General features: G+C 33.6%; 30 protein-coding genes, 1 pseudogene and 1 other annotated feature. Of the genes and pseudogenes, 11 read left to right on the forward strand and 20 right to left on the reverse strand.

Features of this window, described 5'->3' with window-relative positions; genetic code table 11:
- Window positions 1-22 precede the first annotated feature (22 nt).
- The 6 genes and pseudogenes from ACTXGU_RS20250 to glnA all read right to left on the reverse strand — a co-directional run bounded on the left by ACTXGU_RS20250 (window position 23) and on the right by glnA (window position 6,491).
- Entirely contained in the window at window positions 23-526 is a 504-nt protein-coding gene (locus tag ACTXGU_RS20250) for a PepSY domain-containing protein (protein ID WP_443483337.1), read from the reverse strand.
- 136 nt (window positions 527-662) lie between these two features.
- Window positions 663-1,349 (reverse strand): PepSY domain-containing protein, encoded by a 687-nt coding sequence (locus ACTXGU_RS20255; RefSeq protein WP_443483338.1) that lies wholly within the window; start codon window positions 1,347-1,349, stop codon window positions 663-665.
- Window positions 1,350-2,729, reverse strand: a complete 1,380-nt coding sequence (locus tag ACTXGU_RS20260) for an ATP-binding protein (protein ID WP_443483339.1) — start codon at window positions 2,727-2,729, stop codon at window positions 1,350-1,352.
- A pseudogene (locus ACTXGU_RS20265) lies at window positions 2,726-3,423 on the reverse strand (response regulator transcription factor). Before ACTXGU_RS20265 ends, ACTXGU_RS20260 begins: the two are co-directional and overlap by 4 nt.
- Before the next feature lie 244 nt (window positions 3,424-3,667).
- Window positions 3,668-4,600, reverse strand: a complete 933-nt coding sequence (locus tag ACTXGU_RS20270) for a manganese-dependent inorganic pyrophosphatase (RefSeq protein WP_443483340.1) — start codon at window positions 4,598-4,600, stop codon at window positions 3,668-3,670.
- 556 nt (window positions 4,601-5,156) lie between these two features.
- The gene (gene glnA / locus ACTXGU_RS20275; RefSeq protein ID WP_443483341.1) at window positions 5,157-6,491 is read right to left on the reverse strand and encodes a type I glutamate--ammonia ligase; all 1,335 of its coding nucleotides are present in this window, start codon (window positions 6,489-6,491) and stop codon (window positions 5,157-5,159) included.
- Between the two features lie 564 nt (window positions 6,492-7,055).
- Here glnA and ACTXGU_RS20280 point away from each other — a divergent pair.
- The 3 genes from ACTXGU_RS20280 (at window position 7,056) to ACTXGU_RS20290 (ending at window position 9,745) form a co-directional block, all read left to right on the forward strand.
- Window positions 7,056-8,276 (forward strand): aminotransferase-like domain-containing protein, encoded by a 1,221-nt coding sequence (locus ACTXGU_RS20280; RefSeq protein ID WP_443483342.1) that lies wholly within the window; start codon window positions 7,056-7,058, stop codon window positions 8,274-8,276.
- Window positions 8,273-9,259: a D-2-hydroxyacid dehydrogenase gene (locus tag ACTXGU_RS20285; RefSeq protein WP_443483343.1), complete on the forward strand. Its 987-nt coding sequence runs from the start codon at window positions 8,273-8,275 to the stop codon at window positions 9,257-9,259. The genes ACTXGU_RS20280 and ACTXGU_RS20285 overlap by 4 nt, the downstream gene beginning before the upstream one ends.
- Before the next feature lie 153 nt (window positions 9,260-9,412).
- Window positions 9,413-9,745: a cupin domain-containing protein gene (locus tag ACTXGU_RS20290; protein WP_443483344.1), complete on the forward strand. Its 333-nt coding sequence runs from the start codon at window positions 9,413-9,415 to the stop codon at window positions 9,743-9,745.
- A gap of 108 nt (window positions 9,746-9,853) precedes the next feature.
- Here the strand turns inward: ACTXGU_RS20290 and ACTXGU_RS20295 are convergent, their stop codons facing one another.
- From ACTXGU_RS20295 to ACTXGU_RS20310, 4 genes are all read right to left on the reverse strand, one after another.
- Window positions 9,854-10,549 (reverse strand): SAM-dependent methyltransferase, encoded by a 696-nt coding sequence (locus tag ACTXGU_RS20295; protein ID WP_443483345.1) that lies wholly within the window; start codon window positions 10,547-10,549, stop codon window positions 9,854-9,856.
- A gap of 61 nt (window positions 10,550-10,610) precedes the next feature.
- Window positions 10,611-10,862: a binding site (T-box leader), on the reverse strand.
- A gap of 431 nt (window positions 10,863-11,293) precedes the next feature.
- A complete protein-coding gene (locus tag ACTXGU_RS20300) occupies window positions 11,294-11,683 on the reverse strand; it encodes a rhodanese-like domain-containing protein (RefSeq protein ID WP_443483346.1) in 390 nt (129 codons plus the stop codon).
- 203 nt (window positions 11,684-11,886) lie between these two features.
- Complete coding sequence (gene acnA, locus ACTXGU_RS20305) at window positions 11,887-14,592, reverse strand: aconitate hydratase AcnA (RefSeq protein ID WP_443483347.1); 2,706 nt, start codon at window positions 14,590-14,592, stop codon at window positions 11,887-11,889.
- Window positions 14,593-14,859: 267 nt separating this feature from the next.
- Entirely contained in the window at window positions 14,860-15,117 is a 258-nt protein-coding gene (locus ACTXGU_RS20310; protein ID WP_443483348.1) for a hypothetical protein, read from the reverse strand.
- A gap of 350 nt (window positions 15,118-15,467) precedes the next feature.
- Between ACTXGU_RS20310 and ACTXGU_RS20315 the strand changes: the two genes are divergently transcribed.
- Both ACTXGU_RS20315 and ACTXGU_RS20320 read left to right on the forward strand, forming a co-directional pair.
- Complete coding sequence (locus ACTXGU_RS20315; RefSeq protein ID WP_443483349.1) at window positions 15,468-15,611, forward strand: small acid-soluble spore protein P; 144 nt, start codon at window positions 15,468-15,470, stop codon at window positions 15,609-15,611.
- A 202-nt stretch (window positions 15,612-15,813) separates the two neighbouring features.
- Window positions 15,814-16,200, forward strand: coding sequence for an Hsp20/alpha crystallin family protein (locus ACTXGU_RS20320; RefSeq protein WP_443483350.1), 387 nt, complete (start codon window positions 15,814-15,816; stop codon window positions 16,198-16,200).
- Between the two features lie 6 nt (window positions 16,201-16,206).
- Here ACTXGU_RS20320 and ACTXGU_RS20325 read toward each other — a convergent pair whose 3' ends face one another.
- On the reverse strand, window positions 16,207-16,779 hold the full coding sequence (locus ACTXGU_RS20325; RefSeq protein WP_443483351.1) for a hypothetical protein: 573 nt from the start codon (window positions 16,777-16,779) through the stop codon (window positions 16,207-16,209).
- Between the two features lie 37 nt (window positions 16,780-16,816).
- Complete coding sequence (pdxR, locus tag ACTXGU_RS20330; RefSeq protein WP_443483352.1) at window positions 16,817-18,211, reverse strand: MocR-like pyridoxine biosynthesis transcription factor PdxR; 1,395 nt, start codon at window positions 18,209-18,211, stop codon at window positions 16,817-16,819.
- A gap of 108 nt (window positions 18,212-18,319) precedes the next feature.
- Here pdxR and ACTXGU_RS20335 point away from each other — a divergent pair, with 108 nt between their 5' ends.
- From ACTXGU_RS20335 to ACTXGU_RS20350, 4 genes are all read left to right on the forward strand, one after another.
- Window positions 18,320-18,871: a pyridoxamine 5'-phosphate oxidase family protein gene (locus tag ACTXGU_RS20335; protein ID WP_443483353.1), complete on the forward strand. Its 552-nt coding sequence runs from the start codon at window positions 18,320-18,322 to the stop codon at window positions 18,869-18,871.
- A 170-nt stretch (window positions 18,872-19,041) separates the two neighbouring features.
- The gene (locus ACTXGU_RS20340) at window positions 19,042-20,595 is read left to right on the forward strand and encodes an ABC-F family ATP-binding cassette domain-containing protein (RefSeq protein ID WP_443483354.1); all 1,554 of its coding nucleotides are present in this window, start codon (window positions 19,042-19,044) and stop codon (window positions 20,593-20,595) included.
- A gap of 135 nt (window positions 20,596-20,730) precedes the next feature.
- Window positions 20,731-21,687 carry a processed acidic surface protein gene (locus tag ACTXGU_RS20345; RefSeq protein ID WP_443483355.1) on the forward strand — a complete coding sequence of 319 codons (957 nt, stop codon included), beginning with the start codon at window positions 20,731-20,733 and terminating at the stop codon, window positions 21,685-21,687.
- A gap of 52 nt (window positions 21,688-21,739) precedes the next feature.
- Window positions 21,740-22,267: a sortase gene (locus ACTXGU_RS20350; RefSeq protein ID WP_443483356.1), complete on the forward strand. Its 528-nt coding sequence runs from the start codon at window positions 21,740-21,742 to the stop codon at window positions 22,265-22,267.
- Window positions 22,268-22,360: 93 nt separating this feature from the next.
- On the opposite strand, the gene ACTXGU_RS20355 is transcribed toward ACTXGU_RS20350, so the two are convergent.
- On the reverse strand, window positions 22,361-25,717 hold the full coding sequence (locus ACTXGU_RS20355; RefSeq protein ID WP_443483357.1) for a hypothetical protein: 3,357 nt from the start codon (window positions 25,715-25,717) through the stop codon (window positions 22,361-22,363).
- Window positions 25,718-25,894: 177 nt separating this feature from the next.
- On the opposite strand from ACTXGU_RS20355, the gene ACTXGU_RS20360 reads away from it, so the two are divergent.
- A complete protein-coding gene (locus ACTXGU_RS20360; protein WP_443483358.1) occupies window positions 25,895-27,271 on the forward strand; it encodes a dipeptidase in 1,377 nt (458 codons plus the stop codon).
- Window positions 27,272-27,539: 268 nt separating this feature from the next.
- Here the strand turns inward: ACTXGU_RS20360 and helD are convergent, their stop codons facing one another.
- Both helD and ACTXGU_RS20370 read right to left on the reverse strand, forming a co-directional pair.
- A complete protein-coding gene (helD, locus tag ACTXGU_RS20365) occupies window positions 27,540-29,843 on the reverse strand; it encodes an RNA polymerase recycling motor HelD (protein ID WP_443483359.1) in 2,304 nt (767 codons plus the stop codon).
- 244 nt (window positions 29,844-30,087) lie between these two features.
- Window positions 30,088-32,034: an LTA synthase family protein gene (locus tag ACTXGU_RS20370; protein WP_443483360.1), complete on the reverse strand. Its 1,947-nt coding sequence runs from the start codon at window positions 32,032-32,034 to the stop codon at window positions 30,088-30,090.
- A gap of 667 nt (window positions 32,035-32,701) precedes the next feature.
- Here ACTXGU_RS20370 and ACTXGU_RS20375 point away from each other — a divergent pair.
- Window positions 32,702-33,745: a M42 family metallopeptidase gene (locus ACTXGU_RS20375; protein WP_443483361.1), complete on the forward strand. Its 1,044-nt coding sequence runs from the start codon at window positions 32,702-32,704 to the stop codon at window positions 33,743-33,745.
- A gap of 91 nt (window positions 33,746-33,836) precedes the next feature.
- Here the strand turns inward: ACTXGU_RS20375 and ACTXGU_RS20380 are convergent, their stop codons facing one another.
- The 5 genes from ACTXGU_RS20380 to ACTXGU_RS20400 form a co-directional block, all read right to left on the reverse strand.
- Entirely contained in the window at window positions 33,837-34,784 is a 948-nt protein-coding gene (locus ACTXGU_RS20380) for a response regulator (protein ID WP_443483362.1), read from the reverse strand.
- 5 nt (window positions 34,785-34,789) lie between these two features.
- On the reverse strand, window positions 34,790-36,085 hold the full coding sequence (locus tag ACTXGU_RS20385) for an ATP-binding protein (protein ID WP_443483363.1): 1,296 nt from the start codon (window positions 36,083-36,085) through the stop codon (window positions 34,790-34,792).
- A gap of 330 nt (window positions 36,086-36,415) precedes the next feature.
- Entirely contained in the window at window positions 36,416-37,690 is a 1,275-nt protein-coding gene (locus ACTXGU_RS20390) for a cation:dicarboxylate symporter family transporter (RefSeq protein WP_443483364.1), read from the reverse strand.
- A 191-nt stretch (window positions 37,691-37,881) separates the two neighbouring features.
- Window positions 37,882-41,019, reverse strand: coding sequence for an AAA family ATPase (locus tag ACTXGU_RS20395; RefSeq protein WP_443483365.1), 3,138 nt, complete (start codon window positions 41,017-41,019; stop codon window positions 37,882-37,884).
- Window positions 41,016-42,158 carry an exonuclease SbcCD subunit D gene (locus ACTXGU_RS20400; RefSeq protein ID WP_443483366.1) on the reverse strand — a complete coding sequence of 381 codons (1,143 nt, stop codon included), beginning with the start codon at window positions 42,156-42,158 and terminating at the stop codon, window positions 41,016-41,018. Before ACTXGU_RS20400 ends, ACTXGU_RS20395 begins: the two co-directional genes overlap by 4 nt.
- Window positions 42,159-42,318: the final 160 nt, after the last annotated feature.

Consider the following 42,318-nt stretch of genomic DNA (forward strand, 5'->3'; position numbering starts at 1 on the left):
ACAACAGTTTTCTACTGTTGTTTTAATAACGGTCAATTTGAATTATTTTTCCATTTTCCGCTGATATTTTAATATCTACATCTTTTCCATTTACTTGCACTACTTCGATATCATAATAATATATTCCATTATTATCATCTAGTTCTATGTCTGTCACTGTTCCAGCTTTTTTTTCTAACGCTATTTTTTTTGCTTTCTCATCTGTTATTTTAATATTTTTTAGCATGCTGTTTTTTGACAACACTTCCCCAGTTTCCGCATTAACATATAAATCTTCGTCTTCTTTTTGATCTAATACATCATCCTGCAATTCCACTTCATAAACTGTTTCCCCATTTGCATTCGTTTGTAATTCTACATCTTTTACCTCTTTATTGGTTTCTTCAGCAGCTAGTTTTGTTGCTTCTTCTTTTGAAATTTTTTGTTGTGCTGCTACAGAATTTCCGTTTCCTTTCCCAATATAATAAGCTGATGTACTAATAATTATTACAGCAGCAATTCCAATCCAGATCCATTTATTTTTCATTTTTGCTTCCTCCTTTTTTCTATACGTATATAGTACCGTGGTAAAATGATAAGAAAGAAGAACAAAAATGAGAAATTGATGAGAAATAAGAAATACGTCTCCTAAAATATGAAGACCAAATGTAGTTTACAATATCCTAATCATCTTCCCAATTAATTGAAATCACATCTCCGCTATATGCGTTTATATAAAGTTTTACCTCTTCCTTTTTTTCCGTTTCTATTTCTACTTCATATACAAATTGATCATCCTCTTCCTCTAAATCAATACTTATTATCTTTCCTTCTATTTTTTTTAGCGCAATATCTTTAGCAGCTTCTTCCTTAATCCTGCCCGTTGCTTCGTTATTTACTGGTATTATCTCTTTCGATTGACGGTTAACTAATATTTTATACGGATCTTTTTCCGACTTTAAACTAATTTGAAAATAACGAATGCCATTTTCCGTTATTGCTTGTACTGCTATTATTTCTCCGTCGTATTTTTTTTGCACTTGTTTAACAGCGTCTCTTTCTGTCAATAGACTTTGATTATTCGTATATTTTTTTGATAAAACGACAATATTTGCAATTTTTCCGGTTTTAGCATCCACAGAAATATGATAGGACCCTTTATTATTTTCAATCTTTGCTTCATATACCTCTCTTCCTTGCTGCTTTTTTTTGGATAAACCCATCACATCTCCTTCATACTTACTCGATATGATTTCTTTTACCTCATCTTTAGATAAAAGATCATCCTTTTTTAAAAAAGTAAAAAAGATATAAAGGATAAATGCTGCTACTAGAAAGACTAGCAGCTTCAGCCAGCTTCGCGTTCTCACTTATGCGCCATCTCCTTTTGATTTTTCTTTGTAATCTTCTATTAAAGGAAATTGACATATAAACGTTGTACCTGCTCTAACAGCACTTTTTACAAAAATGATTCCTTTATGTGCTTCCACAATTTTTTTGGCTATCGATAATCCTAATCCTGTACCTTCACTTTCACGTGTTCTCGCTTTATCCACTCGATAAAACCGCTCAAAAATTAAAGCTTGTTCCTCTTTTGGAATGCCTGGTCCTTTATCAGAAATTTCTATCATCAAACATGTAGTGGTTGTATCAATCCTAATATGGATGCTATCAGAACTAAATTTAATCGCATTATCTAATAAGATAAATAATAATTGTTTTATTTTTTGTTGATCTCCATACAAGGAGACTTTATTTTTTTCACTGTAAACGGAGATTTTTCGATGATGTACTGTTTCCATATTTCGAGCTGTGTCTTGACAAATAGCTAGAAGATTAAGGTGATTCATTTCCAACTTCCAATGGCCATCTGCGTTTGCCAGCTCAAGCATTTGATTGGTCATCTCTTTCATGCGAATGGATTCAGAATGAATGGCCTCTATAGCTTCTATTAATACTTCCTCTCTTTTCATTCCCCACCTTTTTAACATATTCGCATAACTTTCTATCACTGTTAAAGGTGTTTTTAATTCATGCGATGCATCAGACACAAATTGCTGTTGCTGCTCAAACTGTCTCTTCAATAACGTAATCATCTTGTTAAAAGTTGCTCCAAGTTGATATAGTTCATCCTTTTTCTTTTCGGGAAGGTCTATTTCTTTCAAATCACCTTTTATTTGTATTTCTTCCATCGTATTAATCATCGATTGAATCGGGTTTAGAATGACATTTGATAATATTCTTCCTGCTAGAAAGGTCGGAATAATTACAATAAGGGTTGAAATAATTAAAATAATACGTAAAGCATGTAAAATAGTCATACTACTTTGGATATTTTCTGCTAGTTCTAATGTTACAACATCGCCATTATGCCAAATCACTGGAAGTGTTGTAACAGTAAATACACGATCATCTTGTTCTATTATTTGTTCTGTTTGTTTTCCGATAAAATGTGCATTTATGTCTACATACTTTTTATCTGTTGTTGAAGTAAAGACTACTGAATCATTACTATTTATCAAACGAATCATTCCGTCTGTAGGTATGTACGCACGCAGTAAACTTTCTGTATTGGAATCAGAAATTGAACGCAAGCTCTTGGCTATTTGTTCCATTTGCACCGTTGTTTTATTTACATTGTCTGTAAGAATTAGTTTTTGAAAAAGAAAATAAATAAACATGTTTACTACTAGTATAATAATAAAAAGAAATAAGGTGGAAAATAGTTGAATTTTCAAGCGCACTTTCATGATGCAACATCCTTTATGATATACCCAACACCCCTAATCGTATGAATGATGGATTCTCAAACTGATGATCAATTTTAATCCGAACATAACGAATATACACATCGACTACATGTGTATCACCTAAATAATCATATCCCCATACATTCGTTAAAATTTGCTCTCTTGTAAGCACAATATTTTTATTTTCTAGTAAGTATACTAATAATTCAAACTCACGTGGTGTTAAGTCTATTTCAATATTTTCTCGTATTACACGATATGATTTTACAAATACTTGTAAATCTGCAACCGTTAATACTTTTTCTTGTTCTTTTTTTATTTGTTGCTGACTTATTCGAAGAGCAGCACGAATTCTTGCCAAAAGCTCTTCGATTTGAAATGGCTTAGTTACATAGTCATTTGCCCCTAAATCTAGCCCAGCAACTTTATCCGGTATCGAATCTCTTGCCGTTAAGAGAATAACTGGCACGTTATTGTTGCCATTTCTTATTCTTCTTAATACTTCTAAGCCACTTAATCCTGGTAACATCACATCTAGTAATACGAGACTACAATCTTCCTTCATTACCCTCTCTAAACCCGTTGTACCAGTATTTTCTATACAAACATCATAACCCTCATATTCTAATTCCATCGTTATCACTCTTGCTATTTTCTGTTCATCTTCAATAATGAGTATTTTTTCTTTTTTCAAAAATGAACCTCCTGACTTTTCTTTTTTTTTAGATTAACAACTTTTTATATAGAGTGGTATCGAATCCACACTATTTACTGTGTAGACAAGGCACCTTTACAACAAATGCAATTATATATAAACTATTGAAGCATTTTAATAAGAAGACTACAAAAAATAGTACTAATTTGCAAATAAAAATGCCCTAAAAGATGACGCTTTTAGGACATTTTTATAATAATTTGTTTTGTAGATTAATTATAAATTAAAGATTATTAAAAGTATCAGTTAAAACTGGAACAATTTGCTTTTTGCGAGATACAACACCTTTTAATAGAGCAGTATTATTTTTTAAATCGACATTAAACGCTTTTTCCACAACTGCTGCTTTATCACCTAATGCTAAAGCGACAGAATCATTGTTTAAAATATCAGTTACAACTAATAAAAATAAATCAAGATTTTTCGCAGAAATTGTGTTGTTTAATGCTGCTTCTAATTCAGCTTGTTTTGCTAACACATCGTTTGTATCAACAGCATTTACTTGTGCAACTTCGACTTTATATGTACCCATTGGAAATTCTTTTGCATCAAGTGAAATTAATTGTTCAACTGTTTTATCACTTAAATCAGCACCTGCTTTTAACATTTCAAGACCATACTGTTCCGCATTTACACCAGCAATTTCAGCTAATTCACGTGCAGCCGCTACGTCTTGCTCTGTGCATGTTGGCGATTTAAATAATAAAGAATCCGAAATAATGGCAGAAAGCATAAGACCTGCGATTTCTTTGTTTATTTCTACGCCATTTTCTTTGAACAGCTTGTTTAAAATAGTTGCAGTACAACCAACTGGCTCGCAACGGTAGTATAACGGATCGCTTGTTTGAAAATTTGCAATACGGTGATGGTCGATAACTTCTAATATACTAACATCTTTAATATCTTCCACACTTTGTTGGAACTCATTATGGTCCACTAAAATGACACTGTTAGTTTCAGTTGAAGCTTTTTCAATAAACCTTGGTGCTTCTGTATTAAAATAATCTAGAGCAAACTTAGTTTCCCCGTTTACTTCGCCAAGGCGAACTGGTTCTGCAGCAATCCCTAAGCTATTTTTTAAGCTTGCATATGCAATTGCTGAACAAATAGTATCCGTATCTGGATTTTTATGACCGAATATTAACACTTTTTCCATGAAATAATTCTCCTTGTAACAATAATAATGATGGTTCATATAGATGTACATCTTAACTATCCTATGGAGCCACCTACAGTTATTTTAACATATCCCAATAAAAATAAAAGAACTGAACAAAAATTTCTACTATTCATATAGAAAAGCGTAGTTGCCTTGTTCAGCCCTGTAGAAAAATGGTCTCTTGACTCAAAAAGTGTTTTTTTATTTAGGCTTTTTTCGTATAGATTATTGTGATTTACCCCGCAGCCTGAATACGCTTCGCTTTCCGCGGACGAGTGCCGAGCCTCATCGTCGCTACGCTCCTGCACAAGTCTCGTCTTTCGCGCTTTTCTAAGCAGGAGTCTACGTGTATTCAGGCAGCTCAGTGCTTAAGCCATATTTATTATTTTATTCAAAAACAACAAACTTTTAGAAAACAGCCTTACTTTAAGAAAACGTGCGGTTATCTTTCATGAGAGCTAGACACTTATCTAAGTTAAAAACCTAATATTTCCTCATCTTTCCACAAAAAAAGAGAAAGGAGTTAACCTTTCTCTTCCCTCTATTTTACAAATTAGAATTTAAATTTGTAGTTATCAATTTCCCAAGCATGGATTGTTGTACGGTAGTTATCCCACTCTTCTTTTTTCGCAGCTAAATATTCTGTGAATACATGCTCTCCAAGAGTTTTAAGACCGATTTCACCAGCTTCTAACTCAGCAATAGCTGCATCTAATCCACCTGGCAAGCTGTCAATTCCAAGCTCTTTACGACGATCATCTGTCATATGGAAGATATCTTCGTTAATTGGAGCTGGAGCTTTTAAGCCTTTTTCTACTCCATCTAAACCTGCAGAAGCGATTACTGCAAATGTTAAGTATGGGTTAGCAGATGGATCTGGACAACGAAGCTCAACACGAGTAGCCATTCCACGTTTAGCAGGAATACGAATTAATGCTGAACGGTTTGATGCAGACCAAGCAAGGTAGCAAGGTGCTTCATAACCAGGTACTAGACGCTTATAAGAGTTTACTAAAGGATTTGTTATCGCAACAAAACTCTTAACATTTTCTAATACTCCAGCAATGAATGAATATGCTTCTGTTGAAAGCTGTAATTCATCAGACTCATCAAAGAATAGATTTTCTCCATCTTTAAAGAATGACATATTAACATGCATACCTGAACCATTAATACCGAAAACTGGTTTTGGCATAAATGTTGCAAATAATCCATACTGAGCTGCAATAGTTTTAACAACCCATTTATATGTAGTAGATAAATCTGCTGCAGTTAATGCATCAGCATATTTAAAGTTAATTTCATGTTGGCCTTCTGCTACTTCATGGTGAAGTGCTTCAATTGTAAAGCCCATAGCTTTTAACGTTTTGAAAATTTCAACACGAACTTTTTCGCCTAAATCTTTAGGAGATGGCTCAAAATATCCACCAAGATCGCCTAGTTCATCAGTTGGATATCCTTTTCCATCTGTTTCGAATAAGAAAAATTCTAATTCTGGACCAACTGAGATTGAATAACCTTTTTCAGCAGCACGTGCAACTGTTTTCTTAAGAACGTTACGAGTATCCCCTTCAAATAAAGTTCCATCAGGATTTGTAACAGAGCAAAGGAAACGTGCTTCAGAATAACCTTCTGTTTCAGTCCAAGGCATTACTACAAATGTATTTAGATCTGGTTGTAGGTAAGAATCTGATTTATTAATAGGTGAAAAACCTTTAATAGATGAACCATCAATCATGATTTTACCTTCTACAGCATCTTCTAATTGTGCAGCAGTAATAGTGATATTTTTTAAGATTCCTTCAATGTCAACAAATTGAAGATGTAATAATTGAACGCTTTTTTCTTTAATTGTACTTTGAATTTGTTCTAATGTAATCTGTGCCATGTCATTTTACCTCACAATTCATGTTCTATTATTTAACCTGAATCCATTATAAGTAATCTTTGATTTTTATACAATGTTTTTTTAAAAAGTTTTTCAGTATTTTTTAAAAATTTTACTAGATAACGCTTTCATCCTTTTGAACAAATTTAAACATAAATAAATTTGGTGAATTTGTGAAAAAAACAAGGCAATACTACGTATTTTTTATCATTCCTTTCTTTTTTATTTCCCTATTCGAAATAAATAGCATATATTAACACTAGCGGGATTTATGTAATGGTTTCCTAACTTACAGAATGAAGAACAAAATAGGATGTTTCTTTCCATAATGAAATTCTTAATAGAATAGAAGTGAAATTATAGATATTTAGTAAGGTAGTTTAGTTTTTTGCAATAGCCTTTCAATCTTTATATCTTTAATTATTTCACTATACCGAAAAAAATTAAAAATTTTTCCAAAATAACACTATTTTTTTTATAATTATAATGGATAAATTTTTAGAATAGTGTTAAATTTTCAAATAAGCAGTTAATTTCAACTAATTTTAGGATGGTGTTACCTTTATGAATGCATTAAAACCTTTTACTCTTAGCAAAAGATTTCCTGATATGCCTATCATAGGTTCTTCCTTTGCAGGCAGTTTAGAGGATGTTATTCCGTTGTCATTTGGATTTCCTGCACCAGAGTCATTTCCACTTGAGACTATGGTAACAGCAACGGAAGCAGCAATGAAAACACAAGGAACTGGTGCACTTTCCTATCTTGGAGGTACTGGTCCAAGCAATATTGTCAAATGGATAAAATCTCGTTCCAAACTCCGTGAAGTTTATGCAAACGAAGATCAAATTCTCGTTACAGCAGGAAGCATGCAAGCCATTGATCTTGTGACACGAACATTGACGGACCCTGGTGATGATTTATGGATAGAAGCCCCTTGTTTTTTTGGAGCAATCCGTTCTTTTCATCTAGCAGAAGTAAAACTTACTTCCTTTCCTATCGATGAAAATGGTTTACAAGTAGATCTAGTAGAGCAAGCATTAATAAAAGCAAGAGCAAATAATAAACCGATGCCAAAAATCCTTTATGTCATGCCGAACTATCATAATCCAGGTGGGGTTAATCTTTCGTTGGAAAGAAGAAAAAAACTTGCCGAATTAGCGTATGAATATAACTTTTTTATTTTGGAAGATGATGCTTATGTTGAACTTACATTTGATGGAAGTTATTTACCATCCATTCATTCCTTTGGACCGGAAAGAGTCATTTATTTGAGTACTTTTTCTAAAGTGATTGCACCAGGTATTCGCATGGGCTGGGCTATAGGAAATAAACAAGTAATTGATAAAATGCGCATCTTAAAAACGGACGGTTTTACAAGTGTTTACGTACAGGAAGTAGTATACAATGTGCTTCAGAAGCTCGATATAGAAGAGCATATTCAGTATTTAAGCGCCACATATAAATCGAGAAAAGATGCGATGGTAAGTGCAATAAAAGAATATTTCGGAGATGATGTATCTTTCGTAGTGCCAGATGGTGGTTTTTTCCTATGGTTAACCTTCCCCCTTGGTGTTAATACAAGTGCTTTTGTTGACGAGGCAATGCAGGCAGGCGTGTCCTTCTTAGATGGACGACATTTCTACTTAAAGGATGAAGGTTTTAATACGATGAGACTATGTTTTACTTATTGTAATGAAGAAAAAATTACAGAGGCAATCAAACGTCTTGCCAACACGTATTATGCTTATGTAAAAAGATTAACGCCTGAGGAAATTAATAAATGATTCATACAGACCAAAAGAAATTAGTTATTTATATTCGAAATAATATTCCAGAAAAATTTATAGATCAATTAAAACAGCTTGGGGCAACGGTAATGTTTGAGCCTTGGACATACGGAGAAGATGAACCTATAGTGCAGCATAATTTGTCCGAATGTACTATTATACTAACATTAGGTTTACATGATCATTTAAACATTATCGAGCAAGCACCTAATATACAGTGGATCCAATCCATTAGTGTTGGCTTAGATAGTGTTCTGAATGAAAGAACACTGAACAGTGATATTATTATTACGAATACAAAAGGCTGCACTTCTGTACCTATTGCAGAACATACTATTGCCATGATTTCTAGTTTTGCTAGAGGAATTCCAGCGATGATTCAAAATCAGCAAAATAAAATTTGGCAAAATACTTCCATTACTGATTTAGAAGGTGCAACAGTAGGGATTATCGGATATGGAGAAATCGGGAAAGAAATTGCCAAGCGTTGTAAAGCATTTGATATGACCGTTATTGGCTGCAGAAAAAGGCCTACCCGTACAATAGAAGAGGATCCAGCTGATCAAGTAGTCGGATTAGAAGAAATGGATATGGTCATAAAAGAATCCGATTTTCTTATATTAGCACTTCCTTCTACACCAGAAACATTTCATATTATTAATAAAGAAAAGCTCCAATTAATGAAGCCAACGAGCTTTTTAATAAATGTTGGGCGTGGGAACACGGTTGCAGAGCAAGATTTATTAGAGATTTTACAAACAAAAAAACTTGCAGGAGCAGCTTTGGATGTGTTTGATGTAGAACCTTTGCCAAAGGATCATCCTTTTTGGAAACTAGATAATGTCATTATTTCGCCACATAACGCCTATTTTTCACCAAAAAGCATGGAACGTTATATGAATATATTTTTAGAAAATGTTTACCGTTTTCAAAATGGGCAGGAACTCATTAATGTGGTAGATAAAAAATTAGGGTATTAAGAAAAGTACTTACAATGACAATAATAGACGAATTGGTATTGGGTGTAGGGAAAGGAATATACCTTTCCCTAACTTGCTAATTTAGTTTATTATTGTTATCTACTACATAAATGATAGAATGTTTATTTTTAACTTTGAAAGGAGATATATAAGTTGGAACAAAATTTACAAAAAATCAACTTATTAGACTTAGTCTCAGATGTTAATAAATATAATAATTTTGTAGTTACAGATATAAACGATCATGTTTTAAGAATCGCTGTTATCGATGGTGAATTTCATTGGCACGAGCATGAAACCGACGAATTATTTATGGTACTCGAAGGTGAACTGATAATTGACCTAGAAAATAATAAAAGCATTTCATTACTACCTGGAGAAACCTTCACTGTACCAGCACATACACAACATAGAACAAGATCAAATACTAGAACTGTAAATCTTTGTTTCGAAAAAAAAGATAACGATATTAATGGAATTTCTTAAAGCACCAATAATCATTGGTGTTTTTACTAATCAACAGAGACTATTAATCTTATCAATTCTACTTTTTTTACAAACTTGCTTAATGAGTTAATAGTATAATTAGCTCTCCTACCCTATTTTCTTTATTCTCAACATCGAATTAGCATTTTTTTGAAACTCGTATGAAACCTTAACCTCCTCAACCTTACAGCCATTGTCTTCGAGATAACTTATTATTTCATCTAAGTGTTGATATCGGTTTCCTTCTAAATCAACTAATGGAAAAATACGAACTTCTTCTTTTGAAACCCTCAATAATTCCTTCAATGTGCTGATATGGAAATCAACATCTAATCGGTCAGAATACGTAAATAAAAAATGAGCAGAAAGGATAATATCAAATTCCTTATCTTTAAACGGCAAAGATGGAAGAGTAGTTGGTATATATCTCTTGCTATTTTTCTTCCTATCGTTATAAGAATCTATTAAAGCATTGGTTCGATGCCTTCCTAATCCCTCTACGCTTTCAAAATAATCCCATAGAAAATTGTCTTTCGCTTTTTCCATCGTTTCCACTGTGTGTTCAATATCCTTCAGCCCTTTATTTTTTAATTCTTCATTTGAGTGATAATAGGCAATATCAGCTGCCGTCACATCTAACCCAAACTTGTTGCCAACTGCTGTAAATGAGCAAGCTCCTGCTGGACAATCGAGTATCTTCTTGCCATTTAGTTCTAATGATGAAAGGGAAAACATATGTAAATATTCTTCATAAGTTCTACCAATAAAAATGATTCGTTCCAAGTCTAATCCAGATTTACTCATAGGTTTCCATCTCCTTAAATATTTCAGTTTTTATGCATAAAAAAAGGGTTTCTCATCCTAGTAAAAGGACGAGAAACCCGTGGTGCCACCTTATTTCGTTTATTAAAAATAAACGCACTTACTGTACAGAAATAATCTATGCTATTTCGATACATTGTCTCTTTTATATCGGTAAGACTTTCCGCCATAACCTACTATTCGTTCAGTTTGGCTGCTCAGAAGCCCATTCAACAAGATTTCCACACTGATTTCCACCAACCATCAGCTCTCTGAAGTGTTCTTTATGTTTACTCCTCTTCATCATCGCATTTTTTATTCGAATGTCATTTACCAAAATTACCATTTTCTTGATTTTATCATTTTATAACAAACTCAGAAGATAGTCAAAACATTTGCAATCTTATTTTACTAACGCATCCTTAGTAAAACAAAATGAGAATTACCAATTAGCAATAAAGAAATCTTCTTTGATTGGAGCCAGGAAGCACGATATTATAGGTGCGAATAATACTGGAATTCATTCTATTGGAGTTACTTATGGATATGGTTGATTTAAGGAATTAAGTCATTCCAACCCTACTCAAAACACTATCGTCTCATATATTAAGCGTAAATATATGAATAATAACAAGACGAAAAGACCAAATCATCGAGCGATTTGGTCTGCTAATTGCATTTGTTTTTCTATAAAAATAGAATTACATACCTTATCTATTATATAGATATATAGAAGTCTCTTCTTATTTAAACTGTTTCAAAACCTGCGTCTTTCCATGCAGTTGTTCCACCTTCAATAAAAGCAACGTCTGTAAAGCCCATTTTTTTAAGTAAATAGGCACCTAACGCAGCTTGTCCTCCTAAACCACATGTTACTAAAATTGGGCGGTTGCGATCCGCTAACTCTGGATTGCGAAATTCTTCTGGAAGTTCTAAATCAGCACGAATTGGAAGCATGCCTAAAGAAATATTTACACTGCTTGGAATCAGCCCACATGCACCAGCATCAGCTGCGTCCTGTACATCAATAATATATGTAGTTGGTTGTTCTTCTATCTTTTTTTTCGCTTCAATCGATGAGATGCCTGGAACATTATTTTGTGCTTCTTCTACTAATTTACCAAAAGTTAAAGTCATTTTCATTCCTCCTTTTGTTTGTCATGTAAATCGTATCAAATTACGCTGTATTTATCTAATAATTTGCTTTATATATCGACAACATGGAACTTTTAAAAAAAGAGCTAATCAGTATGTACAACTCCTCTAGTTCATAAAATAAAAATATGAATAGTGGAATTTTACGTACATACTAATTTAGCTGCCCCATCGTTTACTTGGTTTTAGTTTTTTAATTTATCTCTTAATACCATCGGTAAAATACCGCCATGTCGATAATAATCGATTTCGACTTCAGAATCAAAACGAACTAATGCTTCAAATGTTGTTTTGTTACCTTCTTCATCCATTGCTGTTACTTTTACATAATCTTGCGGCTTGACTGTTTCATCTAAATTCACATGATATGTTTCTTTTCCTGTTAATCCTAAAGATTCGGCGTTTTCTCCGTCTTTAAACTGAAGCGGCAGCACACCCATTAAGACAAGATTGGAACGGTGAATCCGCTCAAAGCTTTCTGCAATGACTGTTTTTATACCTAAAAGGTTCGTACCTTTTGCTGCCCAGTCACGTGAAGAGCCCATCCCGTAATCTTTACCTGCAATAACCATTAATCCTGTTCCGTCTTGTTTATATTTCATACATGCATCATAAATAGACATGATTTCTCCTGTTGGCCAGTAAGTAGTATAACCGCCTTCTGTTCCAGGAGCAATTTTATTGCGAATACGAATGTTGGCAAATGTTCCTCTCATCATTACCTCATGGTTCCCCCTGCGAGATCCATAAGAGTTAAATTCACGAGGTTCAACACCGTTTTCTTTTAAATACTTGCCGGCAGGAGTATTGATGCCAATTGCACCTGCTGGAGAAATATGATCTGTTGTAACAGAATCGCCGAATTTCCCAACTATTTTTAATCCTTTTAATGGAAGCACTTTATTTGGCTCAGGTGTTAATCCTTCAAAGAATGGCGGGTTTTGAATATAAGTGGATGTTTCATCAAATGTGTACAATGGATCACTATTTGTTTGAATGTCATTCCAACGTTTATTATCATCAAATACTCGCTCATATTCTTTTTTAAATAGTTCAGGTGTCACGGTACGGTGAACCACTTCATTTACTTCTTCAGTAGATGGCCATATATCTTGGAAAAATACATCATTGCCATCTTTATCTTTTCCGATTGCTTCTTTCTGCAAATCAATATTTACCGTTCCTGCCAAAGCATATGCTACTACTAATGGCGGTGAAGCAAGATAGTTTGCTTTTACAAGCGGATGGATGCGTCCTTCAAAGTTGCGGTTACCAGATAAAACACTTGTAACAAGTAAATCAGAATCCGCTACAGCCTTTTCAATTTCTTCAAGTAACGGACCAGAGTTTCCAATACATGTTGTACAACCATAGCCAACAAGATTAAAGCCGATTTGTTCTAAATATGGCAATAGTCCAGAATCTCGCAAATATCCAGTTACTACTTTTGAACCTGGCGCTAATGATGTTTTCACAAATTTAGGGACTTCCATACCAAGTTCTACTGCTTTTTTCGCAACTAGTCCTGCACCTACTAATACGTATGGATTAGATGTATTGGTACAGCTTGTAATCGCAGCAATGGCAACTGATCCTGTTTTCATCGTTGTCTTGTCGCCATTCGTAAAATCAACGACCACTTTTTTGTCGAATTCTTCCTTTTTTAAACCAAAACCTTGATTTCCTTCTGGCGCAGTCACTGAATCAACAAATGATTGCTGCATTTTTGATAATGGAATCAAATCTTGAGGTCTTTTTGGCCCAGATAGGTTTGCTTCTATTGCAGAAAGGTTTATTTCTACCACATCTGAATAAACTGGTTCTAAAGCAGGATTAAAAAATAATCCATTTTCTTTGCAGTATGCTTCTACTACTTTAATTTGTTCTTCAGATCGTCCAGTTAAACGCATATAGGTGAGAGATTCTTCATCAACAGGGAAAAATCCGCAAGTTGCTCCATATTCAGGTGCCATATTTGCAATGGTCGCACGATCAGCAAGTGGCAGCTGCGTGACACCAGGACCGAAGAACTCTACAAATTTTCCAACTACCCCTTTGCTTCTTAACACTTGCGTTACTTTTAAAGCAAGGTCTGTAGCTGTTGAACCATTTGGCATATCACCGACAAGTTTGACCCCTACTACTTCCGGCACTGGGAAATAAGAAGGCTGACCTAACATGCCTGCTTCTGCTTCAATTCCACCAACACCCCATCCAAGCACACCGATACCATTTATCATGGTCGTATGTGAATCAGTTCCTACTAAAGTATCAGGGAATGCTTCAAACTCGCCAGCATCGGTTTCATTAACATGAACAACGCTTGCTAAATATTCTAAGTTTACTTGGTGCACAATACCGGTTGCTGGCGGTACAGCACGATAATTGTCAAATGCTTTTTTAGCCCAGCTTAAAAATTGGTAGCGTTCTGCATTGCGTTCAAATTCCAAATCCATATTTGCTTTTAATGCATCAGGTGTACCAAATTTATCTACTTGGACACTATGGTCAATAACTAAATCTACTGGTTTTTCAGGATTAATTTTATCTGGGTCTCCTCCAAGATCAGCCATCGCTTTACGCAAAGATGCTAAGTCAACGACAGCTGGAACGCCAGTGAAATCTTGTAAAATTACCCGTGAAGGTTTAAATGGAACATCGATTGCTTGCACTTTATCTGTTCCCCATTTTGCTAAGTTTTCAACGTGTTCTTCTTTAATTACAAATCCATCCATTTGTCTTAACACGGATTCTAATAGAACTTTAATAGAATACGGCAAGTTGGAAACTTTACCGATTCCAGCTTCTTCTAAAGCAGCTAATTGATAATAATGATAACGCTTCCCATCCAATTCAAATGATTTTCGAGCATTAAATATATCTTTTGCCATATGTATTACCCCCTCTATGTAATCATATACCAATAATAGAATAATAGTCGAACAATTCGTACTTTTCATCCGTTCTATTCCCTATTTACTGCTTTTAATTTTAATATAACTTTATTCATAAGTAAATTATAATAAAGTTATCATTTATAATAAGATAATCTTATGTTATTGCAACTGAAGGAAATATATAGATGACAAACAAAAGCCAGACAACTCTACCTAACAAAATTTAGTTAGATATTGTCTGACTTGTTAGTCGTTTACTTTTTAAATGTCGTTTACCTCATCTACTATTGTTTTTAAATCTTTTTGAAATGTTTCTAATTGTTCTCTTTGATGTTCAGAAGCAACTTCTAATGCATTTTCAATTTGTGCATATGTTTCGTTAATTTCTTGTTTTAAATGCTTTAATTGATGTCCATAGCTTGCAGAATCTTTGACAATATCTTCATATAATGTTTTTGTTTCAATTAAGCCTCTTTGAGCTGCTTGAAACGCTTGTTGTTTATTTTTTGGATATAACATGGAATTCCTCCTAAATATATTAAAGTGTTTCCTCACATATTAAAAAAAGGCTCTGTTAAACTTGCCTATTGATTGCAGCGAGAGGCGTTCGCTTTCCGCGGGCGGTTCGGGAGCTTTCTCGGCGCTGTGCGCCTGTGGGGTCTCCCTTTGACTCGCTTTTTGCCGCAGGAGTCTTCACGCCTTCCGCTCCAATCAACAACGTATCAAAATCAACAATTAGCTTTAACACAGCATTAAAAAAATCTACTTTCTATATAAAAAACTCTACCGTTAAAATGTGCAAGAGTTCAAAAAAATATTCGGTATAAACTGATGATATTTCTACATTCTAATAAAAGGAGGGATGTTATATGAATAAAAATGACAGTAAAGATATGCGCAAAAATGCTCCAAAAGGCCACCAAACTGGACAACCAGAACCGTTAAGCGGCAGTAAAAAAGTAAAAAATCGAAATCATACTCGTCAAAAGCATAACAGCAGCCATGATATGTAAAATCACTTTTCTTAGGAGAAGCCTTTTCTTCTCCTAAGGCTATCGGAAAACGATTGTATAAAAAGTGAAGCGTTTGTCAGTTTAAAATCTTTTTACACACTGAAAAATAAAGAACCCGTTATCTTTAGTACATGACATTCTCCTTTGATTCACATCTTCCTTTTTAACAGAATAAGATGTGTAATAATAAGGAGGATTTACTATGAATAACAAGAAAAAACCTTCGAAATGGAATGGTGAAATGGAAGAATGGTTAAAAGAATTTTTTTTAGATCCTTTCACCACATATTTAGATGAAACGGAATTCAGAATTGATATATACGAAACAGATACTAGTTATATTGTAGAGGCATTGTTACGTGATTACTCCAAAGAAAATATTACGATCACAGCAGAAAATAACTTTATCACCATCTTCGCTTTTTCTCCCTTAAATTCACAGACGATTAAAAAACAACGAACGATATTTTTTCCGTTTTCGGTTGATACAAAAAAAATAACAGCCGTTTTTACTTGTGACATTTTGGAGATTTTTGTTTGCAAACATTCTATTTGTACACGCCAAAATAAACTTATTCCTATTCATTAAAATTATTTAGATGCCATATTTTCCCCAATAATACTTTTTCAATTGATAATACTGAAAGCCTCTTGCAGCATGTATCGCCTTTTTTGCATGTAACTGTGCTTCTTCCATTTGTCCTAGCATTTCTGCTTGCTCGGCAAAAATAGATTCCTTCATCCACTTTCGTTTCATATTCATTAATGGTTGAGCTTTTACGAATGGTCCTTCTTTTTTCAGAAGAAATAATGTTTGATAATACAAACGGTATTGCGGTGATTTTAGTTTATTTATTTCGTCTTCCATTCCTTTCATATTATTAAAATAAAAAGAAAAAAGGACCGTAAAATAAGCATAGTTCTTTTTGTTTGTTTTTATTGTTACCAGTTTGCGGTAAGATTCGATCACTCCTTTATCATCATGGTTAGTTAAAGAATATAAAAAACGATAATATGGACTCTCCAGCCTTTTTTGCAAAAAGGTATGAATTGCGTGCTCATCTGTACTAATATAGGCATTAACTATCCCATGAATAAGAAATACGATAATTAATATAGAGTCTATTATTTCTTTTAATCCAAAATAAGCAGTAAAATATGTACCCATAAAAGACCCTCCTTCCTACCTAATCGTCAGATGCTGATTATCCCTTATCAGCAAACCAGGCATGAGCCAATAATCTAATGCCCTCTTCTATCTCTTCTTTCATTATTCCTCCAAAACCGAATATGATCGGGTATGTTTGCCTTCCTTTTTCTCTCCAATAATATTGTTCTGCAGAGTAAATGTTAATGTTGAATAACTTTGCTTTTTCGCAAAGTTTGTCTGGATCATTCCCTTTAATGAAAACCAATAAATGCAACCCTGAATTTTCTCCAATAATCTCTACCTTATTGCCCATATATTTTTTTATACTTCGCACTAATATTGTCCGTTTTTCTTCATATACTTTGCGCATTTTACGAAGATGCCGGTCAAACTCCCCTTTTTGCATAAACAAAGAAAGTGCTTTTTGAATGATAGGAGAAGCTGCCTGCGATTCAACATGTTCATTAGCATGTTTTAATAAACTTTGTGGCAACACCGTATAACTTACTCTAGCAGCAGGCAAAAATGACTTAGAAAAGGTGCCTAAATAAATGACTCGATCATTTGTATCCAATCCTTTTAAGCTTGGAACCGGGGCCCCTTCATAACGAAACTCACTATCATAATCATCTTCTATAATATAAGCATTATTAGCGTTAGCCCATTGCAGCAATTGCATCCGTTTAGCAATTGGCATGATCAAACCTAATGGAAACTGATGGGATGGTGTTACATAAGCTAGATGACAGTTGCTATTTTTTAAACATTCGACACTATACCCATCCTCTACAGATACTGGAATATCATGCAAATAGCATCCTTCCTTTTGAAAGACCTTTTTCACCCCATCATATCCTGGGTTCTCCATTGCCACTTGCAGAGATGGCTTAATAAAAGAAAGTATTTGCTTGATTGCATTTCGTGTACCTGCAGTAATCATAATTTGCTGAGGATCGCATATGATTCCTCTTGCCTTATATAAATATTTGCTGATTTCTACTCGCAATGGATAGTATCCTTTTTTATCCCCATATAACATGACTTCTTTTTCTAAAGAATCGATGCTTTCTGCGATATTTTTTTTCCAAGCTTTTAATGGAAAATGGCATAAATCAATGTCACCATACTCAAATTCAATCATGTGTTCTTCTGTTGTTGGTTGTTCCAATGGAATAGGAAGTGGTTTCAAATTTCGTTCCGGAATCGTTACGTTATCCCCCAGTTTCAAAGCCCAAAAACCTTTTTTCTGTTTACTCTCCACATAACCTTCTGCCAATAATTGCTGATATGCCTCATTTATCGTATTTTTACTCACCTTTAACATTTCCGACAACTGTCTAATAGAAGGAAGTTTTGTTCCTTCCTTTATATTGCCAGTTAATATTTCTTTTCGATAATATTCATATACTTGCATGTAAAGTGGCGATTTAGTCTCTTTTTGTAAAAACATGTTTCCCCCTCTAATCTGTACCTATTAAAATTTTATTTCTGTCACTTTTCTATAAGACATATATTTTTTACAATAAGTGTAACATACATAGAAAGGAAGAAAAAGGATATGAATAAAATGAGATTCTCTACAAGAGAAATAACTGATCAACAGGCGATTGAAGCATTTTTGCATACTGCAAGAACGGGATACCTTGGTTTAACAGACGGAGTAGAGCCCTATGTTATTCCATTAAATTTTATTTGGCATCAAAACACGATTTATTTTCATGGAGCAAATGCTGGCAGAAAAGTACGGATTATTGAGAAAAATAATCACGCTTGTTTTACACTTAGTGACGATCTAGGGACAATATGCCACCCTGTTCCAGCACACACAGATACCGCTTATAAAAGTGCTATCGTATTTGGAAAGGTGAAAAAAGTAGAAGATGTATTAGAATGCACAGAAGTAATGCAAAAAATGCTCGAAAAGTATGTCCCTGGCTACTATGATCGTCCATTATCTTCATCACATGTGGAAAAATATCAATCTTCATTAGGAAGCCGAACAGTTGTCTACCAATTGATTCCCGAAAAAATAACAGGAAAGGAAAATCCGCTGCAGGAAGAAAATAAATTCACTCCTGGCAGAACGGTACAGATGGATAGGAACAATTAGAATAGTTTTTTTCCTTTCTTTTCTATAAAAACTTATATGAAGCTGACTCGCCTGCATGATATTAATATTTTAGGAAAAATAAAAATAGAATGAAGTCTAGTTTTCTACTGCTACTTCTAGTATGATGAAACGTATGAATTACTTTTTTAATAAAGCGAGGATAATGATACATGAGTTTATTAAATGTTGAAAATTTAAGTCATACATTTGGGGATCGAACATTATTTAAAGATGTTTCTTTCCGCCTTTTAGCAGAAGATCATATTGGCTTAGTAGGAGCAAACGGTGTCGGTAAATCGACATTAATGAATATTATTACAGGTCAGCTTATCCATGATGGTGGAAAAGTCGAATGGATTCCTAGTGTTCAGTATGGCTATTTAGATCAGCACACTGTTCTTACACCAGGAAAAACGATTAGAGACGTATTAAAAGATGCCTTCCTGCCTCTTTTTAAAGAAGAAGAAAAATTAAATGAAGTAACTGCGAAAATGAGCGATGCTACTCCAGAGGAATTGGAAGCTTTACTAGAAGAAATGGGCAAAATTCAAGATAAATTGGACGCTGGTGGATTTTATACACTTGATATAAAAATTGAAGAAGCTGCACGCGGTTTAGGCTTGGATGCAATTGGACTCGATCGCGATGTATCCGCACTCAGTGGTGGACAAAGAACAAAAGTATTGCTTGCAAAACTTTTGTTAGAACAGCCAGAAGTATTATTATTAGACGAACCAACCAACTATTTAGATGTTGAGCATATTAAATGGTTGACATCGTATTTAAAAGAATACCCGTATGCTTTTCTGCTAATTTCACATGATACGGAATTTATGAATCAAGTATCTAATGTGATTTTTCATCTTGAGTTTTCTAAATTAACAAGATACACGGCAAGTTACGATAAATTTTTAGAACTTGCTGAGATTAATAAAAACCAGCATATAAACGCCTATGAAAAACAACAGGAGTTTATTAAAAAGCAAGAGGATTTTATCAGCAAAAACAAAGCGCGCTACTCAACAACTGGTCGTGCAAAAAGTAGACAAAAACAATTAGATCGTATGGAACGCATTGATCGTCCGGAGACGGCCGTTAAACCGACCTTTGAGTTTAAAGAAGCTCGCGGAAGCAGCCGATATGTGTTTGAAGGGAAAGATTTTGAAATTGGCTATACACATCCCCTTCTGCCTAAAATGTCGATTTCGATTGAACGCGGCGAAAAAATTGCAATCGTTGGCTGCAATGGTGTCGGGAAATCCACTTTATTAAAAACAATGCTTGGAAAAATCGATCCAATTAGCGGAAAAATCGAACGTGGCGACTTTCTATATCCATCTTACTTTGAACAAGAAGTAAACGCAGGAAATATGACGCCGATTGATGATGTTTGGAATGCTTTCCCTATTATGGATCAACATCAAGTTCGTGCTGCTCTTGCACGCTGTGGATTAAAAAATGAGCATATTTCAAGACCTCTGAACCAATTAAGCGGTGGTGAACAAGCAAAAGTACGCTTATGCAAACTATTAATGGAAGAAAGCAACTGGATATTATTTGATGAACCAACGAACCATTTAGATGTAGTTGCAAAAGAAGAATTAAAAAGAGCGTTAAAGGCATATAAAGGGACGATTGTCCTTGTTTGCCATGAACCGGATTTTTATGAAGATTGGGTAACAAAAGTTTGGGATGTAGAAGCTTGGTCTAATCAAAATGCTTAAATAAAGAAGAAAAGCGCAGCTGTTACATACAGTTCTGCGCCTTTTTTCATGGCGGAAAATATTATTTTTTTCGTATTTTTTTCATGTATAAACAAATACTACCAATGATGTAAATTTAATTGGAGGTTTGTTTTCATGAAATGGATTCTTTCTATATTATTTGTTTATGTTTGCTGCACTTTTTCAAGTGCTGCATTAGCAGCTCCATCCGAAACAGAAGTTGCCGCACTTGCCAAATCATTAGGATGGACAACAGAAGATTTAGAAAACTACTTGTCTTTTAAAGAAATAAAGCTCGACGATTTTGATAATATAAAGGAATTAAAGGAGTGTTTAGGAACTCCAATTACCCCTGATTCACTTGAGCAATTATTACAATCCTATAATTTGACAAGAGAAGAGTTAGATATTTTATTAGCAGGTTTTCACGAAACAGTCCAAGATTTCTGGTTTATAGAAGACTTGGATGTTGCAATTGACTTTTATCAAAACCATGAACAAACAATGGAAAATCTAGAACAATTTCTAATTAGTGTTGGTATAACGGAAAAAGAAAAAAAACAATTGTACGACCATTTTAAACAATTAGATGCAAAAGTTTTACAAGATAAAGTGTATGAATGGAAAGAAACATTAGAGACGATTGATTCCCTTGATCAAGAAGAGCCATTAACAACAAAACAACAAGGGCAATTAATTTCCCTTTGGAAAAATATGATGGATACCCTCGGATTACAGCCTATGTTTTACACGGTAGATGATAATGGAAAACGTTCAGCATTAAAACCGCAACACTTCTTAGATCATATAACTGATGATACTGTAGCATTGGAGCTACATGACGAAAAAGAAAAATTAGTAATGGATACGGTTATTTCACCTGAAAAATTATCCAGCCGTTTTGCTGTTGATGCTGCGGATAAAGTGGTTCGTCTTACTGAACTAAGCAGCGAGCTATCTACCTTGTATTATTCCCAATTGCCGAATACAGCTTCCAATCACCCATTGTTCCTTTTTCTTGGATATCTGTTCCTTTTAGTTGGCGTTCTATATATTTTTTTGAAAAGAAATAAAAAAATTCATGATAAATAATCGGTTTCTTTCTTCTAGATGGATCGGGTACTGTTGTCTTTTTATTGGAGGCTTGCTTGTTTTTTATCATGGTGGTTTGCTTTTAAAAAGTGAGATTCCATTACGTATTCCAGATAAACAATTTAACAAAATGGAGAAGCAAGAGTTAAATACGCGGAAGTTTTATAAAGAAGGAGCATGGATCGGCGCTATTTATTTACCATCTGTAGATCAGTCTATCGATATTTATGAAGGAACGAATGATAAAGTATTAAATAAAGGAATCGGTCATTTTACTAGAAGTTCTTTTCCAGGAGAACAAAATAATAGTGTATTATCAGGGCATCGAGATACTTTTTTTCGTGTATTAAAGGATGTAAAACGAAATGATTTTATTTCGATCCAAACAGTTTATGGAGCATTTTATTATAAAGTAAGAAAAATTGATATCGTATCTGCTGATAGCCGAGACATTTTAACTCCAAAATCAAGACCTGTCTTAACATTAACTACTTGTTATCCATTCTATTTTATTGGTGATGCACCACAACGATATATCATTACAGCAGATCTAATTAAATCTGTCGACGCTACATTATGAATGGTTAAGGAGGATATAATAAAGCAAAAATACTGCTTATTAACATCCTCCAACCTTCATTTTTCCATTAACCTAAAAAACGTGTATCATTGATTATTGCCACCTTGATAAAGATTTTCTTATTTTATTCTTCCATTCTGTTACCTTCAACATAAATTTCCCGCCGCTTTTTTGCTTTTGCATTTCATAAAAACTTGCAACAATGATGAGAACACTTCCAGCTATAAGAAGATAAGCCCACCATGGGAAATTTCCCCAATACGGTCTTGTTTGCAGCATAACATTTAGCAAAAGCACGATGATGCCAATAAAGAAATACGATTTATATTTATAATAAAATCCGCAAATAACAGAAAGTACAGATAAGCTTCCAACGATAATAGCATCAGTAATAGTGGCAGTTTGCAGTGCATCTATAATTAAAAAATAGGAAACGAGCAGTAAAATCCCCCACTCTACCTTGTTGATTATATGGATATAGTTTCCCTTTACAATTTTTTTGCTAATAATGACCATTAATACCCAGGGAAGCACGATACTTTCTTTTGAAAAATAATATGGTATCGACAATTGCTCTATTATTGCATAATACGGCTGCAGCAAATAGACAACTGCTGCTAGCACAGGAACCCACGCTATCTTTTGTGGTACTCTTCCTTTTTGGATAAATAAAGTGACTGAAATAAATAAACCGGGAAGAATCTTTCCCCAAACAAAATCGATATTGAAAGAATATAAATAGACAAAAATCACAATACTTGTAAAACTATAAAAATCAAGATAAGCTCCTTCCCTATTATAGACAGTTTTATAAGCACATGATCCTATAAATACAAGCAATACACCGATCACACTGTAAAGCAAAAATTGATCCATCGCCATCATATTAATGGAATATACAAGCCGTTCTGTGCCTGCTACTAACATGATAAGACCAGCTATACTGAAGTAATGCTTTTTTGATATATACATAAGCAGTAAATATATAGAAATATAACATAATACCACAATATAAGCAGTTGTAGAAAATGCCGAAGTGATGATCCAACATCCAATCCCAATGATGGACAAAGGGATAAAGAAATAGATTACCGCTTCTTTATTCAGTTTTTGGAACAAAACATAAACAATAAATAATAGAATGCTAGTTAATAAAAAGGCTTGAGAAAATGCACCGCCTCCAGCAACATCTTTTTGAATGGTATTTGCAAAAAATAAAAAGAAACAACAGTAACAAGCATATTGGAAAAGAATTTTCATCCAATTTGACTTTACAATAAACAGACTAATCAAATAAGCACATAAAGCATATAAAAAATGCATATACATCCCATTTCCATTGGTAACATAATCTACGGAAATCGAAATCAACAAATATACATGAGCAAGAATAATAAATGGACGTTTAAACAGTTGTTCTTTTACCATCCATCTTAAGACAAATAGTACAACCCAGCCATATGTGTGCCATTTCATTTGCATGGACTCAGATTGTGCAAATATGTCTGATATACAGGCAAAATAGGTCATCGTGGCAACTATACTGATTAACCAGGCTACCAACTCATCCTTCCTTGCTTGATAAAATGCGATAAAAACGAGTATGCCTACAGCGTATATGCATGTTCGTGTCCAATCACCATAAACTGGATATGTCAACGACACAAATATAGCGATAATATACAACCCTTGCCCAATTAAAAAGCTATTTCGTTTTAAAACCAGATCATTCTTAAAAAAGAATGTTTTAGTTGCTAATAAAATAACACTTGAAACGGCAATGTTGAATGCCATCCCCTTATTTCCTAAAAATGAAAAAGATTCACCAAAAGCAAAATAAGCAGCAGCAAAACATAACGGAATCAAATATCGTAAAACGGACAAATAAAATACAGACCAACCTTCTTTTTTTACAAGTATAAAACTAAACCCTAACAGAAGGAATAAACAGCCCACATACCATTTTCCTAAATAAAAGATTCCCGAGACTAAAGCGAAACAAATCATCATTCCTAATCCAATTGTTGCAGAGCTGTACTTAATTTTTTTAAATATTTTAATACGATTATAAAATCCCAAAAGAGCGAACAAAACGAAGCCAATACTATATAAAGTAATCAGTGCTGATTGAAACGACGTAATAACATCATATTTTAAAGCAACTTGACATAAGGAGAAACCGATAAATACAGCAGGTAAATATTTTAAGATCTTAACTTCTAACTTATATACAAGATAAGTAAATTGACAAGCTATCAATAAATATGTGATTGCTATTACGATAGAACCTTGAGAAATAATTCCCATGTTAAATGACTGACTATATACAAAAGTTAAGACAATTACAACAACACTTGTAATCTCCCACGTTTTCCCCCAGCTTATAGAGCCTTTTAGAACTGATCCAAACATCAAAATGATCAAAACTACACATGCAAAAAGAAGCGGACTCCAATTATAAAAAAGATCGGTTGTAAAAATTCTATAACATCCAATAACAAACATTAATGTTACAAAAACATGATACTGCTTAAATTTTGTTTCATATAAAATGCCAAAATATAAGACACTTAACAATAAAAAATTTATTCCGTGTAATATTGCACCTCCATAAAATATCGATAAACAAATAGTAGTAAGGACAAGATGAATCTGCGTATAAATGGGCAGTTCTCTTCCAAACCTCTTTACCCACTTCTTCTCTTTCCATTTAGAGAGAATGATGATCAAAAGGCTATTATATCCGATAAAAAAGAAGAAAAATAAATTCTCTGATACGTGTAAGCTTAATAAAAAGAAAGCTGCCATACAAGAAATCGTGGCTAATGTTACGACACGAAAAAAACGGGAAAGAAGCAAATTGGCTAAATAATAGTAAATTGGTATCAAGCAGGCAGTACCTATCACACCAAGGAGATAGTTTCCCTCTCCCTCAAAAGATAAATAATTTCCTAATAATTCAAACCAACTAACTGATAATATACCAATTGGTAAAAAGAAACTTCCTAACACAAAAAAAGCAAAAGCTGTTTTTTCTATTTTTACTATTTTTTTTGCAAATACAGCAAATCCGTAAAAAAGAAACGAAACGAAAAAGATCGAGCCTGCTTTCATCCATCCTGTCATACTATCCCAATTGCTTGTAGCAACAAATAATCCGCCAATTAATAGTAATAGTACACCAATATATAATAAAAACCCGATATTTCTTTCACGCAGCTGCTCTGCTGTGCGGACTTTTTTTTCTTTTTGTTTTTTCGGAGATGACTCTTTCCTTTCTTTTTGATTTGCTAATTTAATAGATGCATCTGATGTTATTTTCTTGTCTTCATAAAATGTATGATACGCATGTAATACATGGTCATGTTCTGCAGTTGTTATGTATTGATGGATATGCAGCTGTTTTAATTCGGATGTAAAGATATCTTTTTTGCCTTGTTCAGCAGACATTTTTCCCCCACCTCTTCCTGATAAATTCAACACAAAAACAATTAATTTATACTTTATGTGTAATTTTACATTATTCTATACTTTTTTTCAAACATTTTCTTTAAGTGAAAAAAGGAAACACAGGCTTTTTTATCGAATTTTTATTTCGATACTCTAAATTACATGAGGAGGTTGGAAATGGATAGTCGAATTATTTCTTATTTAACGAAAAATAGAGAGGATCATTTACACGAATTATGCCAATTTTTATCAATAGAAAGTATTAGTGCACTTCCTGATTACAAACAGAAAGTGAAAGAAACAGCGGAATGGACAGCAGAAGCATTAAAAAAATCTGGCATGGAAAATGTGAAAGTGTACGAAACAGAAGGTCATCCTGTTGTTTACGGCGATTACCTTCATGCAGTTGGAAAACCGACGGTGCTCGTTTATGGACATTACGATGTTCAACCTGTTGATCCGCTGCATTTATGGGAAAGTCCCCCTTTTTCGCCTGAAATAAGAGACGGTAAAATTTTTGCAAGAGGCGCTAGTGATGATAAAGGCCCAGTTTTTATGCATATTAAAGCAGTTGAATCCATTTTAAAAACGACTGGAACGCTGCCGGTTAATATTAAATTTTGCATAGAAGGAGAAGAAGAAATCGGCAGTCCCCATTTGCCATTATTTGTAGAAGAAAACAAGTCATTGCTAAGTGCTGATGTGATTGTGATTTCCGATACTACTATGCTAGATAAAGGGAAACCAACCATTTGTTATGGTTTGCGAGGTCTTTGTGGGCTGCAAATAAATGTAAAAGGTCCAAATGGAGATTTGCATTCAGGTCTTTTTGGCGGAGCTGTGCAAAATCCGATAACAGCACTTGTACATACTATATCGACGTTTCATAATGAAGATGGAGAAATAACCGTTTCCGGTTTTTACGATAAGGTAGCTTCCTTAACAGAAGAAGAAAAACAAGCATATAAAGCACTGCCTATTCAAGATCGTCAATTTATCGATCAAACTGGTGTTCCAGCACTAGTTGGGGAAAAAGGATTTAGTACATTGGAAAGAATATGGGTTCGCCCAACACTTGACATAAATGGAATAAATGGTGGATTTCAAGGAGAAGGAATCAAAACCGTAATTCCATCTGAAGCGAGCGCCAAAATAACTTGCAGATTAGTTCCAAATCAAGACCCAGACGAGATACTTTCCTTGCTGCAAGCACATATAAAAAAACACACTCCTGCTGGTGTTGAAGTGACAATGCAATTATTTGATAAAGGAGCCCCTTTTCTCACACCATTTGATCACCCTGCCATTCAAGCTGCTGGCAAAGCATATGAACAAGTGTATCAAGTACCAACTTCTTATACTCGTGGAGGAGGATCTGCAGCTATTGTAGCTGTATTCGATGAACTGCTGCAATTGCCAATTGTATTGATGGGTTTTGGACTTCCAGATGAAAACTTTCACGCTCCTAATGAACATTTTCATTTAGAAAATTATGATAAATGCTTGCTAACCATCTGTACATACTGGTATGAACTGTCTTCAATATTATCATAAAGAATAAGCCTTCCATTAGTCGTTCTGCTATTGGAAGGCTTTATTAATAGTTAAGGCTGTTTTCTCAAGTTTGTTGTTATTTACGTAAAAAAATGGGAGAAGAAGTACTCAGCAGACTGAATACACGTAGACTCCTGTGGGAATGCGAGAAAGACGAGACTTAAGCAGAGCGTATGCGACGAGGAGGCTTGACGCTCGCTAAACTGACGAAGTGTATTCAGGCTGCGAGTTTAAAAGCAACAATCTATACGAAAACAGCCATAGTTAATTATATTCTGCCTCTTTCAAAAAGATAAGTATTGTTATGGATCCTTTTAATAAATGGATTAAGACGGTCTTTTTCTGTAAATAGAATTAATTCATGCATCGCTCTTGTGCATGCTGTGTAAAATAATTCTTTCTCTAGCTCATTGTGATAAACCGAACTATTATAAATAATGACTCCATCAAACTCAATTCCTTTTGCTAAATAAGCTGGAATCACCGAAATTCCTTTTTCATAGGCAATCGTGCCTTTTTCAATTAAACGAACATCCATTTGTTTTTTTATTACTTTATACAACGTATTGCTTTCTTTTTGTGTTTTACAAATGACTGCAATGGTTTCATAACCCTTATTTTTTAGTTGCTGTAATTGCGTCATCACATCAGTTGGTAGCGATGTTACATTTGCTATTTCTTTCACTATCGGCTTTTCTCCGTGACGATTAAAAGGTTCAATCAATTCTCCATTTACAGCGATGCCTCTTGTAAACTCAACGATTTCTTGTGTCGATCGATAGCTTTTTGTTAATACAATCCTCTCTACCTGTTCTTCTCCATCATCTCCCATTAACATTTTGTTGTCGTGTGCATATATAGCTTGATTCACATCCCCTAATAAAGTCATTTTACTATACGGATACAGTTCTTTTAAATAAGCCATTTGAAATGAGGAATAATCTTGTGCTTCATCAATAAATACATGCTTTATACTTGTAATGGACTTTTTCCCTTCTATTTTATCTTTAAAATAGGCAAATGGTGTTGCATCTTCATTCCATAGCTGCTTGTTTTTTAGCGTATGAATCGTTTTTTCTCGGATTAGCTCCCACTCTTTTTCCGTAGAAGATTCTCTTGAAAATACTGCTTGATACATCGCCGCATAATCAATAAAACGCAATGATTTTATGTCTTTATATATTTTTTTAAACCTTTTATTTACAATCAATTTTCGTAATATTTGCTCCTCATGATGAAAATAGGAAAAATCATCTTCCTTTTTTTGTGTTGCTTTATACGCCTCTAAATACTCCTCTTTGTCTAATAACTGTATCTCTTCTTCTACCCAGGATTGCTTTCTTTCTTGTTTTGCATGCAGTTTCATTTCTTTTTGAACCCATTCTTTTAATAATTGCAGTCTGTTCGTTATCGAAATAGATGGATCCAATTCATAAAATTTTCTTGTCAGTTCTTCTTTTGAAAAAAGCACTTTATTCCGAAAAGAAATAGCATGAAAAATCATTCCCTCGGTTGATAATTTTTCTACATATTTATCTAATTTATTTTTAAATTCGATGCTGCTTTTATAGGAAATGCTTTTTAGACGCATCGTTTGTAACTTCTGTTTTCCTTCTGATAACAGAACCTCTAATTGTGAAAAAGGATCTTCTACTTTCCATCCAGCCCCAATTCTATTCACTACATATTCCTGAAAAGTCGACTGTTGCATATTCTCTTCTCCAAGCTCCGGAAGCACGGTGGAAACATAACTATTAAACAAAGGATTGGGTGAAAACAGCATAATATGATCAGACTTTAATGTTTGTCGATGCCGGTATAATAAATAGGCAACACGCTGCAAAGCAGCAGAGGTTTTCCCACTTCCTGCAACACCTTGAACAATTAATATTTTACTTTTATCATTACGTATGATTTTATTTTGTTCTTTTTGGATCGTTGCAACAATTGTTTTCATTAAGGTGTTAGCATTATTTCCTAACACCTCTAATAATAATTCATCACCAATTGTTACCCCTGTATCAAATAATCGAACTATTTTGCCATTACGAATAATAAACTGTCTTTTTAACAACAGCTCCCCATCAATTTTGCCTGCAGGCGTATTATAACTTGCTAATCCTGGTAAATAATCATAATAAATACTCGATATAGGCGCTCTCCAATCATATATATAAAAATTTTGTTCTTCTTTATCCATAAAAGAAGCAATACCAATATAAATTGCCTCTATTCCTTCTCCTGTTTCTTCAAAATCTATTCGTCCAAAATAAGGGGAATATTTTAACTTGCCTAATGTTTTAAGTTGTTTATGTAATTGGCCGTAGCTTCTTTCCCGTTCACCTAATAGCTCTGCTTGTTGTTTTATACTTATATAGGTTTCCGCCAAATCATCAGGTTCATCTACATTGACGGTTACATCCTGCCAAAATGTTTTACGAATTTGTTCTGCATCTCCAACTATCATATTGCTCGTTTTTTTATCTTTTTCCATCTTTTCGTCAATTTCTTTTATTACTTTCTCTACTCTCTTTTGCTCTAAAAAAACTTCTTCTTCCTTTAAATCAGCCATATAACCCACTCCTTAAAGCTTTTTATTTGACTAGTAAGAATAATGATGGTATAATTAAATTAGGTATATTTATACAAAATTGAAAATAGTTGTATTCTTTAATTATACTATGCTTAGAAAAATAATTCTACTCATAAAAAACCCATGTCTTTTAAGGAAGGCATGGGTTTTTTATGCATTTGCCAATTTTCTTATAACTCAAGAAAAAACCTCTTATCTGATGGAATAAGAGGTTTTTTCCTAACTATTTATTTGTAGTTGTTTCTGCATTTTTTATATAATTATAATCTTCACGATTGATTGGTTTAAATCCTTCAGGTGTGTAAAAGCGCAATAAATCTTTATTGACGATGTTGTCCGAAACTTTTAATTCTGCCGCTGCACCTTCCGCTTGTTTATCACATGATTCTCCAGCAAGAATTTCACCAGAATTTGTATCATAACAATTATCCCCTATTTTAGTAACCGTTGGCGATACAAAATCTCCATTTCTAAACGGGATAGTTTCACGATGATCTTTTGATAATAAATCGGAACCAACTTGTAAATAATCTTTTGTATTAACACCTAATAAATGTAATACAGTTGGCATAACATCTACGTCTCCGCCATATTTGCTTACGACTTTACCTTCCACTCCTGGCACATGGATAAACAATGGCACGCGCTGTAATTTTGCATTTAATAATGGCGTAATTTCATCTTCCCCCATCACTTTTGCCATCGCGCTGTTATGATTTTCTGAAATACCGTAATGGTCTCCATACATAACAATCATTGTATTATCGTATAATCCAGCTTCTTTTAACTGGTCAAAAAACAGTTTAATCGATTCATCTAAATAATGGGCTGATTTGAAATAGTCATTAACGACAGTATCCCCAAAATCTCCAGCTGGGAAATCAGTGTCGCCTTCATCCATTTCGAATGGATGGTGATTTGATAAAGTAATAAATTTCGTATAAAACGGCTCTTTTAAGCCTTCTAACAACGGCATACTTTCTTGAAAGAAAGGTATATCTTTCATTCCGTAGTTTTTTATTTTTCCTGGTGACATATCATAATATTCAGCATCAAAAAATTTATCATATCCGATGGATTTATACATTTCGTTTCTATTCCAGAATGTTTTATAGTTTCCATGGAATGCTGCTGAAGTATACCCTTTTGTTTTTAAAATAGCTGGTGCAGCTTGCAAAGTATTTTGTGCTTTATTAACAAAAACAGATCCTTGTGACATCCCATACAATGAATTGTCCATCATAAATTCGGCATCTGAAGTTTTCCCTTGACCTGTTTGATGGAAAAAATTATCAAAATAAAAAGTGTTTTTATCCTTGGTTAGCGAGTTTAAAAATGGTGTTACTTCCTGTCCATTTAATTTGTAGTCAATAATAAAGGATTGCAATGACTCTAATGAAATATAGACAACGTTCATACCTTCAGCTTTTTTAAAATATACAGAATTAGGTGCAGCAAAGTTTGCACTTATGTAGTTCTGTACTTCTGAAATATCACTACTGTCTGCCAAGGCTCTTTGGCTTTCAGAACGGGCATTTTGGACAATATCATAAATAGTAAAATTATATGCCCCTAAATATTTCACTAAATAATTGCGGTCAAAAGAACGACTCAATAATTCTGGACGATCAACCTCAGCTAAACCAAGATTAATAATAAAAGTTAATATCGCTAAAGCAAAAATAGACTTTGCTTTTCTTCTGTTTTTTTGCACAGTTGGTTTATAAATCTTTTTGACAAGCAATACTATCAGTATGATTACATCTAAGAAGTATAAAACATCATATACTTTAATTAAGGATAAAATACTGTCACTCAATTGACCGCCATTTACTTTTACTTGCATCATAACGGGAACAGTGATGAAATCAGTAAAAAAACGATAATAGACAATATTTGCATACAGTAACGCAGACATCAGGCCGGTAATGACTGTTATCATAATTGGCTGTAATTTGCCTTTAATAAATAATGCAAGTCCGATAAAAAATAAAGCGGAGCTGATTGGATTTATAAATAAAAGAAACTGTTGAAACGCTCCATTTACCCCTAAACTAAACTCAATTTGATATGCTGCATATGTTTTAACCCAAAATAAAACAATGGCGATTAAAAAGAAAGAAGAATGTTTAGATATAAATTTATTAAATAATTCTACTGTACCTTTCAATCTTGTTCACCTCAATTCAAAATATAACCTCAATTAAACTTAATCTTTTCTTTCAGACTGTCAACAAACGCTTTCGAGCAGACTGTAAAGTTTCCAAATAATAATTACCACTTGGAAGTTTCGTTTCATATAAGAGAAAATTGATCTTTCTTTTCCCTTTTCCGTTTCTACTTGTGTTCCATTTCCAACATTAATCTTCACAAAAAATTTACATGATTTTTACAAATAACGTATCCAATTATAACATATACCTATCAAAATCAAAATAAATAAATCTACCTGTTTTTCCATATTATTCTAGTTGTTAAGTATATCACACAGGATCGATTAGTGTAAACAAAAACGATAGGACACTTCGCATTCGTCTGCAACTAGCCAGTACCTTCACTTCTTTGTCCTCTTAACCTCTGAGTTGGGAAGATTCTTCATGTTTATGGGGAAAAACGGATAATTTTGTTAATATTCAAACCAACATATATCTTACATTAATTTTTTATAAATTTCTAGTAAAAAACTATTTACGTTTATTAATAATAATAATCAGGAAACTTATTTATGTTCATTTTTTTAAAATTTTCATCTTTCTTTTCAAATGGACATAGCAAAATTATTGATTTGTCCATTTTTTAAGTATAATGTAACTAAGCGACTAAAGGAGGCGTTTTCATTGGTAAAACTAAATCAAAAAGAATACATAACGATACTAGAAAAACTGCTAACCATCAGTAGTCCATCTGGAAACACACAAAAAATAATTGATTTTATTGAACATTATTTGCAAGAGCTTAAAATTAACACAAGCAGAAATAATAAAGGAGGATTAATGGCAACTATACAAGGTGAGTCAGGCGATAAGCAAAGGGTCGTTACTGCTCATGTTGATACATTGGGTGCAATGGTAAAGGAAATAAAAACAAATGGTCGATTGCGGCTCGATTTAATTGGTGGATTTACCTATAACAGCATCGAAGGAGAAAATTGTTTTATTGAAACCGCAGATGGGACGATTTACAGTGGCACTATTTTATTGCATCAAGCTTCTGTACATGTGTACAAAGATGCAGCCAAAACGGAACGAAATCAAGCGAATATGGAAGTAAGAATTGATGAAAAAGTCAAAAATGCGGAAGATGTCAAAAAATTAGGCATTACAGTCGGTGATTTTATTTCTTTTTATTCTAGGGTAGAAATAACATCCTCAGGATTTATTAAATCAAGACATCTCGATGACAAAGCAAGCGTAGCTATTCTATTACTTTTGCTAAAGGAAATAAAAACGAAGAACATAATACTTCCGTATACAACGAATTTTTTCATTTCTAATAATGAAGAAATCGGGTACGGGGGAAACTCTAATATTCCAAAAGAAACAGTTGAGTATTTAGCGGTTGATATGGGCGCAATAGGAGATGGACAATCCACAGATGAATATTCTGTGTCTATTTGTGTAAAAGATGCAAGCGGTCCTTATCACTACGGATTAAGAAAAAAACTAGTTCAACTTGCTACAGATCATGATATACCTTTTCAGTTGGATATTTATCCTTATTATGGTTCAGATGCATCTTCTGCCATTCGAGCTGGGAATGATATTGTTCATGGATTAATCGGACCTGGCATTGATTCCTCTCATGCATATGAGCGTACTCATTTTTCTTCGATTGAAACAACTAGTCGGTTAATTTATTATTATTTGTTATCTTCTATGTAATGAGGTTGTTCAAAAAGAACAGTCCTTTAGTTGGATTATTCAACTGGAGGACTGCTCTTTTGCATTTTTGAAAATCAACTATCATTTATGTTTATTCCAAATCATGGCGGGTTGGATGAACAAGTTTTTTCGCTTCAAAATAAAGTACTTGAATAAATTTTTTCGTATGAATTTTTACTTGTTTTGATTGTACTGCTTTGTCTTTTTTGAGCTCAGTCATTTTACTTCTTATTATAGAGAAATCAAAAAATTTCAAAGCATAATTTTCAAATTTCGGATTAGAAAAATCTGTTAATCCAATACTTGCCAAATGAGTAATAGATTGATTTATTGCTCTTCTAACACGCTGTTCACTAGCTTTTGTTTCTCTTAAAACTTCATGGGCAGAAGCATGCTCCCCGACACGCAGCTTTGCTATTCCTTCAAATAACTCTTTCATCGAAGGAAAATTCTTTTCGAATACATCGTTTGCTTCATGATGGTATACATATTGAATAATTTCCATTAAATCTTTGCTGCCATTTTCGCCAATTATCCCTAATTCAGATAAAAGAAATTCACCAGCTTCTGTAATCGTATTATTGGTTTTATACTGCTTTTGTTTGCTTTCCTGATTGGTTATTCCTAAAACGCCATTTAACGTTCGACTTATTTCTCCTACTGTTCTCTCTAATAAAATATTTTGAATAACCTTTTTTGTAATGGTTAGAAACTCAGTACTGTTTATTGGTTTTGTCACGTAATACTCTATTCCTAATGTATAGGCCTCTCCAATTAGTTCTTTTGATTCTACTTGGGAAAGCATAATCGTTTTTCCTTTATATTCACCTTTCCAAGAACGAATGGTTTCAATTCCATCCCGAATAGGCATTAAAAGATCAACAATGACAATATCCACCTTTTTAAAATTTAATAATTGACTTGTTACCATTTCTCCATTTTCCGCTTCTCCAACTACTTCACCAATATCTTCATCTTCAATGATATGTGTAAGCAAAGACCGAATCACTTCATCATCATCAATTAGAAAAAAACGCATCTTATTTACTCCTTTATTAATCGTACTTTCGGTAATTCCACCATAAATTTAGTGCCTTTACCCGGTATTGTTTCATGACTTATAGCACCGCCATAATTGGCAATCGTTTCTTTACTATAGGACAGGCCTATTCCAGTTGACGATATTCCTTCATCGTCAAATTTAAGAGAAAATCCAGGTTTATATATTAAATCATTATATTTTTCTTCGATGCCAAGTCCTGTATCTATCACTTCTAAATACAACCAATCCGTCTTTTCGTATGCATGAACCGTTATTTCTCCTGTATCCTTAATAGCTTCAATGCTATTAGACACAAGATTATTTAATATAGAAAGCAAAAAATATACTTCATATTTATCAGTTGAAACATTTATTTCTGTTGAAAACTGAATCTTTTTTCCAAGGGTTTGTGCATATTTATTATTGCTGCTTATGATAATTTCCAGCAGATCAGGTAAATACATATATTCTGAGAAGTTTTCACTTGCGATTAATTTTGAAATTCCTGCATATATTCTTTGATTATCTTTTTTTATGTCATGAATTTCACCAGCAATTTTTAAAGCTTCTTGACTTAAATGCTGTACTTCTAATCGTGTAATCTCTTCATTTTTTAATGATCGATACAATTCAAAAGAATCTTTTGTTATTTTTTCGACATTATTTAATGTTTTTTTCACTTGCATTTTTTCCTCGTATAAACTGGATAATAATAATAGCAAATGTTTATTTTTACTCGTAATTTCTTCTTCTCTAATTTTTGCCTCATATAAAACAATCATACTATAGAAAGAAACTACAAAAAAACTGCGAAAGATAGCAATTGTTCCTATCGGCATAAAAGCACTTAAGTCTAATTTAACACCAATGATCGTGGATTGTATAGCTAACTCTATTAATTGAGAAGTTAATTCTAGTATGATCCCGAATACACCAATTTTCCATACTTGATTTTGCATTTTTTTTACGTTCCAAATTAAAAAAAAGAGAGAATAGCTTATGTAATAAAAACATGCTGGTAATCGCATCATAAATGAGTGTTCCAATGTATAAGACTCTAAAAAGAAAAAGTCTCCTAACATTCGAAAAATCCCAACAGCAATTCCTGTTATTATACCTGCTTGAATTATTTTCTTTTGAGGTAAAAATAGAAGCAAAAAAAAGAAAATCGTTGGAGCGAAGCTAACCCTAAACTGGTCTTGCAATGGAAAAAATTTAAATTCCCCAGCAATAGGCACCATAATAATCATCATGAAAATAATAAAAGTATTCGATTTAAGCAATTGATGTATTTTCATTTTGTCTCTCCACCTACCTTTAATGCAGATAAGTATATCTTTTGTTGCTTTACAATTCAATTGCTGATTTGTTTTTTACAGAAGGCTGATTTCGTATAGATTGTTGCTTTTAAACTCGCAGCCCGAATACACTTCGTCCGTTTAGCGAGCGTCGAGCCTCCTCGTCGCATACGCTCTGCTTAAGTCTCGTCTTTCTCGCATTCCCACAGGAGTCTTCGTGTATTCAGTCTACTGAGTACTTCTTCTCCCATTTTTTTAAATAAAAAAACAACAAACTTTGAGAAAACGACCTTACAGAAAGAGAAAAAAGAGTGATAAAGATCACTCTTTTTATGCAGCTTCTGACTTTTTAATATTAGAAATATACTCGTTTGATTTTTGTTCATCGAACTCGCCTTCCCATTTACTTACTACAATGGTTGCTACAGCATTTCCAACTACGTTAACAACAGTACGAAGCATATCCATTAAACGATCAACACCTAAAATAACAGCAATTCCCTCTATTGGAATATTCATAGAACTTAATGTCGAAGCAATTACAACAAAGGAAACACCTGGTACACCTGCAATTCCTTTTGAAGTTAACATCAACACGAGCACTAATGTTATTTGTTGGGCAATGGAAAGGTCAATCCCTGCCATTTGTGCTATAAATAAACAAGCAATACTTTGATAAATCGTGGAACCGTCAAGGTTAAACGAATAACCGGTTGGAATAACAAAGGACGTAATCGCTTTTGGACATCCGAATTTTTCCAGCTTGTCCATCAACCTTGGCATAACAGATTCAGAACTAGCTGTACTATATGCTAAAATCAACTCATCTTTTAAAATTTTCATTAAAGTAAAGATATTTACTTTCACTATTTTCGCAATAATTCCTAATATCACTACAATAAAAAACACCATGGTTACATAAACTAATAGGACTAGTTTAGCTAGTGGATACAATGTTTCAAGTCCAAACTTTGAAACGGTAATACTGATCATAGCAAATACACCGAACGGAGCAAACTTCATTACTATGTTTGTTACCCAAAACATCGTCTCCAGAATTCCCTCAGAAACAGATAAAACCGGCTTTCCTTTTTCTCCAATTGCAGCTACGCCTAAACCAAATAATACACAAAAGAAGATAATTGGCAATAAATCACCATCTGCCATACTTCCGACTACATTTGTCGGTACCATATGAACAAGAATGTCTCCAACTCCATGACTATCTTTTGTTTCTTCGGTAGATTTTTCATATTGAGAAATATCAGACTTTGCTAATCCTTCTTCATGAATACCAACACCAGGCTGGAAAACATTAGCAACAAGCAAACCAAATAAAATAGCAAAGGTTGTGACAATTTCAAAGTAAAGAATTGTTTTTCCGCCAAGTCTGCCGAGCTTTTTAATATCACCTACTCCCGCAATCGATACAATTAAAGCGGCTACTACGATTGGAACAACAATCATTTTAATTAGATGAAGAAAAATATCACCTACTGGTTGTACAAACTTAACAAATACTTCGTTCCCGTGGAAAATTGCACCTACTATTATTCCTAAAACAAGTGCAATTAAAATTTGAACCGCTAATCCATATTTTTTCATTCATTTTCCCCCTATTATTGTTAACTTTTGTTACATTAAATTCATTTAATTAATACTATATAACACCGCCTACCAAATCCGACATAAGTCGACAAAATCTAATTTTTTTTGTTTTCTTTTTCTAACATCTCATTTATTAATACAAAAAAGCATGTTTGACTATTTCGTCAAGCATGCTTTTTGTGATCTATTTAATGAAGCGAATGGAATGCCGTTGTACTGCCTGTTTGTCCAGCAATTACTTCTAAACGAATTTCCATTCTTTCTTTTAGTTCCGGTACATGTGAAATAATGCCAACTAATCTTCCTGAACTTTGTATATCCATCAGTGTTTCGATTGCTTGATCTAATGATTCTGGGTCCAATGTTCCAAAGCCTTCATCAATAAACATCGTTTCTAACGATACACCTCCAGCATATTGCTGCACGACATCAGCCAAGCCAAGTGCTAATGATAATGCTGCTTTAAAGCTTTCTCCGCCTGATAATGTTTTTACATGTCTTTCTTGGCCAGTATATTGATCATACACTAACAGCTCTAAGCCACTTTGCACATTGCCTTTGGAGCGATCTGTTTTTCTTAATAATTGATATCGTCCATTTGTCATTTTTATTAAGCGCAAGTTCGCTTCTTGTAAAATATCATCTAAAAAGGATGCTAAAACATATCTTTCAAATGTGATGCGGTACGTATTTTGACCTCTTGTTATATCGTATAAATGACCGATTATTTGATACGCTTCTTCTAATTGTTTTATTTCATTATTTATTGTTACAACTTGGTTCATCACGTCTTCATTATCCCGCTTTTTTACCATTAAATTAGTATGTTCTTGCTGGATATGATGAATTGCTGATTCTATTTCTGCTAAGTTGGCTTTTAAGATTGTGATATCAGGTTTTTTTACATCTTGTAAACTATCCTGCAAATCATGATAACGATCACTTACAGAACGATATTCTTCCCGATATGTTTGAATGCTTTTTAATCTATTTTCTATTTCCTCTTTAGGAAGCTTAGATTGTATATAAAAAGAATACGTTGAAAATCCTTGTTCTTTCATGCTATCTAGAAAAATAGTACGTTCTGATGTCAAAGCTTTCTCTAGTCCTTTAAGGTTCGCTACTACACTTTCTTGTTTAATCGTTACTTTTTGCAAAGCATCTTTTGTTTCTTGTAAAGTAGCTTGCGCCTTTTTATATAATTCTTCTAATCTTTGCAACGTAGTTTTAGCAGTATTACGGGCATGATGATAGTGTTCAGCATCTCGCAATTCTTCTGGAATCCTTTTCTTAATATTATTTAATGTCGTTGTCTGCTCCGCTAATTGGATGGAAGTTGATTGAATTTCATTAGAAACCTGTTCCGTTTCAATCTGTAGTTTTTGCAGCTGTTGTTCAATCGTAGTGATTTCTTCTTCTGTATTTTTCAGCTTCTTTTCCGCTTCTATTAACTCTAGTTGTTGTTTTTTTAATAGGTTTAGGTCTGAATCCATTTTACTGTTAATGGATTCAGCATTTTCTGCTGTATAATCTGGTATTAATTTATTTATCTCTTTTAGCCATGATCTTTGATCCTCTTGTAAAAAGGATAGTTGTGTTTGCAATTGCAACAAATTCGATTCTGCTGCTAACTTGTCCTTTTCTATTTGTAAAAGGTCCGCTCTAGCTGCTTTTACATCTTCCTCATTCATGATGTGTACAACAGTATCATTAGCTAATCTTGGATGTTCGGTGCTTCCACAAACAGGACATGGCTCCCCTTTTTGCAGTTTTTCAGCTAAAAGATAAGACTGTGCTGCAAGCCAATCTCTTTCGACTTTTTCTGCTAACTCTTTTGCATCTTGATAACGGCTTGTAATTTTTTCTACTATTTTTTCATTGTTCGTTATTTCCGCAAACAAAGGTACAGTTTTTTTTGTTACTTCTTTATATTTTGCTGTTTTTTCCACCATATTTTGCAAATGGATTAGTCGCTCTTTATTTTCTAAATACAATAGTTTGGAAGTTTCTAGTTGTTTTTTTTGCTCTTTTTTCTCCACAATGATTTTTTCTATTATCTCTTTTTTATCAAGTAGTTCCCTTTTTTTCACTTCTGTTTTTTTTAGAAATTGAGACGTTTGAGCGACGTTTTTTTCCATTTCTGAAATAACCTGTACATCTGGTTTAATACTATTTAAATAAGTAAGATGTTCATTTAATCTTTTACGTTCCTCTTCATTATGTTCTTCTTTTTTATACCGTTTTACTGCTTCTACCCAACTTGCTCGTTCTTTTTCTATTAACTCATTTAATATTGCCTTTTCTTTTTCCCCATCATCAATCTGTTTTTTAATATGGTGGCATATTTCTTCCTGCTTTGTTAATACCGCTGCTTTTTGGGCAAATTGAACAGATTGTTCTTGTTGTTTATAATAATCCTGTTTTTCTAACAGTTCCTGCTTTTTTGCTTTTAATAAATCACGAAGCTGCATTTGTTTTATAATAGCTTCCGATTCAAATAATTGCTGTCTTATTTGATCTCTATTTTTATTTTTTTCGTTTATTGTTTTTTCTAGTTCTTTTAGAGCCTTTTCCATGGCGACTATTTCTTTTTCTAACAATGGGAGAATGATAACATCGTTTTCACTATTTTCTTGTATTTTAGTTTGTAATTCTTCTATATAGAAACTCGTAATATTCTGTAAGGCTGTATGACGCTTATACAATTGCTGCTCTACCGATTTTTTTAATCCGGAAGCTTGTTCTTTTAGCTTGTCTTCAATCCGCTTATACATTTCTGTATGAAAGAGTCTTTGTAGTATAGCCTCTTTTTCCTTGCTGTCTGATATTAAAAGTTTACGAAACTCACCTTGAGGTATCATCAGTATTTGTCTAAACTGATTGCTATCAATTTGCATAATTTCTTTTACTTTTTCCTCTACATCGCGAATAGACGATGCAAGCACTTTTTGTTCGCCATTTTCATCAAAAGTATACAGTTCCGCTTTGGCACCTATCGGCGTATATCCGTCCCCTCGTTCTTTCTTTTTATCTTGTTGTGGGGATCGAATAATTAGGTAGCGTTGTTCCCTTAGTTTAAATTCAAGTTGTACTTCGGTTAAAAGAGAATTGTGCGCAAATTGACTTCTAAGTTCTGGTCCATTGCGGTCTTCTCCACTTGCTTTCCCGTAAATTGCATAACTGATGCCATCAAAAATCGTTGTTTTACCTGATCCGGTTTTCCCTGAAATCACAAACATTGTCCGATTTCCTAATACAGTAAAATCAATTACCTCTTTTCCTGCATAAGGGCCAAATGCCTGCAACGTTAATTTTAGCGGTCTCACTTGATTTCCTCCTTTAAGCAATCATCAATCATTTTCCCCATTAATTGGCGCTTTTCTGCTGAAAAGGTGGAAGTCGTCATTTCTTCATAGAAAGCTGCAAATAAATCTAACTCTGTTTTTTTATTTTCTTTATTGACCTTAACAGACGTCTTTTTCTTTTGATCTACATTTTCAATCTTTCTTTCTAAATGCAAAACGTTCGGATAAACTTGCCGTAATTTATTAATTGGATCCAAGATAGCTCCTTCATCCAACAGCGTTATTTTTAAATAATCATCTATTTTTTGCTTTTTGTAGAAGTCAGGATGTAATAACTCCTCTATATATCCCTCTAATTCTCTCATATCTTTTTGAGGAACAAACGTATGAAATCTTTCAGTAAAGCTTCCGTTTTTTTGCACTTCAATAATAGAAACAGATTTTTTTTGCTTTGCTTCTGAAAAAGAATATTTCATTAAAGATCCAGCGTATTTAACGGTATCATGTACTAATGCATCTGGACTATGTAAATGTCCTAATGCAGTATATGTAAATGGAGAAAATAATTCTGCACCAACACATCCAGTGCCGCCTACAGAAAGAACTCTTTCTGAATCTGTTGTTTTTCCTCCAAGCACAAAGCTATGTCCTACTAATACGTTTGGCTCCTCTTCGTTTAGTTGCTCCTCAATTTTTTTTATGATTGCTACCATTGCATCATGATGGTTCATGATTGATTCGTCATTAAATAATTGTCGTACGATAACCGGTTCACAATATGGAACTAAATAGAAATTTACACCGTTAATGTGTACTGGTGTAAAACTATTTTCCATTCTTCCGTTTAAATAAAACTTGTTTTGCTGATACCATGAGCTCCCAAAGGATAATCTTTCTGAACTGTCATGATTACCTGAGATCGCAAGAACCGGTGTATTAAGTTCCACATTGATGGTATATAATATTTCATCCAATAAATTAATCGCATCTGTCGGCGGAATGGAGCGATCATAAAGATCACCTGCTATTACTAAAGCATCTGGCTGCTCTTCTTTTACGAGTTCAACCAATTGATTTAATATGTATCGTTGATCCTCTGTCATATATAGACCATGTACAAGCTTTCCTAAATGCCAATCAGCTGTATGAATAAACTTCACAAAAGTCACCCTATCTATTTTTTAAAAATTTGTTTTTATGTATAGTTACTATTATAGCAAACAAACGATCTATCGGATGAAGGAAATAATGGTTATTTATAGTCAATTTATCAATGACTATTTTCCATCCAAAAAATCTGCCATTCCATGGAATGGCAGA

This window comes from Niallia sp. 01092 (genome assembly GCF_052318935.1).
GTDB lineage: Bacteria > Bacillota > Bacilli > Bacillales > Cytobacillaceae > Niallia.

What these genes read in the sequence shown, in the direction of transcription:
- ACTXGU_RS20250 (WP_443483337.1), bottom strand. Translation starts at nt 526, where the DNA reads ATGAAAAATAAATGGATCTGGATTGGAATTGCTGCTGTAATAATTATT.
- ACTXGU_RS20260 (WP_443483339.1), bottom strand. Translation starts at nt 2,729, where the DNA reads ATGAAAGTGCGCTTGAAAATTCAACTATTTTCCACCTTATTTCTTTTT.
- ACTXGU_RS20270 (WP_443483340.1), bottom strand. Translation starts at nt 4,600, where the DNA reads ATGGAAAAAGTGTTAATATTCGGTCATAAAAATCCAGATACGGATACT.
- glnA (WP_443483341.1), bottom strand. Translation starts at nt 6,491, where the DNA reads ATGGCACAGATTACATTAGAACAAATTCAAAGTACAATTAAAGAAAAA.
- ACTXGU_RS20280 (WP_443483342.1), top strand. Translation starts at nt 7,056, where the DNA reads ATGAATGCATTAAAACCTTTTACTCTTAGCAAAAGATTTCCTGATATG.
- ACTXGU_RS20285 (WP_443483343.1), top strand. Translation starts at nt 8,273, where the DNA reads ATGATTCATACAGACCAAAAGAAATTAGTTATTTATATTCGAAATAAT.
- ACTXGU_RS20295 (WP_443483345.1), bottom strand. Translation starts at nt 10,549, where the DNA reads ATGAGTAAATCTGGATTAGACTTGGAACGAATCATTTTTATTGGTAGA.
- ACTXGU_RS20300 (WP_443483346.1), bottom strand. Translation starts at nt 11,683, where the DNA reads ATGACTTTAACTTTTGGTAAATTAGTAGAAGAAGCACAAAATAATGTT.
- acnA (WP_443483347.1), bottom strand. Translation starts at nt 14,592, where the DNA reads ATGGCAAAAGATATATTTAATGCTCGAAAATCATTTGAATTGGATGGG.
- ACTXGU_RS20310 (WP_443483348.1), bottom strand. Translation starts at nt 15,117, where the DNA reads ATGTTATATCCAAAAAATAAACAACAAGCGTTTCAAGCAGCTCAAAGA.
- ACTXGU_RS20315 (WP_443483349.1), top strand. Translation starts at nt 15,468, where the DNA reads ATGAATAAAAATGACAGTAAAGATATGCGCAAAAATGCTCCAAAAGGC.
- ACTXGU_RS20320 (WP_443483350.1), top strand. Translation starts at nt 15,814, where the DNA reads ATGAATAACAAGAAAAAACCTTCGAAATGGAATGGTGAAATGGAAGAA.
- ACTXGU_RS20325 (WP_443483351.1), bottom strand. Translation starts at nt 16,779, where the DNA reads ATGGGTACATATTTTACTGCTTATTTTGGATTAAAAGAAATAATAGAC.
- pdxR (WP_443483352.1), bottom strand. Translation starts at nt 18,211, where the DNA reads ATGTTTTTACAAAAAGAGACTAAATCGCCACTTTACATGCAAGTATAT.
- ACTXGU_RS20335 (WP_443483353.1), top strand. Translation starts at nt 18,320, where the DNA reads ATGAATAAAATGAGATTCTCTACAAGAGAAATAACTGATCAACAGGCG.
- ACTXGU_RS20340 (WP_443483354.1), top strand. Translation starts at nt 19,042, where the DNA reads ATGAGTTTATTAAATGTTGAAAATTTAAGTCATACATTTGGGGATCGA.
- ACTXGU_RS20345 (WP_443483355.1), top strand. Translation starts at nt 20,731, where the DNA reads ATGAAATGGATTCTTTCTATATTATTTGTTTATGTTTGCTGCACTTTT.
- ACTXGU_RS20355 (WP_443483357.1), bottom strand. Translation starts at nt 25,717, where the DNA reads ATGTCTGCTGAACAAGGCAAAAAAGATATCTTTACATCCGAATTAAAA.
- ACTXGU_RS20360 (WP_443483358.1), top strand. Translation starts at nt 25,895, where the DNA reads ATGGATAGTCGAATTATTTCTTATTTAACGAAAAATAGAGAGGATCAT.
- helD (WP_443483359.1), bottom strand. Translation starts at nt 29,843, where the DNA reads ATGGCTGATTTAAAGGAAGAAGAAGTTTTTTTAGAGCAAAAGAGAGTA.
- ACTXGU_RS20380 (WP_443483362.1), bottom strand. Translation starts at nt 34,784, where the DNA reads ATGCGTTTTTTTCTAATTGATGATGATGAAGTGATTCGGTCTTTGCTT.
- ACTXGU_RS20385 (WP_443483363.1), bottom strand. Translation starts at nt 36,085, where the DNA reads ATGAAAATACATCAATTGCTTAAATCGAATACTTTTATTATTTTCATG.
- ACTXGU_RS20390 (WP_443483364.1), bottom strand. Translation starts at nt 37,690, where the DNA reads ATGAAAAAATATGGATTAGCGGTTCAAATTTTAATTGCACTTGTTTTA.